Consider the following 56,302-nt stretch of genomic DNA (forward strand, 5'->3'; position numbering starts at 1 on the left):
GCACCACGCCCAAAGCTGGATGGCGTTCGTGCGCCAGCAGGGCCTGGCCATCAGCCAGCAGGACATGACGCGCCGCACCACCGGGCGCAATGGCCTGGAATGTGTGCGCGAACTGCTAGGCCAGCCTGAGCTGGACGAGGCCACCGCCTGGGCCCTGGTGCACGCCAAGGAACAGCTGTACCGCGAAGCCTTTGCCCCGGTGTTTGCCGAGGTTCGCGGCTTCAAGGCGTTTGTGGCGCAGGCGCGCGAGCGGGGCCTGAAAATTGGCGTGGGCACGGCCGGCGACATCCACAACGTGAACTTTGCGCTGGGCCACCTGAAACTGGACCCGCCACCGCAAGCCATTGCCCGGGGCGACGAAGGCTTCACCGGCAAACCCACACCCGCCATTTTCCTGGCTGCGGCCGAACGGCTGGGCGTGGCCCCGGCGCGCTGCATCGTGTTCGAAGATGCGCCGTTTGGCATTGAGGCGGCACGCCGCGCCGGCATGCGAGCCGTCGCCGTCTGCACCGGCCACCGGCCGGAGGAACTGGCCGGCCCGCATGTGCTGGCCGCCGTGAACGATTACACCGAGCTTTTGAAAACGAATTTTTTGGAGAAACTCGATGATGCACCTGCGTGATGGCCAAGCCACTGCCACCGTGATCCACCGCGAGGCTTACACCGCGCCCGCCTTCTGGATCGACACCGTCGATCTGTCGTTCGACCTGGACCCGGCCAAGACCCGCGTGCTGAACCGCATGCGCCTGCGCCGCAACCCGGACGTGCCGGCCCAGGCCCTGCGCCTGGACGGCGACGAGTTGAACCTGGCCCGCGTGCTGGTGAACGGCCAGGGCACCTCGTTCAAGATGGATGCCAGCCAACTGGTGCTGGAAAACCTGCCCGAAGGCGACGCGCCGTTCGACCTGGAGATCTTCACCACCTGCGCGCCGGCCAAGAACACCAAGCTGATGGGCCTGTTCGTCAGCAACGACACCTTCTTCACCCAGTGCGAGGCCGAGGGCTTTCGCCGCATCACCTACTTCTTGGACCGTCCTGATGTGATGTCGAGCTACAGCGTCACCCTGCGCGCCGACAAAAAAGCCTACCCGGTGTTGTTGAGCAATGGCAACCTGTTGGCCCAAGGCCCCTTGGAAGACGGCCGTCACTTTGCACAGTGGGTCGACCCACACAAAAAACCCTGCTACTTGTTTGCCTTGGTGGCCGGTCAGTTGGTCTGTCGTGAGCAACGCGTCACGGCGCGCTCTGGCAAAGAGCACCTGTTGCAGGTGTATGTGCGCTCCGGCGATTTGGACAAAACCGAACACGCCATGAACTCGCTGCGTGCCAGCATCGCCTGGGACGAGGCCCGCTTTGGACTGAGCCTCGACTTGGAACGCTTCATGATCGTCGCCACCAGCGACTTCAACATGGGCGCGATGGAGAACAAGGGCCTCAACATCTTCAACACCAAGTTCGTGCTGGCCAACTCAGCCACCGCCACCGACACCGACTACGCCAACATCGAAAGCGTGGTGGGCCACGAGTACTTTCACAACTGGACCGGCAACCGCATCACCTGCCGCGACTGGTTTCAACTCTCGCTCAAAGAAGGCCTCACGGTGTTCCGCGACCAAGAGTTCAGCCAAGACCTGGCCAGCCAGGCGCTGGCAGGCGACGAAGCCGCCGCCAAGTCGGCACGCGCTGTCAAGCGCATCGAAGACGTGCGCTTGCTGCGCACGGTGCAGTTTGCCGAAGACGCCGGCCCCATGGCGCACCCGGTGCGGCCTGACAGCTATGTGGAAATCAACAACTTCTACACCGTCACGATTTACGAAAAAGGCTCCGAGGTCGTGCGCATGATGCAAACCTTGGTCGCGCCCGCCCTCACCGCCAGCGGCACCGTGGGTGGCTTGGCCCATACCGGCCAAGAAGGCTTTGCCAAAGGCATGGCCTTGTACTTTGAACGCCACGACGGCCAAGCCGTCACCTGCGACGACTTTGCCCAAGCCATTGCCGACGCCAACCCGGGCACCGCCTTGGCCCTGTACCTGCCCCAGTTCAAACGCTGGTACGCCCAAGCGGGCACACCCCGTGTTCACGCCGTGGGTAGCTATGACGCCACCACACAGCGCTACACCCTCACACTCAGCCAAAGCTGTGCCGCCAGCCCTGGCCAAGAGCACAAAGACCCCTTTGTCATTCCCGTGCAAATGGGTTTGCTCGACCACACGGGTCGCGAGGTGCTTGCGAGCCAGTTGTTGGTGCTCACAGAGGCCACGCAAAGCTTCGAGTTCCACGACCTGTCCGTCCCCGATGGCCAAGCCCCCGTACCGTCGCTGCTGCGCGACTTCAGCGCCCCGGTCGTGCTGGAAATGGACTTCAGCCCCGCGCAACTGCTGACGCTGCTGGCCCACGACAGCGACCCGTTCAACCAATGGGAAGCTGCGCAACGTCTTTACATGCAGGCGGCCTTGAGCGCAGTGCGGGCTGAGGGCGAGCCGAACCAAGTGCTCGACGCAGCTTTGCTCGACGCCTTGCGCACGGTCTTGCGCCACCCCAACATGGATGCCGCGTTCAAAGAGCTTGTGCTCACCCTGCCCGCCGAAACCTACATCGCCGAACAGCTCGACGTGGTGGACCCACAGCGCATCCACACGGTGCGCGAAGCCATGCGCGCACAACTCGCGCAAGCCCTGCACGACGACTGGGCCTGGGCCTTTGAATCACACCGTGAAAACGGCAGCTACCAACCCGACCCCGTGTCCAGCGGACGACGCGCCCTGAGCGGCCTGGCGCTGCACATGGTGTGCCTGCATGCGCGCAACACGGCAGACACCCACTGGCCCGAGCGTGCGCTGAAGTGCTTTGACAACGCCCACAACATGACGGATCGTTTCAACGCCTTGAGTGCCTTGGTCACTTCTGGCAACGCCTTGGCCACGCCTGCCTTGCAGCGCTTTTACAGCCTGTTCTCGCGCGAAGCCTTGGTGATGGACAAATGGTTTGCACTGCAAGCCAGCGCACCCGACCGAGGTGGCAACGTGCTGCCCGTGGTGCGCCAGCTCATGCAGCACCCCGACTTCACACTCAAAAACCCCAACCGTGCGCGCAGCCTGATCTTCAGCTTTTGCAATGCCAACCCTGGGGCGTTTCACCGCAGCGATGCGGCAGGCTACGTGTTCTGGAGCGAACGTGTGTTGGAGCTCGACGCCTTCAACCCCCAAGTGGCCGCCCGTTTGGCCCGCGCCTTGGACCGCTGGAGCAAGTTGGCCGAGCCTTACCGCAGCGCTGCCCATGTCGCCCTCACCCGCATTGCCGCCAAGTCAGACTTGAGCCGCGACGTGCGCGAAGTCATCACCCGCGCCCTCAGCTAATTTCAACCTTACCTCAGAGACACACCATGAGCATTTCACTCACCCGCTACCTGGTCGAACAGCAACGCGCCAAAGGCCATATCCCATCCGAGTTGCGTTTGCTGCTCGAGGTCGTGGCGCGTGCTTGCAAAAGCATCAGCCAAGCCGTCAACAAAGGCGCTTTGGGCGATGTGCTGGGCACGGCTGGCAGCGAGAACGTGCAAGGCGAGGTGCAAAAAAAGCTCGACATCATCGCCAACGATGTGCTGATTGAAGCCAACGAATGGGGTGGCCACCTGGCCGCCATGGCTTCCGAAGAAATGGACACCATCCACGTGGTGCCCAACCGCTACCCCCAGGGTGAATACCTGCTGATGTTTGACCCGCTCGACGGCTCCAGCAACATCGACGTCAACGTGAGCATTGGCACCATCTTCAGCGTGCTGAAAAAAACCGACACCAGCAAAGGCGTCAGCGAAGACGACTTCTTGCAACCCGGCACAGCCCAAGTGGCTGCGGGTTATTGCGTCTATGGCCCACAAACCACCTTGGTGCTCACGGTGGGTGATGGCGTGGCCATGTTCACCTTGGACCGCGAACAAGGCTCGTTTGTGTTGACACAAGAAGATGTGCGCATCCCCGCCGACACCAAAGAGTTCGCCATCAACATGAGCAATATGCGCCACTGGGACGAGCCCGTGAAGCGCTACATCGACGAGTGCTTGCAAGGCGAAGAAGGCCCACGTGGCAAGAACTTCAACATGCGCTGGATCGCCTCCATGGTGGCCGATGTGCACCGCATCATGACCCGTGGCGGTGTCTTCATGTACCCCTGGGACAAGCGCGAACCCCACAAACCTGGCAAGCTGCGCCTGATGTACGAAGCCAACCCCATGAGCTGGTTGATCGAACAAGCAGGCGGTGCTGCCACCAACGGACGTCAGCGCATTTTGGACGTCAAGCCCACCCAACTGCACGAACGTGTGAGCGTGGTCTTGGGCTCCAAACATGAGGTCGATCGCATCACCAGTTACCACCTGCAAGGCTGAGTCACTCACTCGGGCTGGCTATAATTCAGGCTCAGGTTGCCGGTGTAGCTCAGTCGGTAGAGCAGCTCATTCGTAATGAGAAGGTCGGGTGTTCGATTCATCTCTCCGGCACCAACCCTCCATGCATCAAGCCCCGTTCACACGACGGGGCTTTTTTGTTGCCCCCACACATTCCACGCTGGACAGAACCATCCACCCAGATACGTGGCCCTTATGTCGACAAAGTCGCCTAGACGACTGTTTTTAGCGCGCGGTTCTTGGCAAGCGCTGGATGTCACGGGTTATTCCTATATCTCGAAACGGGCGGCATGTGGTTTTATCCGATGCCGCCTAACTTCTTGGGCGATCGGAAAGCTCACCATGTTGCACAAAAATTTGATCCTCGCCTTGTGGGTCTGTTTGCCCGTGTTTGCCTCTGCACAAGCGCCTGCCAACCCAGGCGATGTGGTACCCGAAAAAATGCCGTTTGACATTCCCTACGGTCCGGCCATCAGCTTGGCAAGAGCCGAAGCCATGCTCAACGCCTCGGTAACCGAAGCCAAGAATCGCAACTGGAAAATCAATTGCGCCGTGATGGATTCGGGCGGTCACCTGGTGTCGTTCAAACGCATGGATGGCGGTCAAATTGCCTCGATTGACATTGCGCTGCACAAAGCCAGAACAGCGGTCAAATTCCGTCGCGACACCAAGATTTTGGAAATCGCCATCCAAAGCAATGCCTACGTGGCCACGCTCGACGACGTGATCGCCTCTCGTGGTGGTTTGCCGATTGTCGAAGCAGACAAGCTCATTGGCGGCATTGGCTGCTCGGGCGGCACCGGCTCGCAAGACGAGGTGGTGGCCAAAGCAGGTTTGGCGGCTCTGCCCAAGTAAGCCATGCAGCGACGCCAACTCCTCTCCAGCACCGCCGGTTTGTCGGGTGCTTTGCTACTGGCAGATCCAGCCACCAGCGCCTCTGAGCCACAAACACCCAAATCACCGCGCGCTCAGCCTGTTCAACCCGTGGGCAAGGCCCATTGGACGGTCAAGCGTGTGGGCTCGGACGAGGTGCGTTTGTTCATGTGGCAAAAGCCGGCGGTGTTGGGCGCTGGCTTGAAATCCCCCAAGGGCACCTTGTTGTTTGTGCACGGCTCCTCGGTGTCGTCAACGCCAGTGTTTGATTTGCAAATTCCGGGTCGCCCCGAGTCTTCGGTGATGGACTGGTTTGCACGCCTGGGGTATGACACCTGGTGCTTTGATTGCGAGGGCTATGGCCGCTCCGACAAAACACGCGCTGTCAACGCAGACATTTCGTGCGGCGCCGATGACCTGGAAGCGGTGAGCGAGTACATCATGAAAGTCAATGGTGGCAAGCGTTTGCTGACCTATGGTTCTTCCTCGGGTGCCTTGCGTGCAGCCCTGTTTGCCCAACGCCGCCCCGAACGTGTGGCGCGCCTGGCACTGGATGCCTTTGTGTGGACTGGCGAAGGCAGCCCGACGCTGGCCGAGCGCAAGAAACGGCTGCCCGCTTATTTGGCCAACAACCGCCGCCCCATCGACCGCACCATGATTCGAAGCATCTTCACGCGCGACCACCCGGGCACCAGCGATTTGACCATCGTGGAAGCCTTCGCCGATGCGGTGTTGGCTTTGGACTCGTCGGTGCCCACCGGCACCTACATCGACATGTCGGCCAATTTGCCGGTGTGTGACCCTGAAAAAATCAACGTCCCCACCTTGATCATGCGAGGGCAATACGACGGCATTGCCAGCTTTCAAGACCTGTCCGCTTTCTTTGAGCGCTTGCCCAACCCAGACAAACAATTTGTTGTGATGCCCGGCATTGCACACACCAGCACCCGCTCCAAAAACTTTGCCTTGGTGTACCACTTGTTGGAAGGGTATTTTTCGCAACCCGCCCCGGTCTACCTTGGCACATGAGCGTTTGATCGCATGATGCGTTTTCCTCTACTTGCACTTTGGGTGGTGGTTTTGGGTGGGTGCGCTTACCCATCGGTCCATGCCAAATCGGCACAAACCAATTACAGCGAGAAATGCAGCATGTGCCACGATGGCGGCGCAGGCCAAGCGCCGCGGGTCAGTGACACCGCTGCGTGGGCACCTCGTGCAGCCAAGGGTCGGCCCGCCTTGTACCAAAGTGCCCTGGCTGGCATACCCAACACGGCCATGGCCGCCAAAGGCGGTTACACCGACTTGTCAGACCAAGAGGTGCGTGACCTTGTGGATCTCATGCTCAAGCTGTCGGGGCATGACGAAGCGGTGCGCAAGCCCCCAAAAACAAACGCCCAGTTGCCAATGGCGCCATCGATGTCGACCAACCGCCCCGCCAGCCGGGTTGCCGCTGCCAAACCGCCACGTGAGTTGACCGATTTGGAGATCAGCACCACGGTGGCTGAGCGCCTGCGCAAGAACCTGGGATCGCCCAACAACACCTTGGACGAGTACGAGGGCATCGTCACGGTCAGAGGGGTGGGCATCAAAGTCCGCACCGAACAAGGCGTCACCACCTTGACGGGTTCTTTGAAAGAAGCCGCCCACATTGAAAAAGCCCACAGCATTGCCGCCGCCACGACCGGGGTCACCCAAGTCGTGAACAAGCTCATTGCAGCCAGCGTTTTCGAATGGGACTGAGCGGTGTGTTCCCTGCATATTTCAAACCGCCGCGACGCGGCATTCAAACTAGGAGACTGACATGGGTTATCTGAGCGATGAAGAACTGTCAAAACTGGAACCCGCCGAGTCGGCGCTGTTCCCCTCCCCGATTCCGGTGCAATGTGTGTCCAGCGATGAGTTCATGCCATCGCCACAAACACCCAAGCAAAAAGAGTACGAATTCCGAGTGAAAGAAATTGGCAACCGACTCGCCAAGCACCTGGGACAGAGCCGACGAAAGTTTTTCAAAAGCTCCTCCGGCATGGCTGCCGCCTTCTTGGCCATGAACCAAACCTACGGACCTATCTTTGGGGTGTCTGAGGCTGAAGCTGCCACACCAGAAATGGCCAATGAACGGTCTAAAAAGTTATCGGGGCAGTTCATCATGGACATGCACACCCACTTTTTACGCGACGACACACGCATTCAATCGTTCTTGCTGCAACGCCAAGCCGTCGGCAAAGCAGGCTGGAACCCAGCCATCAAAGTGGAAGAGCAAACGATTGAAGACCTCAAGTTCGCCAACTACATCAAAGAAATTTACTTGGACAGCGACACCAAGGTGGCCTGCATCAGCGGTGCGCCGTCAGAGGTTCCCGGTGATTGGTTTTTGACAAACGACATGAAGGTCAAATACCGCGCCGCCATCAACGGCATTGCAGGGAGCAAGCGCGCATTTGCCCATGCCATCTTCACACCGGGCTACCCCGGCTGGATGGAAGACATAGACCGTGCCATCGAGGTGCTCAAGCCCGACTCCATGAAGGGCTACACCATTGGCGACAACACCAACAAACACCTGTCCAAGCACCCTTGGTTGCTCGACGATGAGAAGTTGGTCTACCCCGCTTACGAAAAGTTCCAAAAAGCTGGGCTCAAAAATGTGTGTATCCACAAGGGCTTGTTTCCGCCATCGGTTGAAAAGCAGTACCCGCATTTGCTGAAATACTGCCGCGTTGACGACGTGGCCAAAGCCGCCAAAGATTGGCCGCAGCTCAATTTTGTGATTTACCACGGGGGGTACCGCTACGCAGGCGGTGGACGCGCCGAGGATGCGTGGGACCAGTTTGAGCGCACCGGCCGCATCGACTGGATCACCGACTTGGCCGAAATTCCCGCCAAGTACGGCGTCAAAAACGTCTATGCCGACTTGGGGCAATTGTTTGCACAAACCACTGTGGTCGAACCCCGTTTGGCGGCCGTCATGCTGGGCCAACTGATCAAGGGCCTGGGCTTGTCCAACGTGGTGTGGGGAACCGATGCCATTTGGACTGGGGCACCGCAGTGGCAGATTGAGGCCTTGCGCCGCATTGAAATTCCAGAAGCGATTCAACGCAAGTACGGCTATGCGCCACTGGGTGCCGCAGACGGACCGGTCAAGAACGCGATTTTTGGTGACAACAATGCACGCATTTACAACTACAAGCCCGAACAGCGTGCCGAGTTGATCCACGACAAGTTCGCTTACAACAAAGCCATTTATGAAAAACATGGCGAAGGTCGGACCAACTTGGCCTATGGCTACGTGAACCGTCAATCCTCATGACCACACCCGACACAACCCGGCGTCTTTTCTTGGCCGTTGGCGCCAGTTCAAGCCTAGGCTTGGCAAGCGCCTCGGCGCAAGCCAAGACCAAGCCCCAAGCGGCTGGTGTGGTTGGCTCTGAGCACTGGGCCACGCGCCAAGTGGGGAGCGACACCATTCGTCTCTTCATTTGGCGCAAGCACGCAGCCCACCACAATGCCAAAAGCAGCAAAGGCACGATCTTGTTTGTCCATGGCTCCTCCATGGCGGGCACACCTGTGTTTGACCTGCAAGTGCCCGGCAAACCGCAATACTCCACCATGGACCACTTTGCCAAGTTGGGCTACGACACCTGGTGCTTGGACAACGAGGGGTATGGGCGCTCCAGCAAATCGCGCAACATCAACTTTGACATCAGCAATGGCGCCGATGACCTCGCGGCGGTGAGCCAATACATCATGGCGCAGACCGGCGGCAAACCGCTGATGCTCTATGGACTGTCCTCGGGCGCCTTGAAAGCCGCCTTGTTCACCGAACGCTTTCCTGAGCGCGTGAACCGCATTGCCTTGGACGCCTTTGTGTGGACTGGCGAAGGCAGCCCCACCCTGGCCAAGCGTCGTCAGCGCATTGGCGAATGGTCGGGCACCACCCGCCGTGGCATCGACCAGGCCATGATCGAGAGCATCTTCACCCGCGACCATCCGGGGACAGCCGATGCCGATGTGGTCAATGCATTCGCACAAGCCATTCTCAAGCTCGACACCTCGGTGCCCACGGGCTCGTACGTGGACATGTCTATCAACTTGCCCGTGTGCCAGCCCGACAAAATGCAAGTGCCGGTGATGATCATGCGCGGCCAGTTCGATGGCATTGCCGGCTTCAAAGATTTGCTCAATTACTTTGAAAAACTGCCCAACCCCGACAAGCGCTTTGTCGTCATGCCAGGGATTGCGCACTCGAGCTTGCACGAAAAAAATCTGTCCATCGTGTTCAACGTGTTGGAGAGTTTTTTCGCAGAACCTGCGCCCGTCTACGTGGGTTGATGCCGTCAGATTCTCTGGGTTGGTGTAGGCTCCACACCCACCCGGAGAATGTATGACACGAATTTTCAAACACCTGTTCACCGCCTGTGCCGCATGGGCCTTGGTCTGCCCTGTTGTCTGCCAGGTGGCGTGGGCCCAACCCGTTTCACCCGACACCTTTCGTCCCTTGCTGAGTGCGGCACACCGCAGTCCCAGCAACGTGGTGCGCGACCCCTACCGCCATCCGGCGGAGACCCTGGCGTTTTTTGGCATCCAAGCCCATCACACCGTGATCGAGGTGCTGCCTGGCAGCAGCGGCTATTACCTGGAAATTTTGGCGCCTTGGCTCAAAGACAAAGGCCACTACATTGCCGCAGACCGCGACGACTCTCTGCCGCAGTACATCCCCGACCACCTCAAACTCCTGCAACGCCTCAAAGACGAAGCCCGGTTGTATGACCAAGTGCAAGTCACCCCCTTTCGGGCCGACAAGCACCGCATCGCGCCCGATGGCAGCGCCGATGTGGTGATCAGTTTTCGCAACCTGCACAACTGGATCGAGCGCAACGAGTTGCAAGCGTCGTTGCGCGCGTTTCACCGGGCCTTGAAACCCGGTGGGGTGCTCGGCATCGTGGACCACCGAGGTCGCACCGACCAGACCCAAGACGCGCAAATCACATCTGGCTATGTGCGCCAAGACGTGGCGGTGGCCCTGATTGAACAAGCGGGCTTTCAACTCGTGGCCACCTCAGAGGTCAATGCCAACCCCAAAGACACCAAAGACCACCCCGAGGGCGTGTGGACCTTGCCACCGGGCTACCGCTTGAAAGACAAAGACCGTTCCAAGTACGAAGCCATTGGCGAAAGCGACCGCTTCACCCTGCGCTTTGTCAAGCGCTGACCCCCTTCTTTCAGCCCGTCAAACCCTGGGGGCTTGACAGCCGCTCTGATTTCGGAGAAAGTTATTTCAATATTGAAATATACAAGTCCGAAACATTTCTGGAGCGCTCATGAAAATTGTCTGTATCGGTGGAGGGCCTGCTGGCCTGTACTTTGGCCTGCTGATGAAGCAGCGCAATCCGGCGCATGACATCACGGTGGTGGAGCGCAACCGCCCCTATGACACCTTTGGTTGGGGCGTGGTGTTTTCAGACGCCACCATGGACAACATGCGCGCCTGGGACCGCGAAACAGCCGACCAAATTCAAGAAGCCTTCAACCATTGGGACGACATTGAGTTGTTGTTCAAAGGGCGGCGCATCCGCTCAGGTGGCCACGGCTTTGTGGGCATTGGTCGCAAGAAATTGCTCAACATCTTGCAGGCACGCTGCGAGCAGCTTGGCGTCAATCTGGTGTTTGACTGCGATGTGCAGTCCGACCTCGACTTCCCCGATGCCGACTTGGTGATTGCCAGCGACGGCATCAACTCCAACATCCGCACCCGCTACGCCGACACCTTCAAGCCCGACATCGTGACGCGCCCCAACCGTTTCATCTGGCTGGGCACGCACCGCCTGTACGACGCCTTCACCTTTGATTTTCAAAAGACCGAGCACGGCTGGTTCCAGGCCCACATCTACAAGTTTGACGACACCACCACCACCTTCATCGTCGAGTGCCCAGAGCATGTGTTTCTGGCCCACGGCCTCGACAAAGCCGACCAAGAAGCCTCGATTGCGTTTTGCGAGAAGTTGTTTGCCGACACCCTGGAAGGCGCCAAACTGATGACCAACGCGCGCCATCTGCGCGGCTCGGCCTGGCTCAACTTTCAGCGCGTGGTGTGCGAGCAATGGTGGCTGAAAAACCAGCACAACTCCCACGTGGTGCTGATGGGCGACGCGGTGCACACCGCCCACTTCGCCATTGGCTCGGGCACCAAGCTGGCGATTGAAGATGCGATCGAACTCACCCGCCAGTTTGAGTTGCTCGGCGATGACCCCAGCCACATCACCGATGTGTTGACCGCCTACCAAGAAGCACGCCGCATCGAGACCCTCAAAATTCAAAACGCCGCCTGGAATGCCATGGCCTGGTTCGAGGTGTGTGGCGAACGCTACTGCGACCAACTGGAGCCCGAGCAGTTCATGTACTCCATGCTCACCCGCAGCCAGCGCATCAGCCACGAGAACTTGCGTTTGCGCGACAAGGCCTGGCTGGACGGCTATGAACACTGGTTCGCCCAAGACAACCCCGCGCTGCCAGCCACGCCGCCCATGTTCACGCCTTACAGCGTGCGCTCGGTCACGCTCAAAAACCGGGTGGTGGTCTCGCCCATGGCGCAGTACTCGGCCGTCGACGGCATCGCGGGCGACTACCACTTGGTGCACCTGGGCGCGCGCGCCATGGGCGGCGCGGCCATGGTGTTTGCCGAAATGATTTGCACCAGCCCCGACGCCCGCATCACCCCCGGCTGCCCGGGCCTGTGGAACGACGCCCAAGCCGACGCCTGGCAACGCATCGTGGCTTGGGCACACGCCAACAGCGACGCCAAGATGGCCGCGCAAATTGGCCACGCCGGTGCCAAAGGCTCCACCCGCCGCGCCTGGGACGGCATTGACCAACCCCTGAGCGACGACGACACCGAAGCCAACTGGCCACTGCTGAGTGCTTCGCCGCAGCAATACGTGCCAGGCGTGAGCCAAACCTCGCGTGCCATGACCCGCGCCGACATGGACCGCGTCAAGGCCGACTTTGTGGCGGCCACCCAGCGTGCCGCACGGGCCGGCTTTGATTGGTTGGAGCTGCACTGCGCGCACGGCTATTTGCTCTCCAGCTTCATCTCCCCCCTGACCAACCACCGCGACGACGACTACGGTGGCTCGCTCGACAACCGCCTGCGCTACCCGCTCGAAGTGTTTGCAGCGGTGCGTGCAGCGTGGCCGGACCACCTGCCGATGTCGGTGCGCATCTCAGCCCATGACTGGGTGCAAGGCGGCATCACCCCCGACGACGCCGTGCTGATTGCCAAAGCCTTCAAAGCCGCAGGCGCTGACCTGATCGACTGCTCGTCGGGCCAGGTGAGCAAACAAGAAAAGCCGGTGTTTGGCCGCATGTTCCAAACCCCGTTTGCCGACCAAGTGCGACAAGAAGCGGGCATCGCCACCATCGCCGTGGGCGCCATCAGCGAAGCCGACCACGTCAACAGCATCATCGCGGCCGGTCGTGCCGACTTGTGCGCTGTGGCGCGCCCGCACCTGGCCAACCCCGCCTGGACGCTGACCGAAGCCGCCCGCATTGGCTACCCCGCGCTGGCTTGGCCCAAGCAATACCTATCGGCCAAGCGCCAAATCGAAGCCAACTTCGAACGCGCGGCCACACAAGCACTCAAGTAAGTCCATCCTCCACCCTGCACACCACGCCATGAGCCCCTCCCCACTTCACGCACGCCACGCCGTGGTCACTGGCGCAGCGCGCGGCATTGGTGCCGCCATTGCCCAGCAACTCGCCGAGGCCGGTGCCAGCCTGACCCTGATGGGGCGCAACGCCGACAGCCTGCAAGCGCTGGCCCGCACGCTGGGCCCCAACGTGCGCGTGCACATCGAAGCCGCCGATGTGAGCGATGCAGCCGCCATTGAGCGCGCCATGGCGGCGAGCGTGCAAGCGCTGGGCCCCGTGAACATTCTGGTCAACAACGCGGGCCAAGCCGCCAGCATGCCGTTTGGCAAAACCGATTTGGCGTTGTGGCAACAGATGCTCAACGTCAACCTCACCGGCACCTACCTGTGCACACACGCCGCGCTGCCCAGCATGTTGCAAGCCGCCGCCGCTGGCACACCGGGGCGCATCGTCAACGTGGTCAGCACCGCTGGCTTGCAGGGCTACGCCTATGTCAGTGCCTACAGCGCCGCCAAGCACGGCGTGATTGGTTTGACCCGCTCACTGGCCTTGGAGTTGGCGCGCAAAGGCATCACCGTCAACGCCATCTGTCCCGGCTACACCGAGACCGACATCGTGGCCGACGCCATTGCCAACATCGTGCAGAAAACGGGCAAGACCCCCGACGAGGCCCGTGCAGCATTGGCCGAACGCAACCCACAACAACGCTTGGTGCAACCCAACGAAGTGGCCCACGCCGTGCTGAGCGTGTGTTGGCCCGGCAGCAGCGCCATCAATGGACAAGCCATCGCCGTCGATGGCGGGGAGTTGGCAGGATGACCCACCCAGAAACCGAAGACCTCGAATTGCGCGCGCGCGACGACCACCACGCCTCGCTGCGCCTGTGGCTGCGCCTGCTGTCGTGCACCACCTTGGTGGAAGACAGCATTCGCCAACAGCTGCGCGAGCAGTTTGACATTTCGCTCTCGCGCTTTGACTTGATGGCCCAACTCGAACGCCACCCCGAAGGCCTGACCATGGGCGAGCTGTCACGCCGCATGATGGTCAGTGGCGGCAACACCACGGTCATCGTGGACCAGTTGGAAAAAGAACAACTGGTGCAGCGCCAGATCGCGGCCAAAGACCGCCGCTCCTTTCGCGTGCTGCTCACCCCTTCTGGCCACAAAGCCTTCGCCCGCATGGCCTCGGCCCACGAGGGCTGGGTGGTGGACTTGTTCAGCGGCTTGTCAGAGCGCCAGCAGCAGCAACTCAGCAACTTGCTGGGTCACCTCAAAACCAGCATCCACCACAACCCGTCCAACCCGCCCTCGGAGCACGCATGAGCACCTCTTACTTGAACGGCCAAGCCCACCAATTGCCACGTCACCGCCACCTGTTGGCGAACTACCAAGCCGAACACTTTTTGTTTGCCGTGCACGACGGTGTGGCCACCGTCACGCTGAACCGACCCGAGCGTAAAAACCCGCTCTCGTTCGAGTCGTATGCCGAGTTGCGTGATCTGTTTCGCGCCATGGCTTATGCCGACGATGTGCATGCGGTGGTCATCACCGGTTCGGGGGGTAACTTTTGCTCAGGCGGCGATGTGCACGAAATCATTGGCCCCCTCACCCAACTCGACATGCCCGGCCTGCTGGCCTTCACCCGCATGACGGGCGACCTGGTCAAAGCCATGCGGGCTTGCCCGCAACCCATCGTGGCGGCCATCGACGGCATTTGCGCGGGCGCTGGTGCGCTGTTGGCCTTGGCGTCTGACCTGCGCTACGGCACCGAGCGCAGCAAAACCTATTTCTTGTTCAACAAAGTGGGCTTGGCTGGCTGCGACATGGGGGCTTGCGCCCTGCTGCCGCGTGTGATCGGTCAAGGCCGCGCCTCTGAGTTGCTCTACAGCGGGCGCGGCTTGCCAGGCCTTGAGGCCGAACGTTGGGGTTTTTACAACCGTGTGTGCGCGCCCGACGAGGTGTTGGCCCAAGCCCAAGACATGGCCCATCAACTGGCCCATGGCCCGACCTTTGCCAATGCCATGACGAAGAAGATGCTGCAACAAGAATGGAACATGGGCGTCGACGAAGCCATCGAAGCCGAAGCCCAAGCCCAAGCCATTTGCATGATGACCAACGACTTCCACCGGGCCTACCACGCCTTTGTGGCCAAGCAAACGCCTGTCTTTCAAGGAGACTGAGCATGGCAGACACCTTTCCTGTGGCGCGTTCATGGCCCGCCGAACTCGACTGGCCTTTCTTTGACGACGCGCACCGCCACCTCAAGCGCGACTTGCAAGCTTGGTGTCACAGCCACATCGACAGCCAAGCCGCGCACGGCGACGACGTGGACGCCCAGTGCCGCCACTGGGTGAAGGCCTTGGGTCAGGGCCAGTGGTTGGGCCATGCCGTGGCAGGTACCGCGTTTGGCGGCGCCCAAGCCACCATCGACACCCGCGCCATCTGCTTGCTGCGCGAAGAGCTGGCTTGGCACCATGGCTTGGCCGACTTTGCCTTTGCCATGCAAGGCCTGGGCTCAGGCGCCATCAGCCTGTTTGGCACCTCCGCACAACAAACCCACTACCTGCCCCGTGTGGTGCAAGGCAGCGCCATCGCCGCCTTTGCGCTGAGCGAACCCCACGCTGGCTCGGACGTGGCGGCCATGGCGTGCACCGCCACCCCTGACGGCGACGACTACCTCATCAACGGCGAGAAAACCTGGATCTCCAACGGCGGCATCGCCGACTTTTATGTGCTGTTCGCCCGCACCCACGAGGCACCCGGCGCGCGCGGCATCAGCGCCTTCATCGTCGACGCCAACACCCCGGGGCTTGAAATTTCGGAGCGCATCGACGTCATCGCCCCGCACCCCTTGGCCACCCTGCGCTTTGTCAATGCGCGGGTACCTGCCAGCCAACGCTTGGGGCAAGGCGGCCAGGGCTTCAAAGTGGCCATGGCCACGCTGGATGTGTTTCGCACCTCGGTGGCCGCAGCCGCGCTGGGATTTGCCCGCCGGGCCTTGGACGCGTCGATCCAATGGGCACGCACACGCCAGATGTTTGGCCAGAGCTTGGGCGACTTTCAAATCACCCAAGCCAAGATCGCCCAAATGGCCACGCTGCTCGACGCGGCCAGCTTGCTGACCTACCGCGCAGCCTGGCTGCGCGACCAGGGGCAGCGCATCACCCGCGAAGCCGCCATGGCCAAGATGACGGCCACCGAAAACGCGCAACAGATCATCGACATGGCGGTGCAACTGCACGGCGGCATGGGGGTGAAGAAAGGCTGCATCGTCGAGTCGCTGTACCGAGAGATCCGCGCCTTGCGCATCTACGAAGGTGCAACCGAGGTGCAGCAACTCATCATCGGGCGCGACCTGCTCAAGTCCTGACCTGAAAGGCATGCCATGACACAGCCCGACAACTCGCCGCTGAACGCGCCCCTCACGGCATCGTCTCACCTGGACACCTTTGCCCGCGACCGCTTGCCACCACCCGAGCAGTGGCCGCAGTTTGTGTTTGACGCTCCCGAGTTGCACTACCCCGATTTCTTGAACGCCACCGCCGAGTTGGTGGATCGCCATGTGCGCGAGGGCCGCGGCGACCGCCCCGCCATTCACGGAGCCCATGGCAGTTGGAGCTACCGTGCGTTGCAACAGCAGATCGACCGGATTGCCCAAGTGCTGATCCACGACATGGGGCTGGTGTCGGGCAACCGCCTGCTGCTGCGTGGCGCCAACAGCCCCATGATGGCGGCCTGTTGTTTGGCCGCCATCAAAGCGGGCTTGGTGGTGGTGCCCACCATGCCTTTGCTGCGCGCCGTGGAGTTGAAACAAGTGCTCGACAAAGCCCAGGTCAGTGCCGCCTTGTGCGCCAGCAGCTTGTCCGACGAGTTGTCGCACTGCCTCGACCCCACACACCCGCACCACGCTGCCAGCTTGCAACAGATGGTGGTGTTTGACAGCGACGCGCCCACGGGGCTCGAAGCGCGCATGCAGCGCTTTGGCCAACCCTATGTGGGCCACCCCACCACCCGCGATGACGTGTGCCTGATTGCCTTCACCAGCGGCACCACCGGCAAGCCCAAAGGCACCATGCACTTTCACCGCGATGTGCTGGCCATGTGCGACCTGTTCCCGCGCCATGTGCTGAACATGGGGCCTGACGATGTGGTGTGCGGCACGCCGCCGATTGCCTTCACCTTTGGTCTGGGTGGCTTGCTGGCGTTCCCGCTGCGCCATGGCGCCAGCACCGTGCTGCTGGAAAAACTCACACCCGAATTGCTGTTGCACACCATCGCGCAACACCGCGTCACCCAGTGCTACACCGCCCCGACCTTCTACCGACACATGGCGCTCTTGGCCGATGGCGTGGACCTGAGCAGCTTGCGCCACCCGGTGTCTGCGGGCGAGGCCTTGCCCGAGGCCACACGGCAACTGTGGCTTGACCACACGGGCATTCCCATCACCGATGGCATTGGTGGCACCGAGGTGATCCACATCTACATCGCCAGCGCGGGCAAAGACTGGCGGCCCGGCACCTTGGGCCAAGTGGTGCCGGGCTACCAAGCGCAAATCGTCGACGACGACATGCAAGCTGTGCCGCCCGGCACACCCGGACGCTTGGCCGTGCGTGGCCCCACCGGTTGTCGCTACCTGGACGACCCGCGCCAAACCGATTACGTGAAAAACGGTTGGAACCTGCCTGGCGACACCTTTGTGATGGATGCCGACGGCTACTTCAGCTACCTGGCGCGCAACGACGACATGATTGTCTCGGCCGGCTACAACATTGCAGGCCCCGAAGTCGAAGGCGTGCTGCTGAGCCACCCTGCGGTTGCCGAATGCGGCGTGGTCGGGGTGCCCGACGAAGCACGGGGTCATGTGGTGATGGCCCATGTGGTGCTCCAGCCCGGTGTGGAGGCCAACGACACCTTGGTCACCGCACTGCAAGACTTTGTCAAAGCACACATCGCGCCTTACAAGTACCCACGTCGCATCGAGTTCGTGGCCCAATTGCCGCGCACCGAGACCGGTAAGCTGCAACGTTTTCGTCTGCGCCAGGCCGCAGACGCCTCCCACTGAGAAAGGTCACCCATGTGGCATGTTTTACAACCCGAAGGATGGACCGCCCCCAAAGGCTATGCCAATGGCATTGAAGCGCGGGGACGTCAAATTTATGTGGCGGGCATGATTGGCTGGAACGGTCAAGGCCAGTTTGAAACCGACGACTTTGTGGCCCAGTGCGCCCAAGCGCTGCAAAACATCGTGGACACCCTGGCATGCGCCAATGCCGGGCCGCAGCACATCGTGCGCATGACCTGGTACGTGAAAGACAAAAAAGAATACCTAGCGCGTGGCCGAGAGCTCGGCAAGGCCTACCAACAGGTGATCGGCCGCCACTACCCTGTCATGACCTTGGTGCAAGTGGCCGACTTGCTGGAAGATCGCGCCCATGTGGAAATTGAAGTCACGGCCGTGGTGCCTGACTGAGCGACATGCATCGAAACTAGCCCCTGTCAGTCAAGTTCGCGCCCTTGAATTTATATTTAATGGGGGTACAATAATTCAATGAGGCTTGAGTTCGATCCTGCAAAGCGAGACAAGACTTTGGCTGAACGTGGGTTGGACTTCGCGCGCGCCAGCGAGATCTTTGATGGCTTGCATTTGACGGGACAAGACACAAGGCAAGACTACACAGAAGACCGTTTCATCACCGTAGGCCACCTAGAGGGCCGTTTGGTTGTATTGGTTTGGACACCACGCGGCGATCTGCGCCGCATCATCAGCATGAGGAAAGCAAATGACCGCGAAAAAGCCTTCTACGACCGCTACGTGGAATGATCTGGACGATGCGCCAGAGCTGACAGAAAAATTTTTCAAAACGGCCGATCAATACAAAGGCTCACAACTCCAAAAGCGGGGGCGTCCAAAAGCAGCCGTGACCAAAGAGCCCGTCAAACTTCGACTCGATGCTGACGTATTGGCTGTTCTCCGTGCAAGTGGCGAGGGTTGGCAAACTCGCATCAACGACACCTTACGTGCGTCGCTCAAGCTAGCGGGAAGGGTTTGACTGCGGCCCTGTCTCAGGCCTTGCCTGCGTGCATTTTGAAATGCGCCATGAACGCCTGCGCAGCGGGCGATGCGTCCACCCCTGATTTGGTCAGCGCCACGATTTGCCGAGACACCGTGGGCGACACCAAGGCCACCGTGCTGATGGTGGTGGTCGACGACAGCGATTGCACCCGCGAAATGGCGTAAGACGGCAACACCGACACGCCCTCACCCGCCGCCACCAACCCCAAGGCGGTGGCCACTTGGGACACCTCATACGCGGGTTGTATGCGCCGACTCCAACGCGCAAAGGCTTGGTCCACCAAGGTGCGCAAGCCACTGCCATGACGCATCAAAATCAAAGGCTCGCTCAGCAGGTCTTGCCATGCCACCTCACGTTGCATGGCCAAGGGGTGGGCGCTGTGGCACGCGAGCATCAAGGTGTCGGCGTACAAGGGCGTGGCATGCACATCGAACGCATCGTCGTTGGCAGTGCACACCGCCATGTCCACTTGGGCCTGGCGCACCAGCGCAGGCAATGAATCCACCGGACCATCGAGCAACTCCACCCGCACTTGAGGGTGGAGCAAACGAAAACTCGCAATCAGTTGCGGGAACAGGGCACTGGCCAACAAGGGCGTGGCCACCAAGCGCAGCACGCTGTCTTTCATGTGCTGCACGGCTTGGAGATCGTTCAAGCCCTGTTCCAACTCGGCAAACACACGCTCCACCGTGGGTAAAAACTGTTGCCCTGCCGGGGTCAACACCAAGCGGCGTGTGGTGCGCTCAAACAGGCGCACGCCCAAGTCGTCTTCCATGGCACGCACCAGCATCGACAAGGCCGATGGCGTGAGGTGCAGCCTGGCCGCAGCCCGTGTCATGCTCGACTCTTGCGCCACGGCCACAAAGGCGCGCAATTGACGCAGGCTCAGGTTGGAGGTGGCAAGTTTGGAAGACATGACTCAAAGAATAGCCTGCATGGCGGCCAAAAATGGGGCGCGGTGCTTCTGTTTTTCAGAGACCACCTCCTGCCCCGCCACCACACGGCGACGCCAACTGGGAGAGGGTGAGGAAAAAACCAAGGCGTCCAGCACCTGGGGCAAAGGAATACCTGCCAGCGCATCGCTGTGGGTGTCCAGCTCCAGCCAATCGGCGCGCTGACCCAGCGCCAGCCCGCCCAACGGCAAGCCGGTGGCCGCCACGCCGCCGCGCCAGGCGTTGTCCAGCAACACGGCAGCCGAAGAACCCAAACCGTGCTGGCCATCGAGCGCCACATTGCGGCGTTGCCCACGCAGGCGTTGACCGTATTCCAGCCAACGCAACTCTTCCAGCCAATTGCGGTTGATGTGGCTGTCGGTGCCAATTGACCAGCGCAGCCCCTCCCCCAGGGCTTGCGGCAGTTCAAAAAAACCATCCCCCAAATTGGCTTCGGTGCTGGGGCAAATCACCACACTGGCGTCGCGCTGCGCCAGGCCCTGGATTTCCTCAGCCGTCGCATGGGTGGCGTGCACCAAGTTCCAACGTGCGTCCACTGGGGCGTGGTCCAGCAACCATTCAATGGGTCGTTGTCCATGGTGGTTCAAGCAATCGTTGACCTCTTTCATCTGCTCGGCCACATGGATGTGAATCGGCCCATCGGTCACCCCCGATGCCACCTCGTTCAAAGCCACCGCATCCACGGCACGCAAGGAATGCAAAGCCACGCCTGCGTTCAACAGCGGCGCTGACTGGGGCGATGCGCCCAGTGCTGCGCGACGCGCCACAGCGTTGACGGCATCGCGCAAAGCCAGCACCGACTCAGGGGTGGAGGCAAAGCGACGCTGCATTTCAGTGAGCCCCGGCTGGCCAAAGCCTTGGTTCATGTACAGCGTGGGCAACACGGTCAGGCCAATGCCCACGGTTTGCGCCGCACGCACCAAAGCCCAGGTCATCTCGCCCGGGTCGGCATAGGTGCGGCCATCGGGTGCGCGGTGCAGGTAATGGAATTCGCACACCTGGGTGTAGCCTGCGTCCAGCAACTCGGCGTACAGCCAAGTGGCAATGGCCTCCAGTTGTTCAGGCCCAACCGACAAAGCAATGCGGTACATGCGCTCGCGCCAACTCCAAAAATCATCTCCCGCGCGTTGGCTGTTTTCGGCCAAGCCCGCCATGGCGCGTTGAAACGCGTGGCTGTGAGCATTGACCATGCCAGGAATCACCCAACCCACGGCGCTGGCGCCTTGGGCCTGCTCAGGCGTGGGCGAAGGGATGATGGCCGACCAGCAGCCACTCGCATCGGCCTCAAGCAGCACATGGGCCACCCAAGCGCAGTGTGTCTCGCCGGGCAACCAGGCCTGTTGGGCCAGCCACTTCATCGCGGCAAGGCCTTCACAGCATCCAGGCCTGCACGCAGCATGGCTTGGAGCACGGGCTGGCACTTGGCAGCCAAGACCGGGTCGTAGGCATAGGGTGCCACTTCTTGCATGTACAAGCTTTGGCATTTCTCCAGTTGCACGGCATGGATGCCACCCGCTGGGTTGCCGTAGTGGCGCGTGGTGTAGCCGCCTTTGAAGCGACCATTCACCACGCTGCTGATGGCTGGCGCATCTTGGCAAGCCAGCGCCACCGCTTGGGTGACCCGCGCATCGGCGGCTTTGCCGTCGGCGGTGCCAATGTTGAGGTCGGGCAAGCGCCCCTCAAACAACCACGGAATGGCGCTGCGAATGCTGTGCGCGTCCCACAGCAACACCTGTCCGTGTAACGCTTGGAGTCGTTGCAGCTCTTGCGCCAAGGCCTGGTGGTAGGGCGCCCAATACTGGCTGCGGCGCTCAAGTCGATGCGCCAACGAAGGCTCAGCGCCCGGCAGGTACAAGGCGTCGCCTGTGAAAAAGCGTGTGGGGCACAGCTCGGTGTTGGACGCGCCGGGGTACATGGGCGCGTCGTCGGGGGGGCGGTTGAGGTCAATCACATAACGCGAGGTGGTGGCGCGCAGCACGCTCGCCCCCAAGCCGTCCAGAAAGTTGTAGAGCGTGGCCAAGTGCCAATCGGTGTCTTCCACGTCCAGCGCACGCGGCACATACAAGGCACGCAGCTCGTGCGGAATGTCGGTGCCAATGTGTGGCATGCACACCAGCAAGGGCGCGCTGCCCTGCTTCAAGTCAAACACGTTCATGGGGTGATCTCTTTCTGGGGCTGACCACCCCAAATGGTGTGTTGTCGGGGGTTGGCCCCGATGGCATAACAAAGCTCCGCCGGGTGCGCCACATCCCACAGCACAAAGTCAGCGCGCTGCCCGGCCACCAGCTGGCCTCGGTCGTGCAAACCCAAAGCCTGCGCCGCATGGCGGGTGGCACCCAAAATGGCCTCTTGAGGCGTCAAGCGCATCAACGTGCAGGCCATGTTGAGCATCAGCAACATCGAGGTGCACGGTGAGCTGCCCGGGTTGCAGTCGGTCGACACCGCCATGGGCACGCGGTGTTCTCGCAACCAAGCGATGGGGGGCAAGCGGGTTTCGCGCAAAAAGTAAAACGCACCCGGCAGCAGCACGGCCACCGTGCCCGCCCCCGCCATGGCGCGCACGCCGTCTTCGCTCAACCACTCCAAGTGGTCGCAGCTCAAGGCGCCATACTGGGCGGCCAAAGCCGCCCCGTGGCTGTCGCTGAGCTGTTCGGCATGCAGCTTGACGGGCAAGCCCAAACGCTGCGCGGCTTGGAACACCCGCTCGGTTTGCGCCAGGCTGAAACCAATGCGCTCGCAAAACACGTCCACCGCATCGACCCAGCCACCGTCTTTGAGCGGGCCCATCATGTCGATCACAGCTTGGATGTAGTCGTCAGGGCAGCCTGCGTATTCAGGCGGCAGCGCATGGGCCCCCAAGAAGGTGGTGCGCACGTGCACCGCATGCTGCTGGCCCAAACGCCTGGCCACCAGCAAGCACTTGCGCTCATGCTCAAGCGACAAGCCGTAGCCAGATTTGATTTCCACCGTGGTCACGCCCTCGGCCATCAGCGCTTTCAGGCGGCGTTGGGCCTGTTGGTACAGGGCCTCAGGCGACGCCTCTCGGGTGGCGTTCACGGTCGACACAATGCCACCACCCGCGCGCGCCACTTCTTCGTAGCTCGCGCCGTTGAGCCGCAGCTCAAATTCATGCGCACGTTGACCGCCGTACACCAAGTGGGTGTGGCAATCGACCCAACCCGGCGTGATGAGCGCGCCCTGTGCGTCGTGCACCTCGGCCACCGTCGACCACTGCGGTGGCAGTTCGCGCACAGGCCCTGCCCACACGATCTGTTCGCCGTCACACACCAAGGCACCGTCGTCGATCAAGCCATACCCATCGGCGGCACCCGTGGCGCAGGTCACCAATCGGGCATGGGTCCACAGCTGAGGTTTCATGCAGCACCTTCGATGAACAGCCACAGGGCATGCGGGCTGTGCACTTGCACCGCCTCGTGTGGGGCCAGCACGCGCCAAGCCAAGCTGTGGCGTGGCACCGACATCGAATGCGTGCCCTGCGTGATGCGGGTGTCGTCGTGCAGGGCAAACACGGCGGCCAAGCCCGCGACAGCGGGTGTGAACGCATGCGTCTGCGCGCGCAAGCGTTGCATGTGCGCGGGCAAGCCTCGGGTCATCAGGTTGAAGTCGAGCGTGGGGCCGTCGATCAAGTCACAGTCGCAGCGCCATTCGCCATCAAAGGCCAACACCTCGCTGTGCGCATCCAAGCGGTGGGTAGCCTGCGGAAAACGCAACACCACGCCTGCGCCGTCGAGCACGGCAAACCAACGCTGGGTTTGCTCAAAGCGCGAGAACGGACCATGGGCCGCCACATCGGCCACGGACAGACGCCAGCGCCAATCGGTGCCGGTGCTTGACGGGCCAGACAACAACTCGCGCGTGACACCGCCACCATTGCGCCAGGGTGTGGCCGCCACATCGGCCAGTGCCAGCACTTGCCAATCTGTGTGGTGCGTCGTCATGCTTGAAACTCTCCGTTGAAGCTGTAGCGCGTGCCCGGATACACCAAGCGCGCCAAACTCGCCACATGGCTGGCACTGACCGTGCGGCGCACCATCACCAAGCAGGCCTCGTGCTTGCGAATGCCCAGCAGCTTGGCCTCTTCGGCGCTGGGCAAGCTGGCTTCGATGGAATAGCTGGCTTGGGTCAAGGGCGCGTGGTCGAGCAAGTGGCGCGTGGGCGTGGTTTGGCTGAAGTCGGTTTTCAAATAATCAGGGGCGGCCAGTGGGTTGACATAGCGGTCTTCGTATTGAATGGGCACGCCGTTTTCCAAATGAATCAACACCGTGTGAAACACCGACTGCCCAGTGCGCAAAACCATGCGTTGCGCCAGAGCTTGCGGCGCACGCAAGGTTTCCACCGTGACGATGCGTGTGGCGTGAAGGTGTCCGCGCTCGGTGACTTCTTCTTGCACGTCACGGATGGTGAGTTGTGACGACACCTGGTGCAACTCAGCCACGAAAGTGCCCGAGCCTTGCACACGCCGCACCAGGCCTTCGGCCATGAGTTCGCGCAGCGCACGGTTGATCGTCATGCGACTCACGCCAAACTGGTGCATCAACGCACTTTCGCTGGGCACCGGGTCGCCCGATACCCAGACACCCAAACCAATTTGGGTGCGCACAAAGGTCTTGACTTGTTCGTAAACCGGTGCTGATGCAGAGCTCATGACTAGGGAGAATACTACGATTGACAGAAGTTGTATAGACAACTACAGTAAATTCCAATTGCACATTTGACAACAATTTTCACCATGACCGACCACTCTATTTCCAAGCACCTGACGTCCAAAGCGCGTCCCGTCAAAGCACCGCATGGCAGCACCTTGCATTGCGCGAATTGGGAGATTGAGGCCGCCTACCGCATGATCCAAAACAACCTCGACCCCGAGGTGGCTGAAAACCCCGACGCCCTGGTGGTGTACGGCGGCATCGGCAAAGCCGCGCGCAATTGGGAATGCTTTGACATGATTTTGGATGCGCTGCGCAAGCTCCAACCCGACGAAACACTGCTGGTGCAGTCGGGCAAACCGGTGGGCGTGTTTCGCACCCACACAGGCGCGCCGCGGGTGCTGATTGCCAACTCCAACCTGGTGCCCAAGTGGGCCACCTGGGAGCACTTCAACGAACTCGACCGTGCGGGCCTGATGATGTATGGGCAAATGACCGCTGGCAGCTGGATCTACATTGGCAGCCAAGGCATTGTGCAAGGCACCTACGAAACTTTTGTAGAGGCAGGCCGACAACACTTCAACGGAGATCTCTCAGGCCGCTGGGTCTTGACCGCAGGCTTGGGTGGCATGGGCGGCGCGCAGCCTTTGGCGGCCACCTTTGCAGGTGCCTGCTCACTCAACATCGAGTGCCAGCAATCGCGCATCGACTTTCGCTTGAAGACCCGCTACGTCGACAAACAAGCCGCCAACTTGGACGAAGCCTTGGCCATGATTGCGCACCACACGCAGCGCAAAGAAGCGGTGTCCATCGCCGTGTGCGGCAACGCCGCCGATCTGTTGCCCCAACTGGTGGAGCGCGTGAAACAAGGTGGCATTCGCCCCGACATCGTGACCGACCAAACCTCGGCCCACGACATCATCAACGGCTACTTGCCCAGCGGTTGGACGCTGGATCAATGGCATGCGGCGCAACGCGACCCGGCCCAACACGCCGCCCTCACCCAAGCAGCGGGGGCCTCCTGCGCCACCCACGTCAGAGCCTTGTTGGCGTTTCATGACATGGGCATTCCCACGGTGGACTACGGCAACAACCTGCGCCAAGTGGCCAAAGATTTTGGCGTGGCCAACGCGTTCGATTACCCAGGCTTTGTGCCCGCCTACATCCGCCCGTTGTTTTGCCGCGGCGTGGGCCCCTTCCGTTGGGTGGCTTTGAGCGGCGACCCCGAAGACATTTTGAAAACCGACGCCAAACTCAAAGAACTCTTCCCCCACAACCAGCCCCTGCACCGCTGGCTGGACATGGCCGAAGAACGCATCAGCTTCCAAGGCCTGCCCGCACGCATCTGCTGGATCGGTTTGGGCGAGCGCCACTTGGCGGGCTTGGCCTTCAACGAGATGGTGCGCAACGGCGAGCTCAAAGGCCCGATCGTGATTGGCCGTGACCACCTCGACAGCGGCTCGGTCGCTTCACCCAACCGCGAGACCGAAGCCATGAGGGACGGCAGCGACGCGGTCAGCGACTGGCCTTTGCTCAACGCCTTGCTCAACACCGCCAGTGGTGCCACCTGGGTCAGCTTGCACCATGGCGGTGGCGTGGGCATGGGTTATTCGCAACATGCGGGCGTGGTCATCGTGGCCGATGGCACACCAGCGGCTGGCGACAAATTGGCCCGCGTCTTGTTCAACGACCCCGCCACTGGTGTGATGCGTCATGCCGATGCGGGCTATGAATCGGCCCAAGCCTGCGCCCGTGAGAACGGGCTGAATCTTCCGATGCTGGGTTAACGCCCGCTGCTTTTTTGTTCCCCCCTTCCCTTACTTTCACAAGGAGTTCGCATGAAAAAAATCGCCACCCTCGCCCTGGCCGCCGCCCTGAGTTGCGCCGCCTCCGCCCAAGACACCTCGGTCAGCATTGCGCTGTCGGGCTGGACCGGCTTTGCGCCGCTCACCCTGGCCAAAGAAGCGGGCATTTTCAAAAAGAATGGCCTGGATGTGAGCTTGAAAAAAGTGCCGCAAAAAGACCGCCACTTGGTCATCGCTTCGGGTGATGTGCAATGCGCGGCCACCACGGTGGAGACCTGGATTGTGTGGAACGCCAACGGCGTGGCCACCACCCAAATCTTCCAACTCGACAAGAGTTACGGTGCCGACGGCATGGTGGTGAAGTCTGACATCGGCAAGATCAGCGACCTCAAAGGCAAGACCGTGGCCGCCAGCGCCCCCGGCACCGCGCCTTACTTCACCCTGGCGTGGATGCTCAGGAAAAACGGCTTGACGCCCAAAGACGTGAAAGTGGTCAACCTAGAGCCCCAAGCTGCCGCCAACGCCATGATTGCAGGCAACGCAGGCCTGGATGCGGCCATGACCTACGAGCCTTATTTGGGCGCGGTGCGCAGCAAGCCAGAAGCCGGCAAGATCATTGCCACCACGCTCGACTACCCCATGATCATGGACACCTTTGGTTGCACACCGAAGTTCTTGGCCGACAACCCCAAAGCGGCCAAAGCCATTGCCGACAGCTACTTTGAAGCGGTAGAGATGATTGCCAAAGAACCCAAGAAGAGCTTTGAGATCATGGGCGCCGACGTCAAGCAAAGCGCCGAACAGTTTGAAGCCAGCCAAAAATACCTGCGCTGGCAAGACCGTGCCGCCAACCAAAAGTTCTTCAGTGGCGAGCACGCGCAGTTCAGCAAAGAAGCCGCCGAGTTGCTGCTGGAAGTCGGCATCATCAAGCAGCTGCCTGACATGAGCAAGCTGGCCGACACACGCTTTCTGAAGTAAGCATGCGCCCGCTGCAAGCTGTGTCACCCGGCGCGAAAGTCGCGCTGGGTATTTCGTTCTTCGTGGTGTTTTTTGCGGTCTGGGCCGCCGCCACCTTGAGCGGCTATGTGCCCAAAACATTTTTGGCTGACCCGCTGACCATGTTCAAGTCGGGCGCTGATTTGCTGCTCCACCAAGGTTTTCTCTACGACATTGGCATGACCGTGTGGCGCGTGCTGGGCGGCTTTGTGATTGCTGCTGTGCTGGCCATTCCGCTGGGCGTGTTGATGGGTGCCTACAAACCCATCGAAGCGTTTTTTGAACCCTTCGTCAGCTTTGCCCGTTACTTGCCCGCCTCGGCGTTCATCCCGTTGCTCATTTTGTGGGCCGGCATTGGCGAGAGCCAAAAACTGGCGGTCATCTTCATTGGCTCGTTTTTTCAGCTGGTGCTCATGATTGCCGTCTCGGTGGGCAACACCCGGCGCGATTTGGTAGAAGCTGCGTACACCTTGGGCGCCAAAGACCGTGGCGTGGTCACGCGCGTGTTGCTGCCCAGCGCGGCACCCGAAGTGGCAGAAACCTTGCGCATGGTGCTGGGCTGGGCCTGGACCTATGTGATCGTGGCCGAGTTGATTGGGGCTTCTAGCGGCATTGGCCACATGATCACCGACAGCCAGGCCTTGATGGCGACCGACCAGATCATTTTCGGCATCATCGTCATTGGTGCCATTGGCTTGGTCACCGACTACGCCTTCAAATCTTTCAACCGCTGGTTGTTTCCTTGGGCTCGTTTGAGCTGATTGCATGTCCATTCTTCACATCCACGAGGTCAGCAAGACCTTTCGCAGCCAAGGCCAAGACACCCAGGCGCTGCTGGCCACCAGCTTGAGCGTGGCGGAAAACGACTTCATCACCATCCTGGGGCCCTCAGGCTGCGGCAAGTCCACCTTGCTGCGCATGGTGGCGGGCTTGGATGTGCCGACCACGGGCCACATTGAGCTTGACGGCCACACTGTCACCGAGCCCGGTGCCGACCGTGGCATGGTGTTTCAAAGCTACACCTTGTTTCCATGGCTCACGGTGCTGCAAAACGTTTGCTTTGGCCTGCGTGAAAAAGGCCTGCCTGTGGCTGAGCAAGAGGCCATCGCCCGGCAGTTTTTGCAGCAAGTGGGCTTGCAAGACTTTGCCCAGCACTTTCCCAAACAGCTCTCGGGTGGCATGCAACAGCGCACCGCGCTGGCACGCGCCCTGGCCAACAACCCACGCATCTTGCTGATGGACGAGCCGTTTGGCGCCCTCGACCACCAAACCCGCGAGCTGATGCAAGAGCTGCTGCAAGACATTTGGCAGTCGCAACGCAAGACCGTGTTGTTTGTCACCCACGACATCGACGAAGCCATCTTCATGGGCAACCGTGTGGTGGTGATGAGCGCGCGCCCCGGTCGCATCAAGTGCGACTTGCCGGTCGAGCTGCCCTACCCCCGGCACTACTCGGTCAAGACCACCGTCGCTTTCAGCGAGCTCAAAGCGCGCTTGACCGAAGAGATCCGCATCGAGGTGCGTCGGGCCAGTGGGTTGGAATAGCCGGAGCCGAAACTTCGTCATCGATCCACAGAACTGGCAAAGCTTCTCAACCATGGCTCAAGATGTGCGATGTCAAAAGTGCCCGAATCAAACATCTGCATCATCTCTTGATAGATCCTGCTCGAAGCGCGTTTCAAGCGCCACCCATTGATTCGCAGAAATACATCGACGACAGCAAAAGCAATGCGCTTATTGCCATCGATGAATGGATGGTTGATGGCCAAACTTTCCATCAAAGCTGCGGCTTCAGACACGATGTCTTGGTAATAGCCGGTATGAACTCGAAACAAAGCTGACTCCAACGCGCCTTTGTCTCGAACACCTGAAGCGCCGCCGTAGCGTTGTATCAAGACCGTGTGAAGTTTGAGTACATCCTCAACAGTCAGGTAGTCACGGCGATTCACTTGGCCAAATCACGGTAGAGGGTATCGAACTCTTCCAAACTTGAAGCAAACGCTGTCGTCACATGCTTGCTTGAAACTGCACCTTGTTGACGCTCAATGTAATCACGCAAAGCCTCGTCCAAGACCACTTGAAATTGGCGACCTTGGGCATCTGCAATTTGACGCAAAGCCAGCAATACATCAGGCGCGGCCTGAGATGAAAATACTTCTTGAGCGACAACAGTCATGTTCAACTCCCTCATGACGAATCTGGGTCATGGATGATAAGGCAATGACAGATTTTGAAGGCACAAGCGTGCCTCCACCCACTATCCCGCGCTTGTTCGGGAAACGTCATTGCACAACTTCCCTGCACGATTGTTCAATTTATGTTGCTACGGTTGTGATCCAGGCTTTGGTTAAATAGCTGGGTGACACAGCCCAGCCATTCATCCCCTGAACACAGTTTCACACGGCGTGAAGACGATGCCTTGCTGCGCGGCAAAGGCTGCTTTGGGCAAGACGTGGCGCTGCCGGGGGGGTGGCACATCGCCTTCGTGCGCAGTCCGCACGCGCATGCCAAATTGCGACGCATCGACAGCGAAGCTGTTCCTCTCCAAGGCTTGGTGGCTGTGTTGACCGCAGAAGATTTGGCGGAGCACGCCATGCCCCCAATCAACCCCTTGTTGCCGCTGCTGCACCAAGAAAATTTTTCACTGCTGGCCACCCATACCCTGACCTATGTGGGCCAACCGGTCGCGGTGGTGGTGGCGCTCACCCGCGCGTTGGCGCAAGCCGCAGCAGCGCAGGTGGTGCTGCACTGCCAAGCTTTGCCTGCACGCACGGACCACCACATCCAACCCGACAGCGCCCCGCCCCCCACCACGCGCACCGTCCACCGCCATGGCGTGCTGCCCCAGCACAGCGCGCACGTGGCACAGGTGCACTTGGTGTCTCCCCGCGTGACGGCGATGGCCATGGAGCCTCGCGCGTGCAGCGCGCAGTGGCATGAGCACGATGAAGAGGAAAAATCCAGCATCACCATTTGGCTGGGCAGCCAAACCCCCTCCCGTGCCCGCGCCGACATGGCCCAGGTGCTGGGTTTGCCACACAGCCAGGTGCGCTTGATCAGTCCCGATGTGGGCGGTGCCTTTGGCGCCAAGGCCTCGGTGAGTCCCGAAGATTTGCTGGTCGCTTTGACAGCCCAATGTCTGCGAGCCACCGTCAGTTGGACGGCCACCCGCTCTGAAGAGTTTGCCGCGGGCATGCAAGGTCGGGGCTCGACCATGCAAGGGCGTTTGCAGCTGGATGACCAAGGCCACTTCACAGGCTTGACCGCTGATCTGCAGTTTGCCTTGGGGGCTTGGCTGCCGTTCTCGGCGGTGGTGCCTCTGCGCAATGCCGCCCGCATCTTGCCGGGTCCCTACCGGACGATGGCGCTCGAGGTGACAGGCCATGCCACCCAAGCGCATGCGGCGCCAGTCAACATTTACCGGGGCGCAGGTCGGCCTGAGGCGGCCTTGCTGATGGAAACCTTGGTGGAGCAAGCCGCGCGTTTGGCCGGCATGGACCCGGTGGCGCTGCGCCTCAAGAACCTGATTGCTGCCGACCAAATGCCCTACGCCACCGCCAGCGGCGAGGTGCTGGACTCGGGGAACTTTGCCGCCTTGCTGCGCCAAGCCTGCGACAAGTTTGGCTACGACCGCGAACGCCAACAACAAGCCGAGCGCCGCGCACGCGGTGAGTGGGTGGGCATTGGCCTGGCCTTGTATGTGGAGCCGTGTGGCCAAGGCTTTGAGTCGGCCCGTGTGACCTTGCAGGCCGATGGTCGCGTCACCGTGGCCAGTGGCGCACCGGCACAAGGCCAAGGACATGCCACCACCTTTGCACACATTGCCGCAGAGGCCCTGGGCTGCGACGCGTCGCTTGTGACGGTTTGGATGGGCGACACCGACCACTGCCCCAACGGCACGGGCGCCTTGGCCAGCCGCAGCACCGCCATTGGCGGCAGCGCCATTCTGCAAGCGTGCCGCACAGCCTTGGCCTTGCGCGAAGGTGGCGCGCCTTACCCCATCGTGGTGGACGACACCTTCACCAGCGACGAAGCGTGGAGCAGCGGCTGCGTGATCGCCCGCATGGCCATCGACCCCGACACCGGCCACCCCACGATCGAGCGCTTGGTGTGGGCCGATGACGCGGGGCACATCGTCAACCCCACCTTGGCGCACGGCCAACTCATCGGTGGCGCCGCACAAGGCTTGGGCCAAGCCATGATGGAACGTTTGGTCTACGACCGCCAAGGCCAGCTCATCACGGGCTCGCTGATGGACTACGCCGTCCCCCGTGCCGACGACATGCCCGCGATCGAGATCACCTCTTTGCACACACCCAGCCCCAACAACCTGTTGGGCGCCAAGGGGGTGGGTGAAGCCGGCTGCATCGGCGTGCCTGCCGCCTTGATGAATGCCGCACGCGACGCCCTCTCGCCCTTGGGCGAGTGCGACTTGAATTTCCCCCTCACGTCAGAACAACTCTGGCGTGTCATGCAACCACGTTTCGACAAGGACCTGTGATGAAGTACACCAAATCTGAAGCCAAAACTTATGCCCGCCAACACATGGTGGGCGTATGGGCGGCCAACCTGACGCCGTTTGATGCCAATGGACAACTCGACGAGCAAGCCTACCGTGAGAACCTGCGCCACTGGATCAATGACTTGCAACTAGGCGGTCTGTTCATTGCGGGCAAGCAGGGCGAGTTTTTCTCGATGAGCCTGGACGAACGCAAAGCCCTGATTCGCATCTCGGTGGAAGAAGCCGCCAAGGCCGGTGACCGGGGCGGTATAGGCCATTGCGGCATCGTCACCTCATGCTCGGACACCAACCTGGATGTGGTGTTGGAACTGGGCCGCTATTCGCAAGAGGTGGGTGCCGACTACGTGATCGTGCACAGCCCGGTGTTGCACTTTGGCGCGCACACCGATGAGACCATTTACGAGTACTACCGCCACCTGACCGAGCAACTCGACATTGGCTTGGCCATGTGGAACCACCCCGACTGCGGCTATGTGATGAGCCCAGAGTTGTGCAACCGGATTGCCGACTTGCCCAGTGTGGTGGCCATCAAGTACAGCACCGACCGCGCAGCCTACATCCGACTCACCGAGTTGGCAGGCCACAAAATTCACGTCAGCAACCCCGACGAAGAAGACTGGCTCGAGAACATCATCGAATTGGGCTGGAAGCTCTACCTGTGCTCCACCCCACCGTTTTTATTACAGACCCAGGTGGACCAGCGCATGAACGAATACACCCGCTTGGCGTTTGCCGGGAAGTTTGACGAGGCCCGCCAAGTGCGCGACAGCCTCGAGCCCGTGCGTCAAGCCATTCGCCGCTCCAAACCCAAAGGCAAGCCCCAGGCGCACAGCAAATACTGGCAAGACCTGCTGGGCCAACACGGCGGCTTGGTGCGCCGGCCCTTGTTGCAATTGACCGACGCCGAGCGCGAGGCCACACGCGTGGCCTTTGCCGAATCGGGTTTACGACTGAAGTAACCCAGCGCCAAGACCTTGGCCATCCCGTTCTCCATGACCCATCCATTGCACTTCACACTCAACGGCCAGCCCACCACGCTGGATGTCGCGCCTTCGGCTTGGCTGCTGGATGTGTTGCGCGATGGCTGTGGGCTCAAGGGCACCCACCAAGGCTGCGACACCGCGCAGTGCGGCGCTTGCACCGTGCTGGTGGATGGCTTGGCCGTGAAGTCCTGCAACCGCTTGGGGCTGCAAACCCAAGGGCGCAGCGTGACCACCATCGAAGGCGTGGCTCCCAACGAACACGCGCTGCATGTGATGCAGCAGTGCTTCACCCGCCACCATGCCTTGCAGTGCGGTTTTTGCACCGCAGGTTTTGTGATGCGGGCCTTGGCCATGGTGAACGAGGCTGTGCCCGCCCAAGAGCATGCGGTGCGGGCTGCGCTGTCGGGCAACCTGTGCCGCTGCACCGGGTATGAGGGCATTGTCAAAGCCGTCTGCGAGGGCTTGCAATTGCTGCGTCAACTGGACACGGCACCATGACATCCGTGCAGTACCTGCGCCCGCAATCGCTCACCGCGCTGGAGCGCTTGCTGCAGCAACACCCCCAGGCGCAACTGTTGGCGGGTGGACAAAGCTTGCTCGCCGCCATGCGCTTGGGGCTGACCCAACCCTCGCACTTGCTCGACCTGCAAGACCTGCCTGAGTTGCACAACCTTCAGCGCGAACACGACCATGTGTGGATCGGAGCCATGGTCACGCATGCGCGCATTGCCGCAGATGCCGAGTTGCAACGCCACCACCCCATGCTGGCCCAATTGGCGGCGGGCATTGCAGACCCACAAGTGCGCAACGTGGGCACCCTGGGCGGCTCCTTGGCCAACAACGACCCTGCGGCCTGTTGGCCAGCCGGGGTGTTGGCCAGTGGCGCCACGCTCACGACCAACCAGCGCGAACTGCCTGCGGACGCTTTTTTCACCGACTTGTTCACCACCGCGTTGCAGCCCGGTGAGGTGTTGTTGGGCGTTCGTTTCCCAGCATGCGCCAGCGCCCAATATGTCAAGTACGAGCAGCCCGCTTCGCGCTTTGCCCTGGTGGGGGTGGCCGTGACACGGGCCACCGGGCACCACCACAGCCCCGTGCGCGTGGCCATCACGGGTTTGGGGCACGGTGTGCGGCGTTGGCCCGAAGCCGAAGCCGCTTTGCAAGCGCAATGGTCGGTGCAGGCCCTGAATGGTTTGCACTTGCCCGAAGACTGGGCCCAAAGCGATGTGCACGCCAGTGCCCGCTACCGCGCCCACTTGAGCGCCGTGCTGTGCCGCCGTGCGGTGGCAGCCGTCACAGGCGAATCGGCCAGCCTCTCAGCACACACCACCGCCTCAACACCCAGGCAGCCAATCGCAGCACCCATGGCACAGCCAGCGGCTCAACACGAGGGTGCCATCACCGGCCGTCACCACCTGCCGCATCCGCTGCGCTCGGTGTGGCACGCCCTGCTCGACCCGGCGGTGTTGCAGCCCTGCATTCCAGGGTGCGAAGCCCTGCAGCGCCTGGACGAAACCCACTTCAGCGCGGTGGTGAAGGTGGGTCTGGGGCCGGTGTCGGCACGCTTTGTCACACAGATACAACTCACGCCGGTGCGCACCCCGGACCAAGGCGAACCCACCGAATGCCATTTGTATGTGGCTGGTGATGCAGGCAGCTTGGGCCAAGGCAGCGCCACGGTGGTGGTGCAGATGCACAGCGAAGTCTCGGACAACGGCGCCCCAGGCACGCGCTTGGTGTGGCTCGCCACACCCCACATGAGCGGTCGCTTGGCGCAACTGGGCAACCGCCTGCTGCAAGCCAGCGCGCGCAGTTTGAGTGCGCAGTTTTTTGTGCGTTTGACGCAGGTCATGGGCGGCGCGAAGACGGTACCTGTGTCCAGCGGTTTCTTTTATGCTTGTTTTTCGGGCCTCATGCGTTGGCTCCAACATTTCTTCAAAAGGTAAGCACCATGTCTTCCACGCCTTCGTTCAAGAACCCGCCCTCGCCCACGCTGTACAGCGCGCCGCTGAACTTCAACCATTGGGTGGATGAGCATGCGCATTTGCTCAAGCCACCGGTGGGCAACCAGCAGATCTGGAAAAACTCGGACCTGATTTGCACCGTGGTGGGTGGTCCCAACCAACGCACCGACTTTCATGTGGACCCGTTTGAAGAGTACTTTCACCAATTCAAAGGCAATGCCTCGGTGTTGATTGCCGACCGCGGCAAGATCGAGCGCATCCACCTGCGCGAGGGCGATGTGTTCTTGCTGCCCGCTTTCGTGCGTCATTCCCCACAACGGCCCGAAGCAGGCAGCTTGTGCACCGTGATCGAGCGCAACCGCCCGGTGGGAGAGATCGACGTGTTTGAGTGGTACTGCGCCCAATGCGGGCACTTGGTGGCCAGCCGTGAGTTGCAACTGCAAAGCATTGTGGAAGACCTGCCCAAGGCGTTTGCCTCGTTCTACGACACCAGCGATGCTGAGCGCACCTGCACGCAGTGCGGCACCGTGCACACCGGACGCGACTGGCAAACTTGGCATCAAATTTGCGGACGTAGTTTCGTGAAAACCCTGATGCCATAAATTATTTCAAGATTAAAATATCTCCAACCATTCCAACCTTCCACCACACGAGACGCCTCCATGATGAAAACTTCTGTCAAGACCTTCTCAGTCGCTTGCGCCCTGGCCATGACCGGCCTGGCAGCCCAAGCGCAGCAGCCGCTGAAAATTGGTTTCTTGGGCACCTTGTCTGGGCCCGCTGGTGCCTTGGGTCAAGACCAATACGACGCTTTCATGTTGGGGCTCGAACACCTGGGCGGCAAGCTGGGCAACAGCGCAGTGCAGGTGCTGAAAGAAGACGACCAACTCAAACCCGATGTGGGTGTGGAGTTGGCCAAAAAGCTGATCGAAAAAGACAAAGTGAACATCATCACTGGCGTGACGTTCTCCAATGTCATGATGGCCGTGCACAAGCCCATCACCGATGCGGGCGTGTTCTTGGTGGGCTCCAACGCGGGCCCCACCCCCATCACGGGCAAGGGTTGCAGCCCCATGTACTTCTCAACGTCTTGGAACAACGACTCGCTGCACGAGTCGATGGGTGCCTATGCCCGTGAGCAAGGTTACAAGCGCGTCTACCTGATGGCGCCCAACTACCAAGCCGGCAAAGACGCTTTGGCGGGCTTCAAGCTTCAATACAAAGGCGAAGGCCTCGACGAGATTTACACCCAGATCAACCAACCCGACTACTCGGCTGAAATTGCCCAACTGCAAGCGGCCAAGCCCGACGCGGTGTATGTGTTTTACCCAGGTGGCATGGGCGTGAACTTCGTCAAGCAATACCAACAAGCGGGTTTGCTGGGCAAGGTGCCGTTGTTGTCGGCCTCCACCGTGGACGGCACCACGCTGCCCGCGCTCAAAGACATTGCCTTGGGTGTCATCACCGGTTCGCCTTACAGCCCGGACATCGACAACCCACAGAACAAAAAATTTGTAGACGACTTCCGCAAGAAATACAACCGCGTGCCGTCTCTGTATGCCGCGCAAAGTTATGACGCGGCCATGTTGATCAACTCGGCCTTGCTCAAAACCCAAGGCAAGTTGGACCGCGAGCCCTTCCGTGCTGCAATGAAGCAAGCCAACTTCAAGTCGGTGGCAGGTCCCTTCCGGTTCAACAACAACCAGTTCCCCATCCGCAACTTCTACCGCGTGGATGTGGCCAAGGACAGCAGCGGTCAAGCTGCGTTTGTGAACAAAGGTGTGGTGCTCAAAGACCACGCCGATCCACACGCCAGCCAGTGCGCCATGAACTGATGGGTTTGCACACGGCGCCAACTACTTCGACGCGTCTTGGCCTGAACGCATGACGTCGTCGCTGTTTTTCATCCAACTCCTCAACGGCCTGCAACTCGGCGTGCTGTTGTTCATGCTGTCGGCCGGCTTGACGCTGGTGTTTGGCATCATGAGCTTCGTCAACCTGGCGCACGGCTGCTTGTACATGATGGGCGCCTACTTTGCGGCCACCGTGTACGCGGCCACCGACTCGTTTGTGGCCGCCGGTGTGGCCGCGGTGCTGGGCGGGGGTGTGTTGGCCGCGCTGCTGGAGTGGGTGGTGGCACGGCGCTTGTACACGCGCGACCACCTGGACCATGTGTTGGCCACCTTTGGTTTGATTTTGTTTTTCAATGAGCTGGCACGTTGGGTGTGGGGCGCGTCGCCCTCGTACATGAACGTGCCGCCCGCCTTGTCGGGCACGATCGACATCTTGGGCGTCATGTACCCCATGTACCGCTTTGCCATCATCAGCGCGGGGTTGATCGCGGCGCTGGGTTGTTATTTGTTGATTGCCAAAACGCGGGTGGGCATGCTGATTCGTGCGGGCTCGCTCAACCCCACCATGGTGGCGGCCTTGGGCGTGAACATCCGCTTGCTCAACGCCTTGGTGTTTTCGCTCGGCGGCGCGCTGGCAGGCTTGGCGGGCTTGATGAGCAGCCCCATCTTGTCGGTGCAACCCGGCATGGGTGAACCGATTTTGATTTTGGTCATGATCGTCATCGTGATCGGTGGCATTGGCTCGGTGCAAGGCGCGTTTTATGCGGCCTTGATGGTGGGCGTGATTGACACCGCAGGCCGCGCCTTCTTGCCCCTGTTGCTGCGCGAGTTCATCGACCGCAGCAGCGCCCAAGCGGCGGGCCCCGCCATTGCATCGATGTTGACCTGCATCTTCATGGCCACCGTGTTGGCCTTGCGCCCGCAGGGCTTGTTCCCGGTGAAAAACACATGAAAACACGCCTGTCTCTGGTCATCACCACGGGCTTGTTGCTGGTGCTGGCGGTCTTGCCTCTGTATGCACGGTGGGTGGATGAGCCGTTCTTGCTGACCTTTTCAACCCGTGCCTTGGTGCTGGCCTTGGCCGCTTTGAGTTTGAACCTCGTGCTGGGCTTTGGTGGCATGGTGAGTTTTGGCCATGCCCTGTACCTGGGCCTGGGCGCCTACAGCGTGGGCATCTTGGCCAGCCACGGCGTGGACAACGGCGCGCTGCAATTGCTGATCACCGTGGTGCTGTGCGCTGTGGTGGGTGTGGCCACGGGCTGGGTGTCGCTGCGCACCAGTGGCATTGGCTTCATCATGATCACGCTGGCGTTTGCCCAAATGTTTTATTACCTGTTTGTCAGCCTCAAGCAGTACGGCGGCGACGACGGTTTGTCGATCTCGCTGCGCAGCCAATTGCTGGGCCTGGACATGGGCGCGCCGCTCACGCTTTACTACAGCGCGTTTGCCTGTGTGCTGGCGGTGGTGGTGTGGACGCAGCACTTGGTGCACGCGCCCTTTGGCATGGTGCTGCAAGCCTGCCGCATGAACGAGCGGCGCATGAATGCCTTGGGTTTTCACACCTTGCGATACAAGCTCAGTGCCTACGTGCTGTCGTGCGTGATCGCGGGCGTGGCGGGCTTTTTGTACGCCAACCTCACGGGCTATGCCTCGCCGGCCTACTTGGCCTGGACGGTCTCGGGCGAACTGATTGTGATGGTGGTGCTGGGCGGCATGGGCACGGTGCTGGGCCCCTTGGTGGGTGCCTTGGCGCTGCTGGGCTGCGAAGAACTGCTCAAGGGCTTGACCGAGCACTGGCCCATCATCCTAGGCCCCTTCATTGTGTTGGTGGTGCTGCTGGCACGCCGAGGCTTGTATGGCCTGGCACTCGATTGGGATGCCCGCCACGCGTCGCGTCAGGCGTCTCGTGATGCGTCAAGCGGAGCGTCGGCATGAGCGCGCACCTGACAGCACCGCTGCACACACAGGCCTTGGTCAAACGCTATGGCGGTTTACTGGCCACCGACCACGTGAGCCTGACCCTGGCACCAGGCGAACTGCACGCCATCATTGGCCCCAACGGTGCGGGCAAAACCACCCTCATTGGCCAACTCGGTGGCGAGCTGCGCCCCGACAGCGGCGATGTGTTGTTGCAAGGCGAGTGCGTGACCCACCTGCCCGCGGCAGACCGTGCGTTACGAGGCCTGGCCCGTTCGTACCAAATTTCGTCGGCTTTTCCAGAGTTCACCGTGCTCGAATGCGTGGCCTTGGCCAAACAAGCGCATGCGGGTCACAGCTTTGGTTCGTGGCGTGCCCTGCTGCAACGCACACAGTTGGTCGACCCAGCCGAACACGCCATTGCCCAAGCGGGCCTGAGCCACCGCATCACGCAGCGCGTGTCTGAGCTGGCCCACGGCGAGCGCCGTCAGTTGGAACTGGCCATGGTGCTGGTGGGTCAACCCCAGGTGCTGCTGCTGGACGAACCCATGGCAGGCATGAGCCACCAAGAGTCGATGAAGGTGGTCGACTTGCTGGCCGCCCTCAAAGGCCGCTACACCCTGTTGCTGGTGGAGCACGACATGCAAGCCGTGTTTGCCTTGGCCGACACCATCTCGGTGTTGGTCAACGGCGCCATCATTGCCAGCGGCAAACCCGAAGACATTCGCCAACACCCCGATGTGCGCACCGCCTATTTGGGCGATGAGGAGCTGCCCGCATGAGCACCACCGCCTTGCTGCAAGCGCACGACCTGGAGACCTGCTATGGCGACGCCCAAGCCCTGTTTGGTGCCAGCCTGTCGGTGGCCGAGGGCGAATTTGTCACCCTGCTTGGGCGCAACGGCATGGGCAAAACCACCACCGTGCGTTCGGTCATGGGCATCATGACGCCGCGCCAAGGGCGCATTGTGTTTGCGGGCCAAGACATCACCCGTCTTCCCTCACACCAAATTGCCCGCCTAGGCATTGGCCTGGTGCCCGAACAACGCCAAGTGTTTGCCAACCTCACGGTCTATGAAAACCTGGTGGCCACGGCCCACAACCGCTTGAACCAACGCGAGCCGTGGACGCTGGAGCGTGTGTACCAGTTGTTCCCGCGCCTCAAAGAACGCGCAGGCAACTTGGGGTCGAATTTGTCGGGCGGCGAACAACAAATGCTGGCCATTGGCCGTGCGCTGATGACCAACCCACGCTTGCTGATCTTGGACGAAGCCACCGAGGGCCTGGCTCCGCTGGTGCGCGCCGAGATTTGGCACTGTTTGCACACCCTCAAGACCTCGGGCTTGTCGGTGCTGGTGATCGACAAAAACCTGGTGCCCCTGATGCGCTTGGCAGACACCCACTACATCCTGGAAAAAGGCCAAACCATTTGGCACGGCAGCTCCGACAGCCTGATGGCGGCACGGCACGACCTCAAGGACAGCCTCGGTGTCTGATTGGCGCAGTTGGCCGCAGGCCGAGTTAGAACGCCAATACGACGCGCGAGGCACCGTGCCCGACATTGCGGTGGAACTCCAAGCCTACCGCGATGCATCGTCCCCGATGTACCAGCTCACGCCCTGCGTGCGTGATGTGGCCTATGGCAGTGGGCCCGACGAAACCCTCGACCTCTTTCCGGTGGCAGGCCATCCCGAGGCCCCTTTGTTGGTGTTCATCCATGGCGGCTACTGGCGTGCTTTGCACAGCCAAGACTCGGTGTTCATGGCGCAGCAGTTCACGGCACACGGCGTGGCGGTGGCGTCCATCAACTACACCTTGGCACCCCAAGCCACGCTGGCGCAGATCGTGACCCAATGCCAACGCGCCGTGACTTGGTTGCTCAAAGACGCCACAGCCCATGGCGTGGCCCCGCAACGCACCGTGCTGTCGGGCAGCTCAGCCGGGGCGCACTTGGCGGCCATGCTGCTTGCACCCGCTTGGCAAGCTGAACACGGTTTGGCTCCCCACGCATTGTGTGGTGGCGTGTTGCTCAGCGGCCTGTACGACCTGGAACCTGTGCAACGCTGCGTGCCCAACACCTGGCTCAAGCTGAGCGACGCAGACACCCTCGCCTTGAGCCCCATGCACCACCTGCCCCACCCACAAGTGCCGCTGCATGTGGCGGTGGCCGAGCACGACACCGATGAATTCAAACGCCAGTCACATGACTACGCTGCTGCATGCCGTGCGCAAGGCAATGCGGTGACGTGGCACGAAGCGCAAGAGCGCAACCACTTCAACATCGTGCTCGACTGGATGGATGCGCAGAGTGCGTTGTTTCAGGCCACGATGGGGTTGATGCGTGGCTAAGCATTCAGCGCCATGTTGAGCGGCCTGCCTAAAAGGTAAAGGCAAAATCAAAATCAACACCATGACCAAGCCCTCAACCTCACGCGTCGACTACGCGACATCGATGCAAAAAAAAACCAGCAGTGACGCTGGCTTTTCTGAATCGACGTTCAAGCTTTAATAGTTGCCGCCGCGGTTACCTTCGTAACCTCCGCCGTAGCCACCGCTACGGGGCGGGCGTGCTTCCATTGGGCGGGCGATGTTCACAGTCAGATCACGGCCACCCATGTTCTTGCCGTGCAGGCCTTGGATGGCTGCCTCGGCTTCTTGGCTGTTGGACATTTCGACAAAGCCAAAGCCTTTGGAGCGACCGGTGTCACGTTCCATCATCACCTTGGCAGATTGCACTTGGCCAAAGGCAGAGAATTGTTGGACGAGATCGTCATCACGAACCGAATAGGTCAGATTGCCGACATAAAGTTTGCTACTCATTTTGAGTCTTTCAAAAAAACGCGCCTTGCGATTGCGTTGGGCGCAGGTTAAAAACAGGGAGTGGAGGATTCAAGCCAGCGAGCTGGGATTGATCAACCAGTTGCGACCTTGTGCGGCTGCATACATCAGCGCGCTGTCCTGACATTTGAATTCAGGTTTGAAGGTGTAAATGCGGTCATTCGTCTGCGATCCCTCACCCCTGCGGATGGAGAGAACGGCCGAGTGATGACCCGCGTCGTGTGACCGACTGAGCGGTGTGATCCGGAAATTGCCTGAGGCAAACGGATGTGAAGAAGCTAATGACATGAAAACCAATGATGTTCGGGCGCTCAGCGTCCGGATTCATGCCGTTGAAAAGTACAACGAAACATGATCGTTGGCGACGGTGTAAAGGTCACCAGTAAAAGCTTGCCTAGGGAGAAAGTCAGACCACCAGTGGGTCCCTGATGGTCAGGGGTGGTGGAGGTGTGCGGTGTTGGGAGTACCGCTACTCAGATCGAACTTGGCTGCAACATGAGCTAGCAAAATTGCTGCAACCCATGTAATGTAACTGAGTTATCGGGATCGCACAAGAAGTATCTGGATCTCGTGCAACAGCAACGGGGGCAAGCCTATTCGCATCACTTGACCCGGATCAAAACCGCAAGCGCTTTAACGCCTAATATTGAGCCTCGGTTTCAAATGTTTTCTCAAGCACAACTGCCACGCCCGTGAGTATCCGAACCATGCCCACTTCATCAGCACCCTCCATTCCCACCATCGACGTGTCAAGTCTGGCCACGGGCTTGTCTTACAACACCGCAGCGGCCCTGTCGGTGGGTCAAACCATCGACGACACCTGCAAAAACATCGGCTTTCTGTTGGTCACAGGGCACGGTGTGGCCCCCCAAACCAAAGCCAATTTGCTGGCCAAGATGAAAGAGTTTTTCGACTTGCCCGCCGCAGAAAAAGAAAAGATCGCAATTGGCAAGAGCTCGGTACACCGGGGCTATGTGGGGATGGGTCTTGAAAATCTGGAAGGCGCTTTGGCCAACGAGGCCTTGGGCACAACCTACGGCGCAGGGGATATGAAGGAGTCGATTGATTCGGGCACCGAAGACGGGCCGAACCATCCTGAAGTTTTGGCAGGCACGCCGTTGCACGGCCCCAACCAGTTGCCAGAGTTGCCGGGATTTCGTGAAGCCTGGCAAGCCTACTTTGACGAGGTGTATGAAGCGGCCCGTCGCATCCAGCGCGGCATTGCCATGGCGTTGCGTTTGGATGCCAATTTTTTTGAAGACTTGCCCGGCTATCCGCTGTTGAACCTGCGGATGTTGCATTACCCACCTGAGAGTCGCGTCAACACCGAAGATGGCCGCATTGGGTGCGGCGCGCACACCGATTACGGCACCATCACCGTGTTGTCAGACGATGGCGTGGGTGGCCTGCAAGTCAAACCCAGAGAGGGCGATTGGATTGACGTCACCATTCCCGACAACCACCTGGTGGTCAATCTGGCGGACTTGCTCTCGATCTGGACCAATGACCGGTATGTGTCCAACCCGCATCGCGTGATCAACCCAGCCAACACACACCGCTACTCCATCCCGCTGTTTGTCACGCCGCCCTACCATTTGAAGATTGAGACATTGGCCACCTGCTTGCAACCCGGTGAAAGCCCCAAGCATGCGCCGATGATTTCTGGCGAATACCTGCAAAGCCGATTTGACGGCACGCACACCTACCGCAACGCGTTGATGCAAGACCAAGCCTAGGGCATCCGCCCAGGCCGCATCACGCAAACATCCAACCCGCCAGATGGGTGGGCCCCACCCTGCCAGACCACATTTTTTGAGCCGGCGCATCACTGCCAGCACCACTGGCCACCATCAAAGGGATGAGGTGCTCCTCACGCGGGTGTGAAGCACGCCCGCCGGGGGCGTTCGCCCACTGCGAGAGGTGTTGGGTGCGGTGTTGCCAATCGCCATCGAGGGCCACATCGAGCCAGTTGTGAAACGCCAGCGATGCAGGCCCGCCCTCGCTGAATTGACGCAGGTTGTGAAAGCTCATGCCACTGCCCACCACCAACACACCGTCCTCACGCAAGGCTTGCAAAGCCTGACCCAAATGGCAATGCAGCGCCGGGTCGAGGCTGTGGTGCAAGGACATGGCCACCACCGGCACATCGGCCTGAGGAAACATCACCTTCAAGGGCACAAACACGCCGTGGTCCCAGCCGTAGTCGGCATCGACCAGCGCAGGGAAGCCTGCTTGTTGCAGCAGATCTGCGGCTTGTGCAGCCAACTTGGGCTGGCCTGATGCGGGGTATTGCAGGGCATAGGTCTCGGGCGGGAAGCCGTAGTAGTCGTAAATCAGCTCAGGATGTGCGCCCCCGGTGAAGCTCGGCACCGCAGTCTCCCAATGCGCGGTGACGATGAGGATGGCCTTGGGGGTTTCGGGCAAGCGCTCGCGGATGCTGCGCAAAAAATCTTCGGTGGCTTGGTAACGCGCTTTGCGCTCGCCTTGCATGAAGAAGGAAGGACCGCCGCCATGCGGCAAATACATGGCGGGCATGCGTGTGGGTGCAAGGGAGCTGGTCATGGAAGAAAGAAGAGTTGGATCATTGCTCTATTTGAAGGTTGACGTCTTTGACCAACTTGGACCACTTGGTCACTTCGGTTTTTAAAAACTCTTCAAACTGCTGAGGGGTGATGGGGGTGGGTTCGGCGGCCATGTCGCCCAAGCGTTTGCTGATGTCGGGTTGGGCCAAGGCATCGTTGAGGGCTTTGTTGAGTTTGGCCACCACAGGCTCAGGCGTTTTAGCAGGGGCACACAAGCCCCACCACTGGATGGCACTGAAACCCGCAAACCCCATCTCTGCCACGGTGGGCACCTCAGGCAGCAGCGGGTCTCGCTTGGGAGAAGCCACGGCCAGTGCCCGCAACTTGCCGGCCTTGATGTAGGGCAAGGCGGTGGTGAGGCTGGGGAACATGGCGTCGACCTGGCCACCCAACAGGTCTTGAATGGCGGGTGCCGCGCCTTTGTAGGGCACATGCACCAAGCCCACTTTGGCTTGGTTTTCCAGGTACTCCATGATGAGGTGGGTGGCCGAGCCACTGCCGGCCGACGAGTAGCTCATGGCGCCGGGCTTGCTGCGGGCCAAGGCCAAAAACTCGGGCAGGGTTTTGGCCTTGTTTTTGTCACCCACCACCAGCACGTTGGAAGTGCGCGCCATCATGCCCACGGGCGTGAAGTCGGCAATCGGGTCGTACTTGAGCTTGAGCACGGCAGGGTTGGTGCTGTGCGTGGCCACAAAGCATTGCATCAAGGTGTAGCCGTCGGGTGCGGCGCGCGCCACCTCGAGTGCAGCCAACGAGCCTGAAGCACCGGCTTTGTTGTCGATGATGATGGAGGTGCCCAACGCGTGCGACATTTTGTCGGTCACCATGCGCGCCACCATGTCTGCCCCGCCGCCTGGTGTGACCGGCACGATGACTTTGATGACGCGGTTGGGAAACGATGTCTGCGCCAGGCACGCCAGGTGCAGGGATGCCACGGCCAAACAGGTAGCGGCCAGTCGGCCCAAGTGAGAGGGAAAATAGTGCATATGAGGTGAATTCTGACCGCAAACAAATGCAGTACTATTGAATTAACTCCGAACCCTTCTTCGCCATGAAAAAAATCGCCTCTGCCCTTGCTTGCATCGCCTGTCTTGCCTTCCTGACAGGCTGCTCCTCCTCCATGCCCAAAGTGGACAAATCTGCCACTGCGCTGGAAGGCGTCAAAAGCATCGCGCTGATTGCACCGCGCGAACCTTGGGCTTACTCGGTGATGAAGTTTGCAGACCCAGGGTTTGTATTCACCACGATGGACATCGAAGTCAAGGTCAGCGATTCACAGCGCCAGCAAGGCCAGCTGACCGAGATGCTCAAGCGCAAAAACTTTTCTTTCTCAACGGAGCTGACCACCCAACTTGCCAGCCAGCTGCGCCAAGCAGGCTACCAAGTGACGGTGCAAGATGGGCCCTGGGTGCAGTCCAACCAAGGCTATTCGCTCAAGTTTGCAGACATCCAATCCAAGGCCGATGCGGTGCTGGTGGTGGCGCCCACGGTGATGGGTTTTGTGTTTTTGCGTGACGTCAAAGCCTACGCCCCCACCATCACCACCCGCGTGACACTGCTCAACAAAGACAAGACCCGCACCCTCTACCAAGGTTATTTGGCGACTGGCTGGAAGCCCTTAGACGCTGGCTGGGACCATGCCTACACCGCGCAAACGTTTCCCACCTTCGACGCCGTGCTGAGCAACCCCGACAAAGTCGTGGCCTCGCTCAAAGAAGCCAGCACGTCGATTGCCAATTTGGCCGCACGCAAGATGTTGTACTGAACGTTTGGGTGCTGCACACCTCTCAGCGTGCCGCGCCAAAACCTGTGGTGTGCGCCAACGCACCGCCCGCGCGAACAGCCACAGCGCAGTACTTGAATTCAGGAATTTTGCCGAACGGGTCGAGTGCCGCATTGGTCAGCAAATTGGCCGCCGCTTCGTAATAAGCGAAGGGCATGAAGACCGCCCCTGAAGGCGTGCCGTCATCGCGGCGCACGCGCAAGCTCACCTGGCCACGGCGTGAGGCCACGGTGATTACCTCACCCGCACTCAACCCCAAGGCCAACAGATCGGCGCCGCACATGGACGCGGTGGCCGTGGGCTCGATGGCGTCAAGCACGCCCGAGCGACGCGTCATGCTGCCGGTATGCCAGTGTTCCAACTGGCGACCGGTGATGAGCACAAACGGGTAGTCGGCGTCGGGGCGTTCGTCGGCGGGAATGATGTCTGCGGGCACCAGATGCACACGGCCATCGTCGGTGTCAAAGTGCTGGGTGAACACGGTGGGCTCGCCCGGGTCGCTCTCGCTCAAACACGGGTAGGTCACGCTGGACTCGCGCTGCAAACGCTCCCAGCTGATGCCTGCAATCACGCCGTGCATGGCTTGGCGCATTTCCTCGTACACAGCGGCCACGCCGCTGTGCGGGCCGGCATAGTCCCAAAGCAGCCCCATGCGTTGTGCGATTTGTTGAATGATCCACAGGTCGGGTTGGGCTTGGCCAGGGGGATCGATGGCTTGCTGGCCGAGTTGCACCATGCGGTCGGTGTTGGTGACAGTGCCGGTTTTTTCGGGCCACGCGGTGGCGGGCAACACCACATCGGCGAGCCACGCGGTTTCGGTCATGAAGATGTCTTGCACCACCAGATGCTCCAACGACGCCAAGGCATGGCGCGCATGGTTCAAGTCGGGGTCGCTCATGGCCGGGTTCTCGCCCATGATGTACATGCCACGCACCTTGTGCGGGTCGCTGTCGTCGGCCAGGGCTTTGTGCATGATCTCGACCACGGTGTAGCCGGGTTGGTTGTCGAGTGGTGTGTCCCAAAACTTTTCAAACCAGTCGTGTGCAGCAGCATTGCTCACGCGTTGGTAGTTGGGGTACATCATGGGGATCAAGCCCGCGTCGCTGGCCCCTTGCACATTGTTTTGGCCGCGCAGCGGGTGCAGGCCAGAACCGGGTTTGCCAATTTGGCCGGTGACGCTGACCAGCGCTATCAGACAACGTGCGTTGTCGGTGCCGTGCACGTGCTGGCTCACGCCCATGCCCCACAACACCATGGCGCTTTTGGCGGTGGCAAAGGCACGCGCCACCTCGCGCAAGGTGGCGGCAGGAATGCCGCAGATGGGGGCCATGGCCTCGGGGCTGTAGCCCTGCACGTTCTGCTTCAGGGCTTCGAAGTTGTTGGCTCGGTCACGGATGAAGTCTTGGTTGACCAAGCCTTCGTCGATCACGGTGTGGATCAAGGCATTGAGCATGGCCACATCGGTGTCGGGCTTGAAGGGCAAGGTGCGCCACGCGTGTTTGCCGATGTCGGTGACACGCGGGTCGGCCAACACAATCTTGGCACCGCGCTTGGCCGCGTTCTTCATCCAAGTGGCCGCCACCGGGTGGTTGGCCGTGGGGTTGGAGCCGATGACAAATATCAGCTCAGCATGCGCCACGTCATTGACTTGGTTGCTCACCGCCGCCGAGCCCACGCCTTCGAGCAATGCCGCCACGCTGGAGGCGTGGCACAAGCGCGTGCAATGGTCCACGTTGTTAGAGCCAAAGCCGGTACGCACCAGCTTTTGGAATAAATAGGCTTCTTCGTTGCTGCCCTTGGCCGAACCAAAACCCGCCAAAGATTTTTTGCCGTGGGTGTCGCGCAAGTGGGTGAGCTGGCCTGCGGCGAGCGCCAGGGCTTCGTCCCACGTGGCCTCACGAAACACCGCCGACACATCGGCGGCATCGCGGTTGAGGTGGGCAATGGCCGCTGGGTCTTTGGGCACACCGGCTTTGCGGATCAAAGGCACGGTGAGCCGCTGGGGGCTGTGCGCGTAGTCAAACCCAAAGCGGCCTTTGACGCACAAACGCTGGTGGTTGGCCGGGCCATCGCGCCCGTCCACGCTGACGATGCGGTTGTCTTTGACGTTGTAGGTGAGCAAACACCCCACGCCGCAAAACGGGCACACCGAGTCCACTTTTTTGTCCACGACCTGCGAGCCCATTTGGGATTTCGGCATCAAGGCACCCGTGGGGCAAGCCTGCACGCATTCGCCGCAGGCCACACAGCTGCTGTTGCCCATGGCGTCGTCCAGGTCGAACACGATGGCGCTGTGCGCGCCCCGGTGGGCGTAGCCAATCACATCGTTGACTTGTTCCTCACGACACGCACGCACACAGCGGTTGCACTGGATGCAGGCATCCAAGTTCACCGCCATGGCGGGGTGTGACACATCGGGCGCGGGTTGGGTGCGACGCAGCGCTTGCAAGGCGGGGCGCACCTGCACGTCCAAGCGTGTGGCCCACTCGCTGAGTTCGCCGTGTTGGCCCACCGCGTCGTCGGCCCACTTGTGGCCCATGTCGGGCATGTCGGAGAGCAGCATCTCCAGCACCATCTGCTGGCTTTTTCGCGCGCGCGGGCTGTTGACCAACACCTCCAAGCCAGCGGTGGCGGTGCGGCAGCAACTTGGGGCCAGGGTGCGTTCACCGGCGATCTCGACCACGCAGGCGCGGCAATTGCCGTCGGGGCGCAAGCCGTCTTTGAAGCACAGGTGCGGAATGTCGATGCCGTGGCGTTGCGCGGCTTTGAAAATCGTTTCGCCTTCCAGCGCATGCACCGTTTGTTGGTCGATGCGCAAGGCCACCGTGGCGGGCTGCACTGCGGCAGCGGTTGTTGGGGCGAAGGTTGTTGGAGCAGAACTCATTGGGGCACCCATTCAAGCCACCTCGTGTTGGAAATAGGTTTGCACACAGCGCACGGGGTTGGGCGCGGCCTGGCCGAGGCCGCAGATGGAAGCATCGGTCATGACTTGGTTCAGGTCGTCGAGCGTGGCCTGGTCCCACACCGGGGCCTGCATGAGCTGCGCGGCTTTGGCCGTGCCCACGCGGCACGGCGTGCACTGGCCACAGCTCTCGTGCTCAAAAAATCGCATCATGTTGAGCGCCGCATCGCGCGCGCGGTCGTGCTGGCTCAGCACGATGACCGCCGCCGACCCAATGAAGCAGCCATGCACTTGCAAGGTGTCAAAGTCGAGCGGGATGTCGTTCAGGTGCGCGGGCAAGATGCCGCCCGAAGCCCCACCCGGCAGGTAGGCATACAGCGTGTGGCCGGGCAACATGCCGCCGCAGTATTCGTCCACCAGCTCTTGCAGGGTGATGCCCGCAGGTGCCAGCTTGACGCCGGGTTGTTTGACGCGGCCACTGACGCTGAAGCTGCGCAAACCCTGACGCCCATGACGCCCAAAGCCGCTGAACCAGTTGGGACCTTTTTGCACGATGTCGCGCACCCAGTACAGGGTTTCAAAGTTGTGCTCCAGTGTGGGTCGGCCAAACAAACCCACTTGGGCAATGTAGGGCGGACGCATGCGCGGTTCGCCGCGTTTGCCCTCGATGCTCTCGATCATGGCCGACTCTTCGCCACAGATGTAGGCCCCCGCCCCACGGCGCAATTCGATGTGGGGCAACACGCAAGGCGGGTTGGCTTGCAGCTGGGCCAGTTCTTGTTGCAACAGGGCGCGACAGCCGTGGTATTCGTCCCGCAGGTAAATGTAGATGGCCGAAATGCCCACCACGTGCGCCGCCACCAGCATGCCTTCTAAAAACCGATGCGGGTCGCGCTCTAGGTAGGTGCGGTCTTTGAAGGTGCCGGGCTCGCCCTCGTCGATGTTGACCGCCATCAAACGCGGGGCTGCTTGCTCGCGCACGATGCGCCATTTGCGCCCCGCCGGAAAACCAGCGCCGCCCAAACCGCGCAGGCCCGAGTCCTCCATGGCTTGCAGCACCTGTTCAGGCGCTAGGTCTCCTTGTGTGAGCGATGTCAGCAGCGCATAGCCTCCGTCGGCACAGTAGGCTTCAAAGTCGACCGCATCGGGCAGCACCGCTTGCGTGTGTTGCGCGCTCACGGCGGCAGCCACACGCTCTGGGGTGGCATGGGCTACGGCGTGTTGGTGCACCACGGCCACCGGCGCTTGTTCGCAACGGCCCACACACGGGGCAGTGATCACGCGCACATCGGGGTTGCCCAGCAGCGCAGGCAATTTGGCCAACAGGTCTTGCGCGCCTGCGAGCTCGCAACTCAAGCCGTCACACACCCGCACCGTCAAGCCGGGGGCGTTGGCGTCGTCGCGCAGCACCTCGAAGTGGTGATAGAACGTGGCCACCTCATAGACCTCGGCCATGGGGATGTTCATCTCTTGGCCTAAGGCCACCAGATGGCGCTCAAACAAACCACGGTAGGCGTCGTTGAGCAGGTGCAAATGCTCAATCAAGCGGTCACGCACCTGCGGGCCACTGCCCAACAAGGCGCGCACTTCTTGCCGTGAGACCTCGTCGGCCTGACGGCCCTTGAGTTGGGCAGCGCGACGGATCGTCTCGCGCATTTGCGCCACCGTGGCCAAAGGCCGTGTGGAGGCGGGGTCTGAGAGGGGCGGAAAGGTCATGCAAAACATCAAGAAGTGAAGCCCTATGATTCTCACCCATGAAAGTCTTGAATTGGCCTATTCCCGCCCTGCTGGCTTGGGGCTCTGCTTGGGGTTGCTACCTCGGTTTGCGTCACCTAGGTGCCAGTGAAGCCGTGGCTATGCTGGTGGCCACTTTTTGTGGCGGCTTGCTCACCACCTTTGGCAGCACCACCATGCGGCGGGTGTTGATCGTGCTGGGTTTTCCTCTTTCGCTGCTCGCCTCGTCGGGCAACTTTGCCATGCCCCCATGGGGCTGGTTGGTTTTGCTGGGCCTGATTGTGTTGCTTTACCCGCGCAGCGCATGGCGCGATGCACCGCTGTTTCCCACGCCTAAAAAAGCACTGCGCCAGTTGCCCGAACACATCACCCTGCTGGGTGGCGCGCGCATTCTGGATGCAGGCAGCGGCATGGGCGACGGCTTGATGGCCTTGCGCGACGCCTACCCGCGCGCCGACTTGAATGGGCTGGAGATGAGCTGGCCGCTGCGTGTGCTCAGCGCCATGCGCTGCTCGTTTGCCAACATCCGCCAAGGCGACATGTGGCTGGTGGACTGGCGCAGCTACGACCTGGTGTACTTGTTTCAACGCCCCGAGAGCATGCCCCGTGCGGTGGAGAAAGCCGAAGCCGAAATGCGCCGTGGGGCATGGCTGGTGAGCCTGGAGTTTGAAGCCCGTGAGCTGGAGCCCTCGGGTGTGATCTATGGCTCAGACGGCCGCCCGGTGTGGATGTACCAATTGCCCTTCCAACGTCGAACTTAAAGTCGGACCTCATGTCCACAGGAGTCCCCATGCGCATCACGGTCAAATCTTCCCTCATGCTGCACGCGCTGACGTGCATCGCGGCATTCGGTTTAGGCACTTCTGCGGCGTGGGCACAAGCGAGCCCCTACCCCAACAAGCCCATCACCTTGGTGGTGACCTACCCACCGGGCGGCGGTGCCGATGTGATGGCGCGTTTGATCGCCCCCAAAATGGGCGAAGCCCTGGGGCAAAGCATCGTGATCGAAAACCGCCCTGGCGCAGGTGGACAAATCGGCGCCTACGCGGTCTCCAAAGCCGCGCCGGATGGCTACACCGTGATGCTGGATGCGTCTTCTTTTGCCATCAACCCAGCGCTCTACCCCAAGCTGCCCTATGACACGCTCAAAGCGTTTCGCCCGGTGGGCGTGTTGGCCTTGTTCCCCAACGTGGTGTTGGTGAATGCGCAGTTTCCAGCCAAAAACATTGGCGAACTCACAGCCTTGGCAAGAGCGCAAAAGAACGCCGTGTCGTTTGCATCCTCGGGCAACGGCTCGGCCCAGCATTTGGCGGGTGCCCTGTTTGAATCGGCCGCCAAAGTGGACATGGTCCACGTGCCCTACAAAGGCGCGGGCCAGGCGCTGAACGACGTGTTGGGTGGTCAGCTGCCTTTGTTTTTTGGCAATCTCGCGTCTACCTTGCAACACGTGCAATCAGGCAAGTTGCGTCCCTTGGCGGTGACGGCTGCCAAGCGCTCGGCCATCTTGCCCGAGGTGCCCACCCTGGCCGAGGCCGGTGTGCCCGGTGCGGAGGTGTACGAGTGGAACGGCGTTTTTGTGCCCGCGGGCACGCCCGATGCGGTGGTGGACAAGCTGTCTGCGGCTTTGCAAAAGGCGATGGATGCACCGGAGGTCAAGGCGCGCATTGCACAACTGGGTGGCGAGATTCAAAAAGGCGGACCCAAAGCGGCACAAGACTTCATCCAGGCGCAGATGGCGGTGTGGGCGCAGCTGATCAAAGCCAAAGGCATTGCGGTGGAGTGACAGCGTTCAGCGTGAGGCGGGGGGCACAGGTTGGCGTAGCAAGCCAGTGCTTCACATTCAGTGGGCCTTGGCCCAAGGGGTGGCCAACACTTTGTCGATGCGCCGTCCATCCAGATCCACCACCTCCAGCGTCCAACCTGCACATTCAAAGCGTTCAGCCACTTGAGGCAAGTGGCCCGCAATGGCCATGACCAAGCCGGCCACGGTGTTGTAGATGTCGCGGTCTTCCTCGGGGAGTTCGCGAATGTTCAAACGCGCTTTGAACTCGGCCACCGGCATCAAGCCATCGATCAACCAGCTGCCGTCGCCCCGCGGCGTGGCCCAGGCTTCGTCGGTGGCAGTGGCTTGCAGCAGCTCCCCGGTGATGGCTTCGAGCAAATCACGCGGCGTCATCAGGCCTTGCACCACCCCGTATTCGTCCACCACCAGCACCATACGCCCGTGCGCAGTGGCCCGCTCCACAGGGCGGCGAAATTGCTCCAGCAAATCCAAACCACTCAAGGTCTCGGGCACAAACGACACCGGTTGAGCCAAGGTCTCAACCGCCATGTCGGTGCCGGGTGGCAAGCGCAGCAGTTGCGACACGCTGACCGCCCCCACCACATCGTCCAAGCCATCGCGACACACGGGGTACCACGAGTGCGCGCCGTGTGCACCCACCTGCGCCAGCGCTTGGGGCACGGTGGTTTTGGCGTCCAGCCATTCAATGTCGGAGCGGTGCACCATGATGGAAGTGAGTGAACGCTCGTCGAGGTTGAACACGTTTTGCACCATCTGGTGCTCGTGCTGCTCAATCACCCCGGCGTCGACCCCTTCCACCAAACTGGCACTGATTTCTTCTTCGGTCACGGTGCGCCCACCATGCACCTCCACCCGCAAAAGCTTGAGCATGGCACTGGTGCTGGTCGACAACAGGCTCACAAATGGGCGCGCGATGGTGGCCAAGGCCAGCATCAGCGGCGCGGTCAGACGCGCCACGGACTCGGGGTAAAGCTGGCCAATGCGCTTGGGCACCAATTCGCCAAACAAGATGGTGCTGAAGGTGATGAGGGTCACCACCAAGGCGGTGGCCAAGCCTTCAGCAAACCGCCCAGCCACTCCTTGGGACAACAACCACTCGGAGACGTGGGCACTGAACGCCGCCTCGCCCACGATGCCGTTGAGCACACCAATAGATGTGATGCCAATTTGCACCGTCGACAAAAACTGGGTCGGTTGAGCCATCAGCTTGAGCGCCGCGCGCGCGCCGCTGTCGCCCGTCTCGTTCAGCACCGCCAGTCGCGCTTTGCGACTGGATGCCAAAGCCATCTCGGACATGGCGAAGACGCCATTCAAGAGGGTCAATAAAACAATCAGCAAAACATCCATGTGGGGCAATCGGGTAGAACAAGATTAAAAAATAGAAGCTGAGTCAAGGTCAGACAGCCTCAAGTTCAACGTGAACATGTTGCCCAAGTGCTGCTGCAATATTCACCAAAGCATCGAGGGAAAAGCGGGAAATCTTTCCACGAACCAAGTCGTTGATGCGTGGCTGCGTCACCTTGCAGTGAATGGCAGCATCGGCTTGCGTCCATCCATTGCTGGCGATCAAGTGAACAATCTTATCCATGAGTTCTGCACGCACGCGCAAGTTGGCTGCCTCTTCGGGTGTATCGGCAAGGGCATCCCAAACGCTTTTGAATCTGTCTGGTTTGGACTTCATCACTTTTCTCCTCTCAACAATTTAAATCGAGCCTTTGCAATTTCCACATCGTTCTTGGAGGTTGTTTGCGTCTTTTTTTGAAAAGCATGCAAAACATAGATCGCCTCTTTCCATCGAGCGGTGTAGATGACACGAAATGTTCCTGCTTCATCCCAGACACGGATCTCCTCGACACCCTTGCCAACAGATGGCATGGATTTGAAGTCATTGGGCTGCCTCCCCTTTTGCACAAGATCGAGTTGACGTCCGACGTCCTGACGTGCTGCATCAGGAAATTCACGAATCCTCTTGAGCGAGTCGCCAAGAAATTGGACAGGTTTCATTTGGGATTATATCCATTTGAATATAAACGATTGGAATCGAAAAATCTAAATCACACTTAGGAAAATATGAACGCAATCTCATTGAAGCACGTGAAGTTGCACGCAAAAGTCGTTAGACAATTCCATCATGACGACTTACTTGATCGGTGACGTACAAGGCTGCGACGAAGCCTTGGCACGCTTACTCACCCACATCGACTTTTCTGCGAGCCGCGACACGCTCTACCTGCTGGGCGACTTGGTCAACCGTGGCCCCGACAACGTGGGCGTGCTACGCCGCCTGATGGCTTATGGCAGCAGCGCGCAATGCATTTTGGGCAACCATGATTTGCACCTGTTGGCGGTGTCACAAGGGGTGCGCGCTGCACACCGGCAAGACACCATCGCCGACATCTTGAATGCGCCGGATCGCACGGTCCTGCTCGACTGGTTGCGCCAACAGCGCATGGCGATTCGTGTGGGACAGGTGTTGATGGTGCATGCCGGCGTGCTGCCGCAGTGGACACCTGAACAAACCTTGGCACTGGCCGGCGAAGTGGAAGAGGTGTTGCGCGGTGACGCGCTGGCCACCTTCATGCCACAGATGTATGGCGGCTTACCCAACCAGTGGCGCGATGACTTGCAAGGTGCCGACCGCCTGCGTGTGATCGTCAATGCGCTCACGCGCATGCGGTTTTGCGATGCGCAAGGCGCGATGGATTTCAGTGTGAAAGAAAGTGCAGACCAAGCGCCCGAGGGCTTGATGCCTTGGTTCGAAGTGCCGGGCAGGCGCAGCGCCGATGTGACGGTGGCCTTTGGCCATTGGTCTACCTTGCAGCAGGTGAACCGGCCCAACGTGGTGTGCCTGGACGATGGGTGCGTGTGGGGCGGCTGCTTGAGCGCCTTGCGCATCGAGCACCCAGACAGGGTCGACGATGTGCGTCAACTCCCCGTCTTGAGCGTCAAATGCCAGCAAGCCCTTGACCCTCTGGCCTGAGGCTCACTGCATGAAACTCAATCAGCGATTTTGAACAACGCCGCCACCTTGCGCTTGGGCTTGATGTTGGGCGACTTGCGCAGCGGCTCTTTGACAGCGGCCACTTCACCCTCAGCCCGCACAGGTGCTTCGTAGGGTTTGTCAAAAAACGGATCGCGCGACGCGCGGGGTGCAGCAGGCGCGTAGTTGCTTTCACGCCGTGGACGGGCCTGGCCTTCAGGAGCGCGCGGTTTGTCGATCCCATCACGTGGGTCGTCTTCACCCCAGGCACGGCGGCCCGTGTTGATGCGGCCACGGGGACGGTCTTCTTCAAACTCCACCGCTTCCATCTCGATCTTGGTCTTGAGCAGTTTCTCAATGTCACCCACCAAACGTTGGTCGCTGCCCGAGACAAAGCTGATGGCCTGTCCCAAGGCGCCAGCACGGCCGGTACGGCCAATTCGGTGCACATAGTCTTCGGCGTTGAACGGAATGTCAAAGTTGAACACGGCGGGCACGTCTTTGATGTCCAAGCCGCGTGCGGCCACATCGGTACACACCAGCAAGTCCACCTCGCCGCGCTTGAAGGCTTCCAGGGCTTTCAAACGCTCATCTTGGCTCTTGTCGCCATGCAAAGCCGTGGTGCGCAGGCCATCGCGTTCGAGCGAGCGAGCCAAGCGGGCGCAACCGAGTTTGCTGTTGCAAAACACAAAGGCTTGGGTGATGCCATTGCTTTTGACCAACTGCTTGAGCGCGCGGTACTTGTCGTCCACGCCCACGCTGTAGAAATGTTGCGTCACCGTGGACGCGGTCTCGTTGGGACGCGCCACTTCGATGGTGACGGGGTTTTGCAAGTAGCTGCCGGCCAAGCGCTTGATCTCGGGGGAGAAGGTGGCCGAGAACAGCAGCGTGGTGCGCTGCTTGGGCAAGTGGCTCAAAATGCGTTGCAAGTCGGGCAAGAAGCCGATGTCCAACATGCGGTCGGCTTCGTCGAGCACCACATATTCCACTTGGTTGAGCACCACGTTCTTGGCTTCGATGTGATCGAG

55 protein-coding genes and 1 tRNA gene (1 of these 56 cut by a window edge) are annotated in these 56,302 nt (G+C 60.7%); 39 read left to right on the forward strand and 17 right to left on the reverse strand.

Translation table 11 applies throughout. The annotated features are described in order from the left end of the window. From ACKWJN_RS08455 to ACKWJN_RS08545, 19 genes are all read left to right on the forward strand, one after another. Nucleotides 1-622: HAD family hydrolase (locus tag ACKWJN_RS08455; protein ID WP_408595960.1), on the forward strand; the 622-nt coding region annotated here is incomplete at its 5' end. Beyond that, nucleotides 606-3,356, forward strand: a complete 2,751-nt coding sequence (gene pepN, locus ACKWJN_RS08460; protein ID WP_408595962.1) for an aminopeptidase N — start codon at nt 606-608, stop codon at nt 3,354-3,356. The genes ACKWJN_RS08455 and pepN, both read left to right, overlap by 17 nt. Before the next feature lie 26 nt (nt 3,357-3,382). After that, the gene (locus ACKWJN_RS08465; RefSeq protein WP_408595964.1) at nt 3,383-4,384 is read left to right on the forward strand and encodes a class 1 fructose-bisphosphatase; all 1,002 of its coding nucleotides are present in this window, start codon (nt 3,383-3,385) and stop codon (nt 4,382-4,384) included. A gap of 38 nt (nt 4,385-4,422) precedes the next feature. Then, nucleotides 4,423-4,498: transfer RNA gene (locus tag ACKWJN_RS08470), tRNA-Thr, on the forward strand. Nucleotides 4,499-4,744: 246 nt separating this feature from the next. After that, nucleotides 4,745-5,257 (forward strand): GlcG/HbpS family heme-binding protein, encoded by a 513-nt coding sequence (locus ACKWJN_RS08475; RefSeq protein ID WP_408595966.1) that lies wholly within the window; start codon nt 4,745-4,747, stop codon nt 5,255-5,257. Nucleotides 5,258-5,260: 3 nt separating this feature from the next. Further along, nucleotides 5,261-6,304 carry an alpha/beta hydrolase gene (locus ACKWJN_RS08480; protein WP_408595968.1) on the forward strand — a complete coding sequence of 348 codons (1,044 nt, stop codon included), beginning with the start codon at nt 5,261-5,263 and terminating at the stop codon, nt 6,302-6,304. A gap of 12 nt (nt 6,305-6,316) precedes the next feature. Beyond that, nucleotides 6,317-7,015 (forward strand): c-type cytochrome, encoded by a 699-nt coding sequence (locus tag ACKWJN_RS08485; RefSeq protein WP_408595970.1) that lies wholly within the window; start codon nt 6,317-6,319, stop codon nt 7,013-7,015. Between the two features lie 61 nt (nt 7,016-7,076). After that, nucleotides 7,077-8,582 (forward strand): amidohydrolase family protein, encoded by a 1,506-nt coding sequence (locus tag ACKWJN_RS08490; RefSeq protein WP_408595972.1) that lies wholly within the window; start codon nt 7,077-7,079, stop codon nt 8,580-8,582. Continuing rightward, nucleotides 8,579-9,604 (forward strand): alpha/beta hydrolase, encoded by a 1,026-nt coding sequence (locus ACKWJN_RS08495; protein WP_408595974.1) that lies wholly within the window; start codon nt 8,579-8,581, stop codon nt 9,602-9,604. Before ACKWJN_RS08490 ends, ACKWJN_RS08495 begins: the two co-directional genes overlap by 4 nt. A gap of 52 nt (nt 9,605-9,656) precedes the next feature. Further along, nucleotides 9,657-10,484, forward strand: coding sequence for a class I SAM-dependent methyltransferase (locus ACKWJN_RS08500; protein ID WP_408595976.1), 828 nt, complete (start codon nt 9,657-9,659; stop codon nt 10,482-10,484). Between the two features lie 109 nt (nt 10,485-10,593). Continuing rightward, entirely contained in the window at nt 10,594-12,915 is a 2,322-nt protein-coding gene (locus ACKWJN_RS08505; RefSeq protein ID WP_408595978.1) for a bifunctional salicylyl-CoA 5-hydroxylase/oxidoreductase, read from the forward strand. 28 nt (nt 12,916-12,943) lie between these two features. Then, nucleotides 12,944-13,738, forward strand: a complete 795-nt coding sequence (locus tag ACKWJN_RS08510) for an SDR family NAD(P)-dependent oxidoreductase (RefSeq protein ID WP_408595980.1) — start codon at nt 12,944-12,946, stop codon at nt 13,736-13,738. Further along, nucleotides 13,735-14,241, forward strand: a complete 507-nt coding sequence (locus ACKWJN_RS08515; protein ID WP_408595982.1) for a MarR family winged helix-turn-helix transcriptional regulator — start codon at nt 13,735-13,737, stop codon at nt 14,239-14,241. The genes ACKWJN_RS08510 and ACKWJN_RS08515 overlap by 4 nt, the downstream gene beginning before the upstream one ends. Next, nucleotides 14,238-15,098 (forward strand): enoyl-CoA hydratase family protein, encoded by an 861-nt coding sequence (locus ACKWJN_RS08520; RefSeq protein WP_408595984.1) that lies wholly within the window; start codon nt 14,238-14,240, stop codon nt 15,096-15,098. The genes ACKWJN_RS08515 and ACKWJN_RS08520 overlap by 4 nt, the downstream gene beginning before the upstream one ends. Before the next feature lie 2 nt (nt 15,099-15,100). Then, a complete protein-coding gene (locus ACKWJN_RS08525) occupies nt 15,101-16,288 on the forward strand; it encodes an acyl-CoA dehydrogenase family protein (RefSeq protein WP_408595986.1) in 1,188 nt (395 codons plus the stop codon). Between the two features lie 15 nt (nt 16,289-16,303). Further along, a complete protein-coding gene (locus ACKWJN_RS08530) occupies nt 16,304-17,980 on the forward strand; it encodes an AMP-binding protein (RefSeq protein ID WP_408595988.1) in 1,677 nt (558 codons plus the stop codon). Between the two features lie 12 nt (nt 17,981-17,992). Continuing rightward, nucleotides 17,993-18,388: a RidA family protein gene (locus ACKWJN_RS08535; RefSeq protein ID WP_408595990.1), complete on the forward strand. Its 396-nt coding sequence runs from the start codon at nt 17,993-17,995 to the stop codon at nt 18,386-18,388. Between the two features lie 78 nt (nt 18,389-18,466). Next, nucleotides 18,467-18,739: a BrnT family toxin gene (locus tag ACKWJN_RS08540; protein ID WP_408595992.1), complete on the forward strand. Its 273-nt coding sequence runs from the start codon at nt 18,467-18,469 to the stop codon at nt 18,737-18,739. Continuing rightward, nucleotides 18,699-18,968 (forward strand): BrnA antitoxin family protein, encoded by a 270-nt coding sequence (locus tag ACKWJN_RS08545; protein WP_408595993.1) that lies wholly within the window; start codon nt 18,699-18,701, stop codon nt 18,966-18,968. Before ACKWJN_RS08540 ends, ACKWJN_RS08545 begins: the two co-directional genes overlap by 41 nt. Nucleotides 18,969-18,981: 13 nt before the next feature. On the opposite strand, the gene ACKWJN_RS08550 is transcribed toward ACKWJN_RS08545, so the two are convergent. Genes ACKWJN_RS08550 through hutC form a run of 6 tightly spaced genes read right to left on the reverse strand, consistent with a single transcriptional unit; the run spans nt 18,982 to nt 24,611 of the window. Further along, the gene (locus ACKWJN_RS08550; protein ID WP_408595995.1) at nt 18,982-19,908 is read right to left on the reverse strand and encodes a LysR family transcriptional regulator; all 927 of its coding nucleotides are present in this window, start codon (nt 19,906-19,908) and stop codon (nt 18,982-18,984) included. 3 nt (nt 19,909-19,911) lie between these two features. After that, a complete protein-coding gene (locus ACKWJN_RS08555; RefSeq protein ID WP_408595997.1) occupies nt 19,912-21,303 on the reverse strand; it encodes a formimidoylglutamate deiminase in 1,392 nt (463 codons plus the stop codon). Continuing rightward, nucleotides 21,300-22,100, reverse strand: coding sequence for an N-formylglutamate deformylase (gene hutG / locus ACKWJN_RS08560; protein ID WP_408595999.1), 801 nt, complete (start codon nt 22,098-22,100; stop codon nt 21,300-21,302). Before hutG ends, ACKWJN_RS08555 begins: the two co-directional genes overlap by 4 nt. Then, nucleotides 22,097-23,323, reverse strand: coding sequence for an imidazolonepropionase (gene hutI, locus ACKWJN_RS08565; protein WP_408596001.1), 1,227 nt, complete (start codon nt 23,321-23,323; stop codon nt 22,097-22,099). Before hutI ends, hutG begins: the two co-directional genes overlap by 4 nt. Next, nucleotides 23,320-23,904, reverse strand: a complete 585-nt coding sequence (locus tag ACKWJN_RS08570) for a HutD family protein (protein WP_408596003.1) — start codon at nt 23,902-23,904, stop codon at nt 23,320-23,322. The genes hutI and ACKWJN_RS08570 overlap by 4 nt, the downstream gene beginning before the upstream one ends. Next, on the reverse strand, nt 23,901-24,611 hold the full coding sequence (gene hutC, locus ACKWJN_RS08575; RefSeq protein ID WP_408596005.1) for a histidine utilization repressor: 711 nt from the start codon (nt 24,609-24,611) through the stop codon (nt 23,901-23,903). Before hutC ends, ACKWJN_RS08570 begins: the two co-directional genes overlap by 4 nt. A gap of 84 nt (nt 24,612-24,695) precedes the next feature. Here hutC and hutU point away from each other — a divergent pair, with 84 nt between their 5' ends. The 4 genes from hutU to ACKWJN_RS08595 are packed head-to-tail and all read left to right on the forward strand — an operon-like array spanning nt 24,696 to nt 28,958. Beyond that, nucleotides 24,696-26,399, forward strand: a complete 1,704-nt coding sequence (gene hutU / locus ACKWJN_RS08580) for a urocanate hydratase (protein WP_408596007.1) — start codon at nt 24,696-24,698, stop codon at nt 26,397-26,399. A gap of 51 nt (nt 26,400-26,450) precedes the next feature. Beyond that, nucleotides 26,451-27,395 carry an ABC transporter substrate-binding protein gene (locus tag ACKWJN_RS08585; protein WP_408596009.1) on the forward strand — a complete coding sequence of 315 codons (945 nt, stop codon included), beginning with the start codon at nt 26,451-26,453 and terminating at the stop codon, nt 27,393-27,395. 2 nt (nt 27,396-27,397) lie between these two features. Continuing rightward, nucleotides 27,398-28,174, forward strand: coding sequence for an ABC transporter permease (locus tag ACKWJN_RS08590; RefSeq protein ID WP_408596011.1), 777 nt, complete (start codon nt 27,398-27,400; stop codon nt 28,172-28,174). A 4-nt stretch (nt 28,175-28,178) separates the two neighbouring features. Then, nucleotides 28,179-28,958, forward strand: a complete 780-nt coding sequence (locus ACKWJN_RS08595) for an ABC transporter ATP-binding protein (protein ID WP_408596013.1) — start codon at nt 28,179-28,181, stop codon at nt 28,956-28,958. A gap of 17 nt (nt 28,959-28,975) precedes the next feature. Here the strand turns inward: ACKWJN_RS08595 and ACKWJN_RS08600 are convergent, their stop codons facing one another. Together ACKWJN_RS08600 and ACKWJN_RS08605 are read right to left on the reverse strand one after the other, a co-directional pair. Beyond that, on the reverse strand, nt 28,976-29,362 hold the full coding sequence (locus ACKWJN_RS08600; protein WP_408596015.1) for a type II toxin-antitoxin system death-on-curing family toxin: 387 nt from the start codon (nt 29,360-29,362) through the stop codon (nt 28,976-28,978). Beyond that, nucleotides 29,359-29,589 carry a hypothetical protein gene (locus ACKWJN_RS08605; RefSeq protein WP_408596016.1) on the reverse strand — a complete coding sequence of 77 codons (231 nt, stop codon included), beginning with the start codon at nt 29,587-29,589 and terminating at the stop codon, nt 29,359-29,361. Before ACKWJN_RS08605 ends, ACKWJN_RS08600 begins: the two co-directional genes overlap by 4 nt. Nucleotides 29,590-29,772: 183 nt before the next feature. On the opposite strand from ACKWJN_RS08605, the gene ACKWJN_RS08610 reads away from it, so the two are divergent. Genes ACKWJN_RS08610 through ACKWJN_RS08660 form a run of 11 tightly spaced genes read left to right on the forward strand, consistent with a single transcriptional unit; the run spans nt 29,773 to nt 41,000 of the window. Continuing rightward, a complete protein-coding gene (locus tag ACKWJN_RS08610; RefSeq protein WP_408596018.1) occupies nt 29,773-31,914 on the forward strand; it encodes a xanthine dehydrogenase family protein molybdopterin-binding subunit in 2,142 nt (713 codons plus the stop codon). Beyond that, entirely contained in the window at nt 31,914-32,894 is a 981-nt protein-coding gene (locus ACKWJN_RS08615; RefSeq protein WP_408596020.1) for a dihydrodipicolinate synthase family protein, read from the forward strand. Before ACKWJN_RS08610 ends, ACKWJN_RS08615 begins: the two co-directional genes overlap by 1 nt. 33 nt (nt 32,895-32,927) lie before the next feature. After that, nucleotides 32,928-33,416 (forward strand): (2Fe-2S)-binding protein, encoded by a 489-nt coding sequence (locus ACKWJN_RS08620; RefSeq protein WP_408596022.1) that lies wholly within the window; start codon nt 32,928-32,930, stop codon nt 33,414-33,416. Next, the gene (locus tag ACKWJN_RS08625) at nt 33,413-34,864 is read left to right on the forward strand and encodes an FAD binding domain-containing protein (RefSeq protein ID WP_408596023.1); all 1,452 of its coding nucleotides are present in this window, start codon (nt 33,413-33,415) and stop codon (nt 34,862-34,864) included. The genes ACKWJN_RS08620 and ACKWJN_RS08625 overlap by 4 nt, the downstream gene beginning before the upstream one ends. 5 nt (nt 34,865-34,869) lie before the next feature. Further along, a complete protein-coding gene (locus ACKWJN_RS08630) occupies nt 34,870-35,484 on the forward strand; it encodes a 3-hydroxyanthranilate 3,4-dioxygenase (protein ID WP_408596025.1) in 615 nt (204 codons plus the stop codon). 60 nt (nt 35,485-35,544) lie between these two features. Continuing rightward, entirely contained in the window at nt 35,545-36,717 is a 1,173-nt protein-coding gene (locus tag ACKWJN_RS08635) for an ABC transporter substrate-binding protein (RefSeq protein WP_408596027.1), read from the forward strand. A 49-nt stretch (nt 36,718-36,766) separates the two neighbouring features. Then, a complete protein-coding gene (locus ACKWJN_RS08640; RefSeq protein WP_408596029.1) occupies nt 36,767-37,687 on the forward strand; it encodes a branched-chain amino acid ABC transporter permease in 921 nt (306 codons plus the stop codon). Next, a complete protein-coding gene (locus tag ACKWJN_RS08645) occupies nt 37,684-38,670 on the forward strand; it encodes a branched-chain amino acid ABC transporter permease (RefSeq protein WP_408596031.1) in 987 nt (328 codons plus the stop codon). The genes ACKWJN_RS08640 and ACKWJN_RS08645 overlap by 4 nt, the downstream gene beginning before the upstream one ends. Then, nucleotides 38,667-39,434, forward strand: a complete 768-nt coding sequence (locus ACKWJN_RS08650; RefSeq protein WP_408596033.1) for an ABC transporter ATP-binding protein — start codon at nt 38,667-38,669, stop codon at nt 39,432-39,434. Before ACKWJN_RS08645 ends, ACKWJN_RS08650 begins: the two co-directional genes overlap by 4 nt. Further along, nucleotides 39,431-40,147, forward strand: coding sequence for an ABC transporter ATP-binding protein (locus ACKWJN_RS08655; protein WP_408596035.1), 717 nt, complete (start codon nt 39,431-39,433; stop codon nt 40,145-40,147). Before ACKWJN_RS08650 ends, ACKWJN_RS08655 begins: the two co-directional genes overlap by 4 nt. Continuing rightward, nucleotides 40,140-41,000, forward strand: a complete 861-nt coding sequence (locus ACKWJN_RS08660) for an alpha/beta hydrolase (protein WP_408596037.1) — start codon at nt 40,140-40,142, stop codon at nt 40,998-41,000. The genes ACKWJN_RS08655 and ACKWJN_RS08660 overlap by 8 nt, the downstream gene beginning before the upstream one ends. Before the next feature lie 156 nt (nt 41,001-41,156). On the opposite strand, the gene ACKWJN_RS08665 is transcribed toward ACKWJN_RS08660, so the two are convergent. Continuing rightward, nucleotides 41,157-41,471: an RNA recognition motif domain-containing protein gene (locus ACKWJN_RS08665; RefSeq protein ID WP_408596039.1), complete on the reverse strand. Its 315-nt coding sequence runs from the start codon at nt 41,469-41,471 to the stop codon at nt 41,157-41,159. 725 nt (nt 41,472-42,196) lie between these two features. Between ACKWJN_RS08665 and ACKWJN_RS08670 the strand changes: the two genes are divergently transcribed. Next, on the forward strand, nt 42,197-43,225 hold the full coding sequence (locus ACKWJN_RS08670) for an isopenicillin N synthase family dioxygenase (protein WP_408596041.1): 1,029 nt from the start codon (nt 42,197-42,199) through the stop codon (nt 43,223-43,225). A gap of 19 nt (nt 43,226-43,244) precedes the next feature. Here the strand turns inward: ACKWJN_RS08670 and ACKWJN_RS08675 are convergent, their stop codons facing one another. Both ACKWJN_RS08675 and ACKWJN_RS08680 read right to left on the reverse strand, forming a co-directional pair. After that, nucleotides 43,245-44,051: a DODA-type extradiol aromatic ring-opening family dioxygenase gene (locus ACKWJN_RS08675; protein WP_408596043.1), complete on the reverse strand. Its 807-nt coding sequence runs from the start codon at nt 44,049-44,051 to the stop codon at nt 43,245-43,247. A gap of 19 nt (nt 44,052-44,070) precedes the next feature. After that, nucleotides 44,071-45,057: a Bug family tripartite tricarboxylate transporter substrate binding protein gene (locus ACKWJN_RS08680; RefSeq protein WP_408596045.1), complete on the reverse strand. Its 987-nt coding sequence runs from the start codon at nt 45,055-45,057 to the stop codon at nt 44,071-44,073. A gap of 134 nt (nt 45,058-45,191) precedes the next feature. On the opposite strand from ACKWJN_RS08680, the gene ACKWJN_RS08685 reads away from it, so the two are divergent. Next, nucleotides 45,192-45,836, forward strand: coding sequence for a hypothetical protein (locus ACKWJN_RS08685; protein ID WP_408596046.1), 645 nt, complete (start codon nt 45,192-45,194; stop codon nt 45,834-45,836). 22 nt (nt 45,837-45,858) lie between these two features. Here ACKWJN_RS08685 and fdhF read toward each other — a convergent pair whose 3' ends face one another. Together fdhF and ACKWJN_RS08695 are read right to left on the reverse strand one after the other, a co-directional pair. Further along, nucleotides 45,859-48,738: a formate dehydrogenase subunit alpha gene (gene fdhF / locus ACKWJN_RS08690; protein WP_408596048.1), complete on the reverse strand. Its 2,880-nt coding sequence runs from the start codon at nt 48,736-48,738 to the stop codon at nt 45,859-45,861. Nucleotides 48,739-48,750: 12 nt separating this feature from the next. Continuing rightward, nucleotides 48,751-50,472: an NADH-ubiquinone oxidoreductase-F iron-sulfur binding region domain-containing protein gene (locus ACKWJN_RS08695; RefSeq protein ID WP_408596050.1), complete on the reverse strand. Its 1,722-nt coding sequence runs from the start codon at nt 50,470-50,472 to the stop codon at nt 48,751-48,753. Nucleotides 50,473-50,510: 38 nt separating this feature from the next. Between ACKWJN_RS08695 and ACKWJN_RS08700 the strand changes: the two genes are divergently transcribed. Then, complete coding sequence (locus ACKWJN_RS08700; RefSeq protein WP_408596052.1) at nt 50,511-51,251, forward strand: class I SAM-dependent methyltransferase; 741 nt, start codon at nt 50,511-50,513, stop codon at nt 51,249-51,251. Between the two features lie 11 nt (nt 51,252-51,262). Continuing rightward, nucleotides 51,263-52,273 carry a tripartite tricarboxylate transporter substrate binding protein gene (locus ACKWJN_RS08705; protein ID WP_408596053.1) on the forward strand — a complete coding sequence of 337 codons (1,011 nt, stop codon included), beginning with the start codon at nt 51,263-51,265 and terminating at the stop codon, nt 52,271-52,273. Between the two features lie 57 nt (nt 52,274-52,330). Here the strand turns inward: ACKWJN_RS08705 and ACKWJN_RS08710 are convergent, their stop codons facing one another. From ACKWJN_RS08710 to ACKWJN_RS08720, 3 genes are read right to left on the reverse strand one after another with little or no spacing between them, the layout of a single operon-like run. Beyond that, nucleotides 52,331-53,641: a hemolysin family protein gene (locus ACKWJN_RS08710; RefSeq protein WP_408596055.1), complete on the reverse strand. Its 1,311-nt coding sequence runs from the start codon at nt 53,639-53,641 to the stop codon at nt 52,331-52,333. Nucleotides 53,642-53,690: 49 nt separating this feature from the next. Next, nucleotides 53,691-53,975: a helix-turn-helix domain-containing protein gene (locus ACKWJN_RS08715; protein ID WP_408596057.1), complete on the reverse strand. Its 285-nt coding sequence runs from the start codon at nt 53,973-53,975 to the stop codon at nt 53,691-53,693. Next, a complete protein-coding gene (locus ACKWJN_RS08720; protein ID WP_408596059.1) occupies nt 53,975-54,298 on the reverse strand; it encodes a type II toxin-antitoxin system RelE/ParE family toxin in 324 nt (107 codons plus the stop codon). Before ACKWJN_RS08720 ends, ACKWJN_RS08715 begins: the two co-directional genes overlap by 1 nt. Before the next feature lie 127 nt (nt 54,299-54,425). Between ACKWJN_RS08720 and ACKWJN_RS08725 the strand changes: the two genes are divergently transcribed. Further along, on the forward strand, nt 54,426-55,274 hold the full coding sequence (locus tag ACKWJN_RS08725) for a symmetrical bis(5'-nucleosyl)-tetraphosphatase (protein ID WP_408596060.1): 849 nt from the start codon (nt 54,426-54,428) through the stop codon (nt 55,272-55,274). A 17-nt stretch (nt 55,275-55,291) separates the two neighbouring features. Here the strand turns inward: ACKWJN_RS08725 and ACKWJN_RS08730 are convergent, their stop codons facing one another. Continuing rightward, nucleotides 55,292-56,302 carry the 3' portion of a DEAD/DEAH box helicase gene (locus tag ACKWJN_RS08730; RefSeq protein ID WP_408596062.1) on the reverse strand. The gene runs 420 nt beyond the window's last position, so 1,011 of the gene's 1,431 nt are visible here — the last part of the coding sequence; its start codon lies beyond the right edge, outside the window; the stop codon is at nt 55,292-55,294.

Source organism: Limnohabitans sp., assembly GCF_046052825.1.
In the GTDB taxonomy this organism is placed as follows: domain Bacteria; phylum Pseudomonadota; class Gammaproteobacteria; order Burkholderiales; family Burkholderiaceae_C; genus Limnohabitans.

Coding starts and splice junctions, on each gene's coding strand:
- pepN (WP_408595962.1), top strand. CDS start 606: ATGATGCACCTGCGTGATGGCCAAGCCACTGCCACCGTGATCCACCGC.
- ACKWJN_RS08465 (WP_408595964.1), top strand. CDS start 3,383: ATGAGCATTTCACTCACCCGCTACCTGGTCGAACAGCAACGCGCCAAA.
- ACKWJN_RS08475 (WP_408595966.1), top strand. CDS start 4,745: ATGTTGCACAAAAATTTGATCCTCGCCTTGTGGGTCTGTTTGCCCGTG.
- ACKWJN_RS08480 (WP_408595968.1), top strand. CDS start 5,261: ATGCAGCGACGCCAACTCCTCTCCAGCACCGCCGGTTTGTCGGGTGCT.
- ACKWJN_RS08485 (WP_408595970.1), top strand. CDS start 6,317: ATGATGCGTTTTCCTCTACTTGCACTTTGGGTGGTGGTTTTGGGTGGG.
- ACKWJN_RS08490 (WP_408595972.1), top strand. CDS start 7,077: ATGGGTTATCTGAGCGATGAAGAACTGTCAAAACTGGAACCCGCCGAG.
- ACKWJN_RS08495 (WP_408595974.1), top strand. CDS start 8,579: ATGACCACACCCGACACAACCCGGCGTCTTTTCTTGGCCGTTGGCGCC.
- ACKWJN_RS08500 (WP_408595976.1), top strand. CDS start 9,657: ATGACACGAATTTTCAAACACCTGTTCACCGCCTGTGCCGCATGGGCC.
- ACKWJN_RS08505 (WP_408595978.1), top strand. CDS start 10,594: ATGAAAATTGTCTGTATCGGTGGAGGGCCTGCTGGCCTGTACTTTGGC.
- ACKWJN_RS08510 (WP_408595980.1), top strand. CDS start 12,944: ATGAGCCCCTCCCCACTTCACGCACGCCACGCCGTGGTCACTGGCGCA.
- ACKWJN_RS08515 (WP_408595982.1), top strand. CDS start 13,735: ATGACCCACCCAGAAACCGAAGACCTCGAATTGCGCGCGCGCGACGAC.
- ACKWJN_RS08520 (WP_408595984.1), top strand. CDS start 14,238: ATGAGCACCTCTTACTTGAACGGCCAAGCCCACCAATTGCCACGTCAC.
- ACKWJN_RS08525 (WP_408595986.1), top strand. CDS start 15,101: ATGGCAGACACCTTTCCTGTGGCGCGTTCATGGCCCGCCGAACTCGAC.
- ACKWJN_RS08530 (WP_408595988.1), top strand. CDS start 16,304: ATGACACAGCCCGACAACTCGCCGCTGAACGCGCCCCTCACGGCATCG.
- ACKWJN_RS08535 (WP_408595990.1), top strand. CDS start 17,993: ATGTGGCATGTTTTACAACCCGAAGGATGGACCGCCCCCAAAGGCTAT.
- ACKWJN_RS08540 (WP_408595992.1), top strand. CDS start 18,467: ATGAGGCTTGAGTTCGATCCTGCAAAGCGAGACAAGACTTTGGCTGAA.
- ACKWJN_RS08545 (WP_408595993.1), top strand. CDS start 18,699: ATGACCGCGAAAAAGCCTTCTACGACCGCTACGTGGAATGATCTGGAC.
- ACKWJN_RS08550 (WP_408595995.1), bottom strand. CDS start 19,908: ATGTCTTCCAAACTTGCCACCTCCAACCTGAGCCTGCGTCAATTGCGC.
- ACKWJN_RS08555 (WP_408595997.1), bottom strand. CDS start 21,303: ATGAAGTGGCTGGCCCAACAGGCCTGGTTGCCCGGCGAGACACACTGC.
- hutG (WP_408595999.1), bottom strand. CDS start 22,100: ATGAACGTGTTTGACTTGAAGCAGGGCAGCGCGCCCTTGCTGGTGTGC.
- hutI (WP_408596001.1), bottom strand. CDS start 23,323: ATGAAACCTCAGCTGTGGACCCATGCCCGATTGGTGACCTGCGCCACG.
- ACKWJN_RS08570 (WP_408596003.1), bottom strand. CDS start 23,904: ATGACGACGCACCACACAGATTGGCAAGTGCTGGCACTGGCCGATGTG.
- hutC (WP_408596005.1), bottom strand. CDS start 24,611: ATGAGCTCTGCATCAGCACCGGTTTACGAACAAGTCAAGACCTTTGTG.
- hutU (WP_408596007.1), top strand. CDS start 24,696: ATGACCGACCACTCTATTTCCAAGCACCTGACGTCCAAAGCGCGTCCC.
- ACKWJN_RS08585 (WP_408596009.1), top strand. CDS start 26,451: ATGAAAAAAATCGCCACCCTCGCCCTGGCCGCCGCCCTGAGTTGCGCC.
- ACKWJN_RS08590 (WP_408596011.1), top strand. CDS start 27,398: ATGCGCCCGCTGCAAGCTGTGTCACCCGGCGCGAAAGTCGCGCTGGGT.
- ACKWJN_RS08595 (WP_408596013.1), top strand. CDS start 28,179: ATGTCCATTCTTCACATCCACGAGGTCAGCAAGACCTTTCGCAGCCAA.
- ACKWJN_RS08605 (WP_408596016.1), bottom strand. CDS start 29,589: ATGACTGTTGTCGCTCAAGAAGTATTTTCATCTCAGGCCGCGCCTGAT.
- ACKWJN_RS08615 (WP_408596020.1), top strand. CDS start 31,914: ATGAAGTACACCAAATCTGAAGCCAAAACTTATGCCCGCCAACACATG.
- ACKWJN_RS08620 (WP_408596022.1), top strand. CDS start 32,928: ATGACCCATCCATTGCACTTCACACTCAACGGCCAGCCCACCACGCTG.
- ACKWJN_RS08625 (WP_408596023.1), top strand. CDS start 33,413: ATGACATCCGTGCAGTACCTGCGCCCGCAATCGCTCACCGCGCTGGAG.
- ACKWJN_RS08630 (WP_408596025.1), top strand. CDS start 34,870: ATGTCTTCCACGCCTTCGTTCAAGAACCCGCCCTCGCCCACGCTGTAC.
- ACKWJN_RS08635 (WP_408596027.1), top strand. CDS start 35,545: ATGATGAAAACTTCTGTCAAGACCTTCTCAGTCGCTTGCGCCCTGGCC.
- ACKWJN_RS08640 (WP_408596029.1), top strand. CDS start 36,767: ATGACGTCGTCGCTGTTTTTCATCCAACTCCTCAACGGCCTGCAACTC.
- ACKWJN_RS08645 (WP_408596031.1), top strand. CDS start 37,684: ATGAAAACACGCCTGTCTCTGGTCATCACCACGGGCTTGTTGCTGGTG.
- ACKWJN_RS08650 (WP_408596033.1), top strand. CDS start 38,667: ATGAGCGCGCACCTGACAGCACCGCTGCACACACAGGCCTTGGTCAAA.
- ACKWJN_RS08655 (WP_408596035.1), top strand. CDS start 39,431: ATGAGCACCACCGCCTTGCTGCAAGCGCACGACCTGGAGACCTGCTAT.
- ACKWJN_RS08665 (WP_408596039.1), bottom strand. CDS start 41,471: ATGAGTAGCAAACTTTATGTCGGCAATCTGACCTATTCGGTTCGTGAT.
- ACKWJN_RS08670 (WP_408596041.1), top strand. CDS start 42,197: ATGCCCACTTCATCAGCACCCTCCATTCCCACCATCGACGTGTCAAGT.
- ACKWJN_RS08675 (WP_408596043.1), bottom strand. CDS start 44,051: ATGACCAGCTCCCTTGCACCCACACGCATGCCCGCCATGTATTTGCCG.
- ACKWJN_RS08680 (WP_408596045.1), bottom strand. CDS start 45,057: ATGCACTATTTTCCCTCTCACTTGGGCCGACTGGCCGCTACCTGTTTG.
- ACKWJN_RS08685 (WP_408596046.1), top strand. CDS start 45,192: ATGCCCAAAGTGGACAAATCTGCCACTGCGCTGGAAGGCGTCAAAAGC.
- fdhF (WP_408596048.1), bottom strand. CDS start 48,738: ATGAGTTCTGCTCCAACAACCTTCGCCCCAACAACCGCTGCCGCAGTG.
- ACKWJN_RS08695 (WP_408596050.1), bottom strand. CDS start 50,472: ATGACCTTTCCGCCCCTCTCAGACCCCGCCTCCACACGGCCTTTGGCC.
- ACKWJN_RS08700 (WP_408596052.1), top strand. CDS start 50,511: ATGAAAGTCTTGAATTGGCCTATTCCCGCCCTGCTGGCTTGGGGCTCT.
- ACKWJN_RS08705 (WP_408596053.1), top strand. CDS start 51,263: ATGTCCACAGGAGTCCCCATGCGCATCACGGTCAAATCTTCCCTCATG.
- ACKWJN_RS08710 (WP_408596055.1), bottom strand. CDS start 53,641: ATGGATGTTTTGCTGATTGTTTTATTGACCCTCTTGAATGGCGTCTTC.
- ACKWJN_RS08715 (WP_408596057.1), bottom strand. CDS start 53,975: ATGAAGTCCAAACCAGACAGATTCAAAAGCGTTTGGGATGCCCTTGCC.
- ACKWJN_RS08720 (WP_408596059.1), bottom strand. CDS start 54,298: ATGAAACCTGTCCAATTTCTTGGCGACTCGCTCAAGAGGATTCGTGAA.
- ACKWJN_RS08725 (WP_408596060.1), top strand. CDS start 54,426: ATGACGACTTACTTGATCGGTGACGTACAAGGCTGCGACGAAGCCTTG.